Origin of the sequence: Salinivibrio sp. PR932, assembly GCF_001996125.1 — a bacterium.
GTDB lineage: Bacteria > Pseudomonadota > Gammaproteobacteria > Enterobacterales > Vibrionaceae > Salinivibrio > Salinivibrio proteolyticus.
In genome coordinates, this window is the sequence record NZ_MUFM01000008.1 from 115,344 (window position 1) to 157,626 (window position 42,283).

At 47.1% G+C, this 42,283-nt stretch carries 42 protein-coding genes and 1 pseudogene (1 of these 43 running past the window's edge); 19 read left to right on the plus strand and 24 right to left on the minus strand.

Annotation, left to right across the window (positions count from 1 at the left end; all coding sequences use genetic code 11):
- Nucleotides 1-188 carry the start of a hypothetical protein gene (locus BZG84_RS06050; protein WP_077678045.1) on the minus strand. 319 nt of this gene lie to the left of the window's left edge, so 188 of the gene's 507 nt are visible here — the first part of the coding sequence; the start codon lies at nucleotides 186-188; its stop codon lies beyond the left edge, outside the window.
- 404 nt (nucleotides 189-592) lie between these two features.
- On the opposite strand from BZG84_RS06050, the gene BZG84_RS06055 reads away from it, so the two are divergent.
- On the plus strand, nucleotides 593-1,957 hold the full coding sequence (locus BZG84_RS06055; protein ID WP_131825107.1) for a GGDEF domain-containing protein: 1,365 nt from the start codon (nucleotides 593-595) through the stop codon (nucleotides 1,955-1,957).
- A 38-nt stretch (nucleotides 1,958-1,995) separates the two neighbouring features.
- On the opposite strand, the gene BZG84_RS06060 is transcribed toward BZG84_RS06055, so the two are convergent.
- The 9 genes from BZG84_RS06060 to BZG84_RS06105 all read right to left on the minus strand — a co-directional run bounded on the left by BZG84_RS06060 (nucleotide 1,996) and on the right by BZG84_RS06105 (nucleotide 6,911).
- Nucleotides 1,996-2,517 (minus strand): GNAT family N-acetyltransferase, encoded by a 522-nt coding sequence (locus BZG84_RS06060; protein WP_077481916.1) that lies wholly within the window; start codon nucleotides 2,515-2,517, stop codon nucleotides 1,996-1,998.
- 169 nt (nucleotides 2,518-2,686) lie between these two features.
- Complete coding sequence (locus BZG84_RS06065; protein WP_069589419.1) at nucleotides 2,687-3,064, minus strand: hypothetical protein; 378 nt, start codon at nucleotides 3,062-3,064, stop codon at nucleotides 2,687-2,689.
- Nucleotides 3,065-3,285: 221 nt separating this feature from the next.
- A complete protein-coding gene (locus tag BZG84_RS06075) occupies nucleotides 3,286-3,702 on the minus strand; it encodes a GNAT family N-acetyltransferase (protein ID WP_241825761.1) in 417 nt (138 codons plus the stop codon).
- 101 nt (nucleotides 3,703-3,803) lie between these two features.
- Nucleotides 3,804-4,187, minus strand: a complete 384-nt coding sequence (locus BZG84_RS06080) for a hypothetical protein (protein WP_077457227.1) — start codon at nucleotides 4,185-4,187, stop codon at nucleotides 3,804-3,806.
- A 33-nt stretch (nucleotides 4,188-4,220) separates the two neighbouring features.
- On the minus strand, nucleotides 4,221-4,877 hold the full coding sequence (locus BZG84_RS06085; protein ID WP_077678047.1) for a Type 1 glutamine amidotransferase-like domain-containing protein: 657 nt from the start codon (nucleotides 4,875-4,877) through the stop codon (nucleotides 4,221-4,223).
- 36 nt (nucleotides 4,878-4,913) lie between these two features.
- Nucleotides 4,914-5,417, minus strand: a complete 504-nt coding sequence (locus tag BZG84_RS06090; RefSeq protein ID WP_077481920.1) for an AAA family ATPase — start codon at nucleotides 5,415-5,417, stop codon at nucleotides 4,914-4,916.
- 93 nt (nucleotides 5,418-5,510) lie between these two features.
- A complete protein-coding gene (locus BZG84_RS06095) occupies nucleotides 5,511-5,972 on the minus strand; it encodes a hypothetical protein (protein WP_077481924.1) in 462 nt (153 codons plus the stop codon).
- An 88-nt stretch (nucleotides 5,973-6,060) separates the two neighbouring features.
- Complete coding sequence (locus BZG84_RS06100) at nucleotides 6,061-6,576, minus strand: GNAT family N-acetyltransferase (protein ID WP_077481373.1); 516 nt, start codon at nucleotides 6,574-6,576, stop codon at nucleotides 6,061-6,063.
- Nucleotides 6,577-6,674: 98 nt separating this feature from the next.
- Nucleotides 6,675-6,911: a hypothetical protein gene (locus BZG84_RS06105; RefSeq protein ID WP_077481371.1), complete on the minus strand. Its 237-nt coding sequence runs from the start codon at nucleotides 6,909-6,911 to the stop codon at nucleotides 6,675-6,677.
- A 515-nt stretch (nucleotides 6,912-7,426) separates the two neighbouring features.
- On the opposite strand from BZG84_RS06105, the gene BZG84_RS06110 reads away from it, so the two are divergent.
- The 3 genes and pseudogenes from BZG84_RS06110 to BZG84_RS16445 form a co-directional block, all read left to right on the plus strand.
- On the plus strand, nucleotides 7,427-7,708 hold the full coding sequence (locus BZG84_RS06110; protein WP_069586513.1) for a type II toxin-antitoxin system RelB/DinJ family antitoxin: 282 nt from the start codon (nucleotides 7,427-7,429) through the stop codon (nucleotides 7,706-7,708).
- Nucleotides 7,708-7,986: a type II toxin-antitoxin system RelE/ParE family toxin gene (locus BZG84_RS06115; protein WP_074214686.1), complete on the plus strand. Its 279-nt coding sequence runs from the start codon at nucleotides 7,708-7,710 to the stop codon at nucleotides 7,984-7,986. Before BZG84_RS06110 ends, BZG84_RS06115 begins: the two co-directional genes overlap by 1 nt.
- Nucleotides 7,987-8,077: 91 nt before the next feature.
- Nucleotides 8,078-8,185: pseudogene (locus BZG84_RS16445) on the plus strand (IS110 family transposase); the annotation flags it as partial.
- A gap of 219 nt (nucleotides 8,186-8,404) precedes the next feature.
- Here the strand turns inward: BZG84_RS16445 and BZG84_RS06125 are convergent.
- From BZG84_RS06125 to BZG84_RS06150, 6 genes are all read right to left on the minus strand, one after another.
- Complete coding sequence (locus BZG84_RS06125) at nucleotides 8,405-8,884, minus strand: hypothetical protein (protein ID WP_241825762.1); 480 nt, start codon at nucleotides 8,882-8,884, stop codon at nucleotides 8,405-8,407.
- 77 nt (nucleotides 8,885-8,961) lie between these two features.
- On the minus strand, nucleotides 8,962-10,647 hold the full coding sequence (locus tag BZG84_RS06130; protein ID WP_077678049.1) for a DUF2326 domain-containing protein: 1,686 nt from the start codon (nucleotides 10,645-10,647) through the stop codon (nucleotides 8,962-8,964).
- Nucleotides 10,637-10,861, minus strand: a complete 225-nt coding sequence (locus BZG84_RS06135; protein WP_077481363.1) for an ABC-three component system middle component 6 — start codon at nucleotides 10,859-10,861, stop codon at nucleotides 10,637-10,639. Before BZG84_RS06135 ends, BZG84_RS06130 begins: the two co-directional genes overlap by 11 nt.
- On the minus strand, nucleotides 10,851-11,435 hold the full coding sequence (locus tag BZG84_RS06140; RefSeq protein ID WP_108743596.1) for an ABC-three component system protein: 585 nt from the start codon (nucleotides 11,433-11,435) through the stop codon (nucleotides 10,851-10,853). Before BZG84_RS06140 ends, BZG84_RS06135 begins: the two co-directional genes overlap by 11 nt.
- Before the next feature lie 10 nt (nucleotides 11,436-11,445).
- Nucleotides 11,446-11,685, minus strand: coding sequence for a hypothetical protein (locus BZG84_RS06145; RefSeq protein WP_077678050.1), 240 nt, complete (start codon nucleotides 11,683-11,685; stop codon nucleotides 11,446-11,448).
- A gap of 157 nt (nucleotides 11,686-11,842) precedes the next feature.
- On the minus strand, nucleotides 11,843-12,649 hold the full coding sequence (locus BZG84_RS06150) for a hypothetical protein (protein ID WP_077481359.1): 807 nt from the start codon (nucleotides 12,647-12,649) through the stop codon (nucleotides 11,843-11,845).
- A gap of 574 nt (nucleotides 12,650-13,223) precedes the next feature.
- Here BZG84_RS06150 and BZG84_RS06155 point away from each other — a divergent pair.
- Nucleotides 13,224-14,987 carry a hypothetical protein gene (locus BZG84_RS06155; RefSeq protein WP_077481357.1) on the plus strand — a complete coding sequence of 588 codons (1,764 nt, stop codon included), beginning with the start codon at nucleotides 13,224-13,226 and terminating at the stop codon, nucleotides 14,985-14,987.
- A gap of 99 nt (nucleotides 14,988-15,086) precedes the next feature.
- Here the strand turns inward: BZG84_RS06155 and aqpZ are convergent, their stop codons facing one another.
- Nucleotides 15,087-15,779: an aquaporin Z gene (gene aqpZ, locus BZG84_RS06160; RefSeq protein WP_077678051.1), complete on the minus strand. Its 693-nt coding sequence runs from the start codon at nucleotides 15,777-15,779 to the stop codon at nucleotides 15,087-15,089.
- A 219-nt stretch (nucleotides 15,780-15,998) separates the two neighbouring features.
- Between aqpZ and BZG84_RS06165 the strand changes: the two genes are divergently transcribed.
- From BZG84_RS06165 to BZG84_RS06195, 7 genes are all read left to right on the plus strand, one after another.
- Nucleotides 15,999-18,002: a recombinase gene (locus BZG84_RS06165; RefSeq protein ID WP_158011470.1), complete on the plus strand. Its 2,004-nt coding sequence runs from the start codon at nucleotides 15,999-16,001 to the stop codon at nucleotides 18,000-18,002.
- Between the two features lie 170 nt (nucleotides 18,003-18,172).
- Nucleotides 18,173-19,285: a M23 family metallopeptidase gene (locus BZG84_RS16540; protein ID WP_077481351.1), complete on the plus strand. Its 1,113-nt coding sequence runs from the start codon at nucleotides 18,173-18,175 to the stop codon at nucleotides 19,283-19,285.
- A 392-nt stretch (nucleotides 19,286-19,677) separates the two neighbouring features.
- Entirely contained in the window at nucleotides 19,678-21,513 is a 1,836-nt protein-coding gene (locus tag BZG84_RS06175; RefSeq protein ID WP_077480817.1) for a M4 family metallopeptidase, read from the plus strand.
- Nucleotides 21,514-21,798: 285 nt separating this feature from the next.
- Nucleotides 21,799-22,536, plus strand: coding sequence for a substrate-binding periplasmic protein (locus BZG84_RS06180; protein ID WP_077480819.1), 738 nt, complete (start codon nucleotides 21,799-21,801; stop codon nucleotides 22,534-22,536).
- 75 nt (nucleotides 22,537-22,611) lie between these two features.
- Nucleotides 22,612-24,165, plus strand: a complete 1,554-nt coding sequence (locus tag BZG84_RS06185; RefSeq protein ID WP_077480821.1) for a methyl-accepting chemotaxis protein — start codon at nucleotides 22,612-22,614, stop codon at nucleotides 24,163-24,165.
- Between the two features lie 27 nt (nucleotides 24,166-24,192).
- Nucleotides 24,193-24,924, plus strand: a complete 732-nt coding sequence (locus tag BZG84_RS06190) for a substrate-binding periplasmic protein (protein WP_077480823.1) — start codon at nucleotides 24,193-24,195, stop codon at nucleotides 24,922-24,924.
- Nucleotides 24,921-26,354 carry a diguanylate cyclase gene (locus tag BZG84_RS06195; RefSeq protein WP_131825083.1) on the plus strand — a complete coding sequence of 478 codons (1,434 nt, stop codon included), beginning with the start codon at nucleotides 24,921-24,923 and terminating at the stop codon, nucleotides 26,352-26,354. Before BZG84_RS06190 ends, BZG84_RS06195 begins: the two co-directional genes overlap by 4 nt.
- An 85-nt stretch (nucleotides 26,355-26,439) precedes the next feature.
- Here BZG84_RS06195 and BZG84_RS06200 read toward each other — a convergent pair whose 3' ends face one another.
- The 4 genes from BZG84_RS06200 to BZG84_RS06215 form a co-directional block, all read right to left on the minus strand.
- On the minus strand, nucleotides 26,440-27,207 hold the full coding sequence (locus BZG84_RS06200) for a substrate-binding periplasmic protein (protein WP_077480827.1): 768 nt from the start codon (nucleotides 27,205-27,207) through the stop codon (nucleotides 26,440-26,442).
- Between the two features lie 76 nt (nucleotides 27,208-27,283).
- Nucleotides 27,284-28,327, minus strand: a complete 1,044-nt coding sequence (locus tag BZG84_RS06205) for an efflux RND transporter periplasmic adaptor subunit (RefSeq protein WP_077678052.1) — start codon at nucleotides 28,325-28,327, stop codon at nucleotides 27,284-27,286.
- A complete protein-coding gene (locus BZG84_RS06210; RefSeq protein WP_077678053.1) occupies nucleotides 28,324-31,632 on the minus strand; it encodes an efflux RND transporter permease subunit in 3,309 nt (1,102 codons plus the stop codon). The genes BZG84_RS06205 and BZG84_RS06210 overlap by 4 nt, the downstream gene beginning before the upstream one ends.
- Before the next feature lie 121 nt (nucleotides 31,633-31,753).
- Nucleotides 31,754-32,047: an ArsR/SmtB family transcription factor gene (locus BZG84_RS06215; protein ID WP_077678056.1), complete on the minus strand. Its 294-nt coding sequence runs from the start codon at nucleotides 32,045-32,047 to the stop codon at nucleotides 31,754-31,756.
- Between the two features lie 243 nt (nucleotides 32,048-32,290).
- On the opposite strand from BZG84_RS06215, the gene BZG84_RS06220 reads away from it, so the two are divergent.
- Nucleotides 32,291-32,482 carry a YgaP family membrane protein gene (locus BZG84_RS06220; protein WP_046075776.1) on the plus strand — a complete coding sequence of 64 codons (192 nt, stop codon included), beginning with the start codon at nucleotides 32,291-32,293 and terminating at the stop codon, nucleotides 32,480-32,482.
- A 10-nt stretch (nucleotides 32,483-32,492) separates the two neighbouring features.
- Nucleotides 32,493-34,193: an FAD-dependent oxidoreductase gene (locus tag BZG84_RS06225; RefSeq protein ID WP_077678054.1), complete on the plus strand. Its 1,701-nt coding sequence runs from the start codon at nucleotides 32,493-32,495 to the stop codon at nucleotides 34,191-34,193.
- Nucleotides 34,194-34,266: 73 nt separating this feature from the next.
- Here the strand turns inward: BZG84_RS06225 and cysM are convergent, their stop codons facing one another.
- The gene (cysM, locus tag BZG84_RS06230) at nucleotides 34,267-35,157 is read right to left on the minus strand and encodes a cysteine synthase CysM (protein WP_077480845.1); all 891 of its coding nucleotides are present in this window, start codon (nucleotides 35,155-35,157) and stop codon (nucleotides 34,267-34,269) included.
- 244 nt (nucleotides 35,158-35,401) lie between these two features.
- Here cysM and cysP point away from each other — a divergent pair, with 244 nt between their 5' ends.
- The 4 genes from cysP to BZG84_RS06250 are packed head-to-tail and all read left to right on the plus strand — an operon-like array spanning nucleotide 35,402 to nucleotide 39,345.
- Nucleotides 35,402-36,406 (plus strand): thiosulfate ABC transporter substrate-binding protein CysP, encoded by a 1,005-nt coding sequence (gene cysP, locus BZG84_RS06235; RefSeq protein WP_077480835.1) that lies wholly within the window; start codon nucleotides 35,402-35,404, stop codon nucleotides 36,404-36,406.
- Nucleotides 36,407-36,459: 53 nt separating this feature from the next.
- Nucleotides 36,460-37,296 (plus strand): sulfate ABC transporter permease subunit CysT, encoded by an 837-nt coding sequence (gene cysT / locus BZG84_RS06240; RefSeq protein WP_077480847.1) that lies wholly within the window; start codon nucleotides 36,460-36,462, stop codon nucleotides 37,294-37,296.
- A 9-nt stretch (nucleotides 37,297-37,305) separates the two neighbouring features.
- Nucleotides 37,306-38,214, plus strand: a complete 909-nt coding sequence (cysW, locus tag BZG84_RS06245) for a sulfate ABC transporter permease subunit CysW (protein WP_077480837.1) — start codon at nucleotides 37,306-37,308, stop codon at nucleotides 38,212-38,214.
- Between the two features lie 3 nt (nucleotides 38,215-38,217).
- Nucleotides 38,218-39,345, plus strand: coding sequence for a sulfate/molybdate ABC transporter ATP-binding protein (locus tag BZG84_RS06250; RefSeq protein ID WP_077480839.1), 1,128 nt, complete (start codon nucleotides 38,218-38,220; stop codon nucleotides 39,343-39,345).
- 3 nt (nucleotides 39,346-39,348) lie between these two features.
- Here the strand turns inward: BZG84_RS06250 and BZG84_RS06255 are convergent, their stop codons facing one another.
- Nucleotides 39,349-40,011 carry a Qnr family pentapeptide repeat protein gene (locus tag BZG84_RS06255; RefSeq protein ID WP_077480841.1) on the minus strand — a complete coding sequence of 221 codons (663 nt, stop codon included), beginning with the start codon at nucleotides 40,009-40,011 and terminating at the stop codon, nucleotides 39,349-39,351.
- 184 nt (nucleotides 40,012-40,195) lie between these two features.
- The gene (locus BZG84_RS06260; RefSeq protein ID WP_077678057.1) at nucleotides 40,196-40,678 is read right to left on the minus strand and encodes a GrpB family protein; all 483 of its coding nucleotides are present in this window, start codon (nucleotides 40,676-40,678) and stop codon (nucleotides 40,196-40,198) included.
- Between the two features lie 260 nt (nucleotides 40,679-40,938).
- On the opposite strand from BZG84_RS06260, the gene BZG84_RS06265 reads away from it, so the two are divergent.
- Nucleotides 40,939-42,102 (plus strand): DEAD/DEAH box helicase, encoded by a 1,164-nt coding sequence (locus tag BZG84_RS06265; RefSeq protein WP_077481467.1) that lies wholly within the window; start codon nucleotides 40,939-40,941, stop codon nucleotides 42,100-42,102.
- Nucleotides 42,103-42,283: the final 181 nt, after the last annotated feature.

The window sequence follows — 42,283 nt, forward strand, 5'->3', positions numbered from 1 at the left end:
ACGGCGATTACCCGCGTGCCACGCACAACCAGTTGCCAACGTTGGGTTTGCTCTAACATGTGCTGCTTATTGGCGTAATGCAGACCGCCTTTCACGCGGGCATAACTGACCACCAACAACGCCCAGACTTGATCAGCATAGTCTTGCATTTGGCTGGCGGTGGTTACGGTGATGGTTTGTGTCTGCATGGCTCGCCCCTGTGCTGTAAAACCATTCTTAGGTTACACAGTGCGATTGAAGATAGGCCGGATGACCAATTGGTGATTAAGTAAGGGAAACAATAGACTGGGCGTGGTGGCTAAAGAACTATGATACGAGGATCTTTAGCCACCGAGTCTGACAACATGGCCGCGCCTGCAGGCAACTGCAGGCGCGCATCCGTTCAAGCCGTGTCGACAACCGAAAGAGCGACTCCTATAGTAAAATATGGAACTCAAGGAGCTGTGTTATTGGTGTGTTTATTCGGATAAAAAGCCTATTTTTTTGCGTGCTCTTTTGCGTATTACTTGGCGTAATCGCGACAATAGGCCTGATACGATCTTTACAACAAGCAGAAGATAAATCTCGTGGACGAGTCGAAGGGTTAAGTTTTTTGATTGCCGAATGGGTGGAAGGCTCGTTTCAGATAACCGATTATTTATTACGAGATATGTTGGGGCATGTCCAACCCGAAGACCTTGTCTACCCCCACCCGGATCCAGACGCGCATCAACGTCTAACAGCGTTAATTGCCTCTAAAATGAACACAGTTCCTAATGTCATTCTTGCCGGCTTTTTTGATCAAAACTGTATTATCACTCATGCCAACAGCAAGGAACTAGGCTGGGATGGCAGCCATCGAGACTACTGTAAAGCGCTACGAGACTCTCCCGATCGAAATACATTCGTCTCCAATGCATTTAAAAGTACGACGGGCCCACTGAATGTCACCCAATCGCGAAAGTTTTTGCCAAACCAACCCAGCTTTCAAGGTTTTGCGGCCTTGGGCGTTGATCTCACTTTTTTCTCCAACTGGGTTGGAGAAATCTCGATAGATCCGCTGGATGTAGTCGCCATCTTAGATCAAAATCTAAGACTTTTAGCAAGAGAGCCCAGTAAACCCGAGAGCTTGGGCAAGCTGATAGAAGACCCTATTGTTAGTGCCTTTATTGCGTCCGGGCTAACAGAAAAAAGCTTTCGAGCTACGTCACCCATTGATGGTGTGCCGCGTTTATTCAGTATTCGCAAAGTCGAGGGGCTACCGTTTTATACTTTAGTTGGAGAAGCAGACCAACATTGGCAAGCAGACTGGCGCTATCAAGTGAGAGTCGCGGTGGGGGCGCTGATCGTATTGTGGTTACTTGCCCTATTCACGCTTCGTACATACTGGGACCAGTTAAACTATCTTGGCGAACTCAAAATCGCGCGTGACAAGCTTGAAACGTTAAGCATTACCGATCCACTTACCGGATTAGCGAATCGGCGCTGCTTTGATGAAGTGCTTAATGCTGAATATCAACGACTGAAACGAACACGCGCACCCATGTCGGTAATCATGATCGACTTAGATTACTTTAAAGCCTTCAATGACACCTATGGTCACTTGGCGGGCGACAGATGTCTAAAGGCGGTTAGCGAAGTCATCCAACAAAGCCTAAAACGCCCACAAGATTTGGCCGCACGATACGGGGGCGAGGAATTCTGTTGTATCTTACCGGAAACCCCACATGCCGGCGCAACCGCGATTGCGATGACGATTAAAGCGTCGATTACAGCACTTGGTATTCCCCACGGCAGATCCAACGCCGCGCGTCATGTTACCGCTAGTTTGGGGGTTGCGACCATTGAGTGTACGCCAGACATCTCGCCTGACTATCTTGTCCACTTGGCGGATCAACGCCTATATTGGGCGAAGAACAATGGACGTGATCAAGTGGGATTTGAGCAACGCCCAGCACACAAAACGAAAGACGACTAACTCCTCTTACTCGCCATAAGCTACTTATACCTATGGCATTAATACATATACCCAAGCCAATCCATATGCCCTGCAGGCCATGATTTATCTTTCATCGGTTTAACGTACAATTCATCGACATACTCAACCGCAACGCCATAATTTGTATGTTCATGGATGCGTAGCCAAGAGGCATGTGACTCGACGAGCTGAAAGCCATTGGCCACATAAAAATCGTGCAGCTCAGAAATAAGAATAATGAAATCAACATCTTTATCTCGCGCATAGTCAACCAGTTGCGCCAGCATACTCGAGCCAATCCCTTTTCTTTGCCAAGCGCTGTCGATGCAAAAATCACTCACGCCTAACACTTTGTATACCTCACCACCGACATTCACTGCCCTGTAATCCAGCCCCATATAACCAATCAGTTGATTGTCGTGGTACTGCAAAGCCCGCATATGGAGAAGCTGCTTGTAGTAAGAACGGGAAACTTGATGGTCAGGAAATGCCTTGTTTCTAAGCGCTTGAATAGCCTCATGCTGCGCGTTCGACACTTCGATTTCTGGGAGAACTTCCATGTTTAAGTTATTGATAATAAGTCCATTTATTTAACGATTAAGCGTTGCGCAATATTAATCGAACGCAATAATGTTGGCTCAAGGGTGACGTAGAAGTGTGTTTTAAATCACACAATAAAAATGGCGGCCTCTACGTAAAGTAAAAGCCGCCATTCCTTTATAACCTTGATTAACGCTCTATGATAACCAGATCGATACGGCGTAAATCTTCATCTCCCGGCGTATGTCGGTATCCCATTGCCGACATTACAACCGTTTCCTTCGCTGGTTCAACTGCAAGGCTTTTCTCGCCTTCTTGTGGATCTTTAATGCTCTTGATGTAGAAAACACCGAGACTTTGACCTGAGTTACCACCGATAAGGTCAATATCGAGTTCGCCATGGTGTCCGGTTTTTGCAATGACTTTAAAGGTTCGCTCGTGCCCCTCAGGTATTACTTGGTTATTGATGGAAGCGCCATCTTCTTCTACCCAAGAGTCACGCGTCACTTGGGTGGTGATCGACTGTTGGGTAAAGTTCTTGATAGTTACATTGGCTGGACTTGACATGTTTATCTCCTATAAATCTTTAATCTTCATCGAAATGCCTAGCATTCTGGCAATTGACACGATCAAAGCACTTACAGGCGTATCCCCGACGCCCTATACGCCAACCGCTAAGTACTGGTCATCTCAAGTTAAGACCGAAGAACAACAACAAGCAAGATTTGCCCATAAAAAAATACATTGTCATGACATATCACTTAGGACTGCTGAATAGTCATAAGCTGTTAGGTCACGATCAATCGATACAAATACGCGTCACTCGCCCCATACTGAATCCGTTTGATTCTTTGAAAACCCTGTTTCTCGTAAAACCGCTGCGCGCCGACACTGAACGTGGGAGTTTCTAGTTCGATCACTTCTCCCGGCAGTACGTGTGCCTTAAGAAATTCGAGTACCATCTGACCCATCCCTCGCCCTTGATAATCTGGGGCGATAAACAGCCTTATCAACTGGAGGATGCCGGATTGGTATAAAAAGTAAAACCCGCCCACCCGCTGACTGTTTTGCTTAATCACATAATATTGGTAACAGCTTGCGGCGTATCGTTGATGATCATAACTATCGTAACCAGGCGGTCCCGACCCACAAAGCGCGCGGTCAGACGCAAATGCGCGTATTTGCAACCGTACAAGTTCATGCATGTCACACTCATTTGCCTTTTCAATCAAGCACACGTCATCACTCACTTCTTTCACCATACCAAGCAGCTGTGGTCACGCCTCTTTGCAATCACGAATGGGACTCATGGTTGCTCTATCTGCTTAAAGTTGAAATTCAATAGCTGAGATTTACTGATTGGCGTGCTCGATTCAGCAAAGAAAACGTGTCGCGCTCCCGCCCCTAGTGTCGCTTCGCGGAAAGCACGTACCTCAACATTAGTAATTCCACCTTCAATTTTCTCGATAAATTGAACAATCGCTATTGGCGATAGAGAAAAAATACTTTTAGGTAATAGTTCATCGAGTACCTCTTTTAAACAGCGTTCAATGGCAAAGAACTCACCCATTAAGGTTCTTGGATGCGATAGCGCTGCACATGTCCGCACAATCGAGCTATCCGTTTCAAGATGTGTTGCTTTAACTTCACCCTTTTTAATTTGCAGATGCACATGATTCTTTTTGAACACTTAAACTCCTTGGAAAAATGGCACACATCATTTTTAAATATTGGTCTTATCAACATTCTTAATGGTTACCTGCGCACCCGTTTGACTGTTGATTGTCTTATGGTACCGACCATTAACGAAATGTAGTGCTGAATAATCACTTATCCCATAGCAAGGCATGTTTATATGATGATTGGCGAACTGAGAAAACAGCTCAGCTTTTTCGTCACTCCCCGTATAATGCGCTGATGCAAGACCTTGGACAAAGCTAAGCCCCTCGATAACGGAATACTTCTCAGGATCGCTATCTGTGATCCCGTAGTCGAACCAACATATTGCCCCCGCACTCATACCACACAATATGATGCCACTTTCATAGCAATCTTGAAGTAGTTTATCTATTCCCCACGCTTTCCATACCGCTAACATAGAGCGTGTATTACCACCGCCGACATAAATTACATCTTGCTCTTGCAGATGTGTTCGCCAGTCTAGGTTGGCTTTAAATAATGGAAAATGACTTAAGCGGCGACTGAGTTTGGACTGATAAAAACGGTCGATGGCTTCCTCAGCATCCCCAGTGGCAGTGGGAATATAGCAAACTTTCGGATCGCTTTTCCCAGTTAACCTGAGCGCATATTGATCTAATTCGCTTTGCTGCTCTCCCATCATCCAACCACCACCGCCTAACGCGACAATATGTTTATCCATGACATGGCCTGATTATTGACTAAAGTTCCTTGTGTCTTAAAAAGTATCAAGGAAAGACGTGACATCTTCCCTTCGCGTAAAATGAAATTTTACACCATCAAATTTTTCGAATAATTGGCGATGATAGCTGTGTGAGCTCTTTGATTTTCTAAAATAATACTCGGAGGCCCATTGGATTAACGCTTGAAAGTTGTTTTTCGCTAACTCAGCATTCGCTTCTTCGCTAACATTTTGACCTCTTAAACGTAACGATTCTTCGCATTTGGTCCAGTCTATATCAATAAAAATCAATGTATCAGCAAACTCAAGTAACTCTTCAACGAGCGCACCAAAAACACCTTCGACAACCCAAGCATCCTCTGATGATAATTGTTTTAAATCGTCATCAATAAATTTTGCTGGCCGTTTCTTGCTATATCCACCTGGCTCCCAATAAAAAGTGTCTAGATTGACGTCTCTAGCACCAACCTTGGCTGACAGCCGAGCTGATAGCCAACTCTTCCCAGCCCCTGAGTTACCTATTATGACAACTCTTTTCATACACGGTTATCCATTTAATTGTCGCCACTTAAAAAGGAAAACGACAAATTCTTCCCGATGTAATCCATCTTAAAATATTTGTCGTCAATGCTATTATGCCCTTGGGTCCGGGATGGTTTTAAAGGTAGCGTCGAAAACCTTGTTGTCACCCTCAGAGAGCTTTAACTGATAACTAAGTGATTTTTCATAAAACTCTATAGCTTGGGCTCGTTCTCCTGTGATCAATAGTGAATGACTTAAGACCGCATTCGTGAATGCTTGAATCCAATTCGCTCCTTGTCCGTCAAAGTAGGAAAATGCCGCTTTCGCAAATTGGATACACAGTGGAGAATCATTGATACAAAGTGCTCTTGCTATTGCTAAATTGGCAAGTTCAATATTCTCTTGGGTTCCTACTTCTGACCAATGATACAGAGAGGAAAATGCAACAATTAAAAGCTTTTTCTTCTCTTCTTGGCTCAGGTCTGACTCCGATAACGACCAAAATTCATTGTTGCTTTCAATTGCGAAGTATCGGTTAAAGCGGGAGATTTCTTCACTATTTGGCTTTGCCATAAACATTCTTATTAATATAAATGATATAATTATAACCCACCCAATGCTTAGCAATAGGTGGTAACAATATACACTTCATAGTTATTAATCACACTTCAGAAGCATATACACAAACTTCCCTTTCCTGTCCTTGCATACGATTCGATTCCCTACCTATGTATGTGATACCTAATTTTTTAATCACAGACCTTGAGCGCGAATTTCCAACTAGATGTGTCACTTTTAAGCGCTTCAATCCATAGTGTTTTTTAGCAGAATCTATTAAACAACGCGATGCCTCTGTGGCATAACCTTTTCCCCAGTAAGGTATACCCAACCAATAACCAAGCAGGCCAGTACCCTCCTCCAATCTTGGAAAGCTCACCGCCCCAATGAGTTCCAACGTGGTTTTTAACGTGATGGCATAAACCACACCTTGGCCACTTAAAAACAACGACTCATGGGTTCGTATCCAATTTTCGGCATCAGAAATACTATATGGATGGGGAATATTTGCGGTCATTTCCGATATTTTCTTTTCCCCAACCAGTTCGGCGACACGTTCCGCATCATTGAGAGAAAACGGCCTCAATATTAACCTGTCACTTTCAAAAATTTTTTGCATTATACCTCCTTAAAAATGAAACGAGCATTATAAAAGGTCAAATCGCATGATTCCTAAAGGAAATTCAATTGTCCAAATAGATTTAAACCTAAATGTTACTATTGAAATTCGTCACCCTGATTTTTTAAGGTTTTATGCCCGCACCTTGTACAAACTTCATATCGATCGATTAAGTCCAACGATGCACCAATAGGGCTAGCAACACCACCAAAGAAACCGTCGAGAAAAGCCTTAAACTGTTCTTTTTTACTTTTCCCATATTTCGAAGGCTTTTGCTTTATGATTTCTTTATGCTCAGTTACTTGCCCACAATTCTCACAAAATATACTATTCATTCTAATTCCTTAGGGCTTTTAAAACCGCATTCATTATTCGATGCATCTAATCGCTCCATTCAACCACTTTCACTTTGAAGTCTGGTGGATATTGCGCTGTCTTTTTACCCGTTTTATAGGCTGGCATGCTGACCTCCTCAGGTCGTCGATGCGTGTCCAGTAAAACGGATCAAGTCCAAGCCCCTTATTGAGGCGTTTGTTATAGGGATTTTGCTAGGTTATTTAACTCGTTTCCACGCTCCTGCGTGGGAACGGGAAGTAATGTCTAATGGCCCTGTCACGGCAGGCAGCGGTGAGTCGCAGTAACAGACCTTCTCTATGTGTTTGCCGTAAGTAATGACTTAATGGCGGAAATGACAGAACGAAGTAGACATCTTTGTTGCTCGAGAGCATTGGCTTCTGGCGCAGCCAAAACATGCTATTGCCTATTGACCGGAGAAGAGCTCATAGGCGTTAGTTGCCCATCTCAAGTCCGAGTGCTAACATTTGTACACACAACAGCAAAGGAATACATCATGGACACTAGAATTCAATTTCGTGTTGATGAAGAAACAAAACGCCTAGCACAACAAATGGCTGAGAGCCAAGGGCGCACACTGAGTGATGCTTGCCGTGAACTTACTGAGCAACTCGCTGAACAACAAAGAAAAACATTATCTCACGATGCGTGGTTAACTGAACAAGTAAACCTAGCATTTGAGAAGTTTGACTCAGGAAAATCCGTTTTCGTTGAGCACCAAGCTGCTCAATCTCGAATGGAAGAGCGTAAAGCCAGAATCCGTAATCGAGGCAAGTAATGATTTTATGGGAAGAAGCGTCACTTAACGATCGTGAAAAGATCTTTGAGTTTCTCTATGACTTCAACCCTGAGGTGGCAGACAAAACTGACAGCCTCATTGAAGCAAAAGTAGAAAACTTGCTTGAACAACCTTTAATGGGCGTACAACGAGATGGCATCCGCGGACGATTACTCATTATTCCTGAGATTTCGATGATTGTCTCTTACTGGGTCGAGGGCGATATCATCCAAGTTATGCGTGTACTCCACCAAAAACAAAAATTCCCTACGGATTGATTGCTTCCTCTGGACAACTAACGAATGACATGGATTCCCCCTTTTGAAGATCTGCCACATTTAGGTGAAGCCTTTGGTAACGGAGGTAACCATGTCTGCTCAGTTCTTTTGTGGCGTTGATCTCGCCAAGCACCATTTTTCTCTTCACGCGGCGGACGACCACGGAAAAGTCATTCTCCATAACTCGTTCCCACGCTCCTGCGTGGGAACGTGAAGTAATGTCTAATGGCCCTGTCACGGCAGGCAGCGGTGAGTCGCAGTAACAGACCTTCTATATGTGTTTGCCGTAAGCAATGACTTAATGGCTGAAATGACAGAGCGAAGTAGACGACTTTGTTGTTCGAGAGCATTGGCTGCTGGCGCAGCCAAAAAATGCTATTGCCTATTGACCGGAGAAGGGCTCATATGAGTTAGGTTTTTACTCAAATAGTTCGTTAAACTTATCTGTATCCCACATAGAAACAATTGGTGAGTCTGATACTACCGCTTTACTAAAGCCATACTTTTCATTTTGACTAACGAAAGCTATGGGAGCATTTTTATAAAGTAAGGCTACTGAGTTACCATCTGCCGACCATAAGAAGCTAAAATCTTGCTCTGCTGTTTTTGGGATAACTGCTACTTCAGAAGCTAGACCTTCATGTAATTGCGGCGGTTCTCCTGCCCTCATTTTCTGTTTCCAAGCGTCCTCGGATACAGGAGCATACTGAATGTATGCGACAGCGTCTCGTTCTGGCTGTTGAGTCTCTGGCTTAGTTAAGTAAAGCACTCCAGATTGGTCAAACTCATCGAGAATTGCATAACGATCAGACACTTTATTATATGAGCTTAAAAACAAACCCTCAGACATTACTACTCCTGACATCAAAGTACACAAGATAAATATTACTTGCTTCATGTTACTCCGAAAACCTAAGGCCTCAAACACCGGCGCAGCTTCGCTGCGTCCGAGTAATTTGACTTGTTAGTTTTTGTTTAAACACAAAAGAACTTTTCATCCTCATCAAGAGATAAGATTACATTTTTGGATATCTTCTTGTAAGTTTCTTCTGATATTTTATCTGATAGCATTGACAGAATCTGTTGACCCGGTAGCTTCTTTGCTTCTTTGAAAATATCTTCAATCTGTTTTTTGTCAATATCCTCAATACTGTCATGAWATATAAAATTTGGTCGATTCAGCTTTAACTCATTAATAGCATGTATATATGCAAAATCAAAAGCAATGACTTCAGCTTTCTTTTTCCCACCCTCAGGATTAGTTGCTGAGTTATTGAGTTCTATAGAACAAATACCGCTATCCTTATTGAATTCTAAATCTATGCTGTATTCTTCATCGTGAAGACTTTTTGTAAGAGATCCTAAATGTGTATTGAATTTCTTCTCAAACTCATAAACATTGTCAATCTCTTTGGAAATAGCCTCAAGGATTTTTTGCAATTGAGCTTCAGCTTCAGTTTGATCTAATTTTGCCTTGGACTGCTGTTCCATTAGACCTTCTAACTTTCCAAGCTCAACTTTAAGCTCACCAAGACGTTTCAGATTTTTAGTCACATTGTCTAAGCTTTCCTTGGACCTCATATCAGAAAAAACTTGTAACTTATCTTTCCGTATTGAACTGAGCTCTGCTTGAAGACCTTCAGATTCCTCATTCAATTGGGGCAGGTCAATCGTAAGAAAGTGCCTCTTTTTTTCAACGAGGTTTCTATGGAACAAAATAACGTCTTCAAGTTCTCTTAAGGCTCCATCAATTGCTACACCAGAGAAACTATATATAGCTTTAAGCTCGTTGATTAAATAACCATTTTTGTCTTTGGATAATAGCTCGATAGTATGATTGATATTGTCTACTTTTCGCTGTATTGATAGAAGTTCTTCGGTATATCGGTCTTCTTTTACTTGTAGTTCTGAAAGCCTTTCTATTGGATTCGAATATTCTGACGAGTATTCGAATGTTAAAAGGTTGCTCTCTAGCTCTTTAGCATCTGCCTTATATTTCTTGATCTCACTTTTTGGCTTTTGCTCTTTCACTAGAGCATTGATTGAAGTGGCATTCCTTTTTCGTCTATTAACCAGATTCGTTGCATCTCTTTTCTCTGTAAGTAGAGACGTATTATTGAAACCGAAAAGGTATAAAAAAAGTTCGCTATAATCTTTTGGACCTTGTCGTTTATCAAGAAATTTGGTCGTACTTAACATTCTATGACTGTCATTTCTAATAAATTTAGGCGCTACAGCTCGAACAGAAGGCCTTCTAGTAGATATATTAAAGATTTTATCCTGGATAAATGACTCATATCCCTTTTCTTCAACAATTTCACCATTTACCCAGAATTCAGATTCTCCACCAATACATAGATTTCGAGAAATTTGATTTATTTTGTTCGAGAAGTCAAAAAAACTGAGAGAAGCAGTTACAACATTGTTCTTAAAAAGCGCTTCTATCTCTAGATTTGGCTTTTTGAACTCTTCATCGATGTAAATATTGTCTATGCTTCCTAGCATTAGAAAATCAACCACTCTTGATAATGTTGATTTTCCGACGCTGTTCCCTGTACGACCAGAATTGGGCTTGTTTGTGATGAGGTTAAGGCCTGTCTCGAATTTAACCAATCTTTTTACTTCGCTATTTATCTTTATTTCAAGGCTATCAAGCTTCATTTATAAAAACCTCTGTTCCATTAATCCCAATAGCCTTAATTGCAAACAACCAATCTAATGACAATATAATGTGATCAATCGATACTTTTAGTTCTGAAGAACAGTCAGTGAGTATCGTATCCAAGGACGGATTTTCCTCTGCCAATTTCTTTAGAATTTTTGCCCCGATACTTACAACATTTATCTCTGGGTCACAACCATTTCTAGGAATCATAAGTTGGATTTTCCATAATTATGCACTCAATAAAAGCATGAGCGACGACGACATTCACGCCCAATTCAACATGCTCTTTGTAAGCTGGAGTGTTTTTTGATTCAAWTACAGTATTTTTTAATCTTTGAATAATAAAATCTAAAATAAACTCTGAATTTTCTCTGATTTTAGCTATGTCTATATCGCAAGTTAGATAGTCGATCTCAACAGCGTCTAAAGCAAGATAATATAAATCGTTTAAATTTTGCAGGATTGTATCTTTTCCAAAAGTTATCAGTGAATCTATCTCGAGATAGGCTTCTTCTACTTTTGAGGAATGATCTAAGTATTGCTTTATGATATGGCTTTTAGCTTTAAGATTATTGTGTTGAATCTTCACAACTGTTTCAGAAGACGGGCGTCTTCTGCTTTTCTTAAACGTAAACGGCTTGTTAGCTAATGACTTTAGCAACTCATTTATAGCCGAGCTGATCTCATATTCGGGTGAATCCCCGATTATGATATTTCCAGCATTACGTTCAACTTGAACTGTTTTATTTACAGGGGGGTTACCCCCTTCATTTCCTATGGCCAAGATTCAGTCCTTACATGTCAATTTTCATGCCGCCAGAGTTGTTCTTTGTATATACATTCTTCTGGCCGTTTTGCATAACACTATCCTGACTATTATCTACTGTTGAATTCTTAGTTATTTCACCAATTTTTATTTTCAACTGTTTATTTTTCTTTGATGTAATCACAGCAAACACTGTACTTCCTACAGTACATAGCCAAGCCAGCGTGACCCCAATGTCTGATTTTACAAATTCAATGAAAGTATCCATTTCTATCCTTATTGATAAATGATGATGTTGATGAGAAAACTAACGTCCGCTTAAGGGGCAGCCAACGCAACTACCAACTTGCCGCATAATACCGTAATCACACAAACCAACGCATGATAAAAATGCCACGCGTTGGCTGTCCCTCTTGAAGCGTTTGTTAGCTTTGCTTCCGAAGTAACGCAAATTCATATTCTCCCCTCGGAATATATTGAGCGCTACAATGATGGCAACTGAAGATATCTAGATTTCTAATCACTTCTTCTGGTATAAAAATATCTTTGTTGCATAGCTGGCATTTAACGTCATAAGTATTGCAGCTCAGCTTAATTTCTTGTTTTACGATATCTGCCTTCACAGTAAGCAATGCACCACATCGAAAATTACTACATTTCCGAGTTTCTCCGTCTCGTACATTTTTTAGAGAAAATGCTATATCTTGTTGACATGCAGGGCATTGTTTAATGTCTATATTTTTATAACTTATCAATATGTTATTTCTTGTATATTGCTTGAGTTTTTCAGCAATATCACGTAAGTCTTTCTGTATGTTTCGATGCATTGCCTCAATAGCTTTCTGAGGTTCAACCAAATGCAAAAAATTGCCGAGTTTATTGTAAGTTTTGTGCAACCACTGCACTGGAGGGAGCTTCTGTTCTCCAAAAAATAACCAACCAGACTCAGGTGGTTTACTAGAATGCGACAAATTTACTTCGACTACGCAGTCGGAGGCGGAAAGCTTATCGAATTCAGCCAACATTTTTAGCGCTTTTGTAGGTTGCCACGTGTTTACGATAGTGTTTGGTAGACACTCAATGCCATGAAGCAATTTCTGATACACAATAGCCTCAATACAAAACCGTAATTCTAAGCAAGCATATACATGCTCAACTGAGTTATCAGATTCGAGCAGGTTCAATGCTCTCTGTAGATGCTTGTCTTTATTGTATGCATGAAATACTGACATATTACTCCTAAAAGCTAACATTGTATTAGTACGCATGCTCGATTTCTCAAAACCGTTATACGCAACTTATATTGTCTAAGCTTCTGTTATTATAGAAATTTTTCGTCATTCCGGCCTGTCTCTTTTCCGAGAAAGTGTGCATGCCGCCTATCTCTGGTAATCCGTTCACACTATCACCACACCCAATTCTCTAATCTATTGATTATATTTACTTTCTTTTTTCGCGTTCTGGGATAGTGTGAATGAGCGCCGACAAAGCGAGCACTCAATTGGCGTGCTTCCACCGATAAGCTGGTTATCCATCTAGTATTTCCCACGCTACCGCCGATCAGTTTTCGGTACCTAACACACCTTTCCGTCAGCATTGTCAGGCTAGCTTATCAAAGCCATGCTGATTTTTTCGTGCTTAATTGCCCAAAATGTTAGCGATGGCAGGTTTTGTGCGGGGGCGTGGCTGCAATGGCTTTGCCTACAAAAATAATAGGATCAGGGAGTTATCGCAGTAATTTTATGAAACCAATTTAATATATGGCGAGTATTGGTCTATTTTCCCACACAACACGGAGACGTTGTTATGCGACATCACGCCATATATAAGCAGGGATGGCGATCCCTTTTCGCACTTTTATCCACCACCGTCGCGCTATCGGCAGCAAGCGCTGAAGGCACTCAAGATACTATTCATGATCCTTGGCTTAAAAAGGTTGTCGCGCTAACAGGAAACCACAAGCCCGACAATCCAGACCCTACCAGCTATGGCATGGACCCTAAAACGGGTCAGTTTATTCATCCTCAGCGAACCTACCATGCCTACACACCCAAGCCATTTGATGGGTTACTCGATTATTGGGATGACAAAACGTATAGCAAAAACATGACGGTAGAGGCCTATTACCCCATCACGGTTGAGCCCTTCCACACGTGGCAAAATATTGTCGATTTTGATGGCAGGCGGTATCTGTATCAGTATGTGCGGCGCGATCTAAAGATCTTTGATATTACAAACCCAAAAGATCTGAAGTTGTTGTATACCCGCGGTAAGCAATGGGGGCCAAATGGGCCTCAAGGGGAAGAAGTGAACCCCTATCCCACTGGTGATATGTTTGGCGCGGCCAGCATACAGTGGAGCGAGGCTCGACAGAATTATGTGATGGTGCAGGCCTTTGAGATCCGTCGCTTCGGGCTATTGAAAGATAAATTCACCCAGCCGGAAAAAGTCGCACAAATCCGTCATGCCAAGCATTTAAAAGGATTTAAGGTGTATGACATGCATGGCCCACTTCCGGACCAATGGACATTAATCGCAGAGCGAAGCACCGATATTAACCACCCAGACGCTAAGGTGGGTGAACAACAAGGGTCGGGCGTGCGCGATATTCCCACTTGGTTTGGGGGAAAGACCATGATTGTTGCGGCCGCACCCGATGCCAGTTATGCATTAACCGAATATGGCAATGATTTATATTCCGCGGGTTATCAATCGTGGGATATGTCTGATCCGGCCAACCCAATATTTATGGATCAATTGGCAGTGCCGGGGCAAATTCTTAACCAACCTGCGCATCAAAAAGCGTATCTCAATAACCCTCGCGCAGGGAATCGTACCTCTTGGATGGGCGCTCGTATGTCGCTGTTTATTCCGACACCGGTCGAAGAAGGCGGGAAATATGGCTATGCCGCGATGGGCGGGCTTGGTTTCTATGTGGTCGATATTTCCAATCCAGAGCAGATGCAAGTGGTGAGTCACCTTGACTTTGAGCCCAGCGTAGCGGGGACAGAGGGCGACTTTATCGATGTATCCCAAGTCGAACAAACAGGCCTCGTCTACTTTAGCGGTTATCCACTTAATGAAGAGTGTTTTGAACCCTATAAAGACGTGCATATTATTGATGTGTCGGATCCCGCGCAGCCGAAAAAAGTCGGCGTGTTACCACGTCCAATCCCACCGAAAGAGGCTGCTTTTACGGATTTTTGTCAACGTCGCGGCAGCTTCGGCCCAAAACGTACCGGTGCTTACACCCAGCCCGGTATCGGCCGCCAAGGTATTCTTCCTTATAATTTTTATAACGCTGGCCTGCAGGTATTCGATGTTCGTGACCCACAACAACCTGCGATTGCGGCGTACTTCGTGCCGCCGTTCAAGGAAGATGAAGTTGCCAGTTATGCGATGGGGAATTTGTCACACAGTGTCTATGTGGAATATGACCGTAACTTATTTTGGCTGTTCACTAATCACGGGATCTACGTGCTCTCTTCGCCGGTGTTAGGCAAGCCATCCTTTGCACCGCCTGAGCAAGCCTGGCCACCTCGTCCTGCCAGTGCGCGTAATCCCCAATAAATGCTTTTCATATAAATGGCTTAGGTGTCGCCGGCTGGCTGGCGACATCTTTTCAGTCGTAAGGCCTTGTTTTGCTCGCCGTCGAGCGTCGGTCCAAACTCATGACTCCTTCTCGTTACCGATAAAGCGGTATACGAAAGCGCCCAATATCGCGCCAGCGATGGGGGCAACCCAGAATAACCACAATTGTGCAGTGGCCCAATCGCCCACGTAAAGCGCTACCCCTGTACTACGGGCCGGGTTCACCGAGGTGTTAGTCACGGGAATACTAATAAGGTGGATCAACGTCAAACACAGCCCAATGGCAATCGGTGCAAAACCTTGAGGGGCGCGTTGGTCGGTGGCACCGAGGATCACCACTAAAAACATCATGGTCATCACCACTTCCGAGATCAGCGCCGAGGTTAAGCTATACTGGCCCGGTGAATGCGCACCATAACCATTCGCGGCAAATCCATTCGAGACATCAAATCCGGCTTGTCCACTCGCAATCAGGTRCAACACGCCACCAGCCGCTAACCCCCCTAAAACTTGGGCAATAATGTAAGGGAGCAGTTGATTAGCGGGAAAACGCCCTCCCGCCCATAAGCCAATGGACACCGCTGGATTAAGGTGGCAGCCAGAAATATGGCCAATGGCAAACGCCATGGTTAATACAGTAAGACCAAAGGCGAGCGATACGCCGAGCAACCCAATCCCCACTTCTGGAAACGCAGCAGCCAATACCGCACTACCACACCCGCCCAAAACTAACCAAAATGTGCCAAAAAACTCTGCACCATACTTATTCATCCGTGTCTCCTTTTTTTGACTCGCATGACTAATAATGTGATGAGTATAGGCACACATTGTGTTTAAGGTATCAATAAGTAGACAGCATTATGTCGCGATGGCTAAAAATAAAGGACGTGATTGCATTGTGCCATACTGCCAATGAGCGCTTTTGCTTCCCCCTGCTTTCTCGCTCTTGTAGACTACGCGCGCGTTTATTATCGACTGATAAGAAAATCTATGCCTGCAATAACACCGGCTTTTAAAGTGATAGACGGGTTTTCTCTGTGTGAAACAGACACAGAGCGTCTTAATGTATTTTTTACTTATCTTCGTGAAGGTGAGCCCGAACTCGCAGAATTGCGCCTTGAGCAGCTTGTCCTTGCCCTCGCCAATTCCCCCTCTCAGGCATCGTTGTTTGCGAACAGTATTTGCAATGAAGCCAAAACCATTAAGCTGTCTCCAGCTTTTGTCCAATTGGGCATATTTTCTAAAAATGGATTGGTGACGGAAATCTTTCGTCGCCTTTATAATAAGATCAATCCGCCACCCAAACGCTGCAACGATATCAACGACTTATTAAGCTATTTCGTCGGTGGCGAAGACAAGGTTTGGGTGAATGCTATTTCGTCTAAATGCTGGTTTAAGCTCTATCGCTTGCTGGTGAAAAGTGCATCCCCTGAAGCCATTCGCACAACCGGCGAATACATTAAAAGTGAGCTTTGTTATTCGCTAGAAATGTTAGCGATTTGGGTTGCGGCGGAAGAACTCGATCCTGAGCTACTGCGGATTGATCGCCGTTTAAACGAAGTGGACTCGCCGTTTATTGCCCTGCAGCGCGAAACCAGTCAATTGGTGGCGACCATCAAGGAGGGTGAGATTGATTCGGTGGATACCGCGCACTTCTGGGTAATGATTGAACAGTGCCAGCTTCAAGTAAAACGGATCCGCACCCGTGGGATCAGCCAATTTGGCTTCTCAACACACGCATCACACATGCTTGAGCGTTTAGATCAAACCCTCAACCGCATGGTGCTCTTATTTCAAATCCTTGACTTTCGTCATCCGCATCAAAAGGCGCGCTGTGTACTGAATTTGTGGCAACAATTGCTGACCTCGGTCACGGAGCGTAACAGCGTGCGTGCCATCTATCGCAAAAGCACTCGCACTTTCTCGCAAAGCGTGACGCAAAACAAAAGCAATCATGGTGAGCACTATATTGCCAAAACGAAAAAGGACTATCTCAATATTCTGAAGGGCGCGTGCGGCGCGGGCGTGATTATAGCCTTGCTTGCGTGGGTAAAAATCTACATTGATACGCTGCAACTTTCACCGTTTAAAAGCGCCTTTCTGGTCAGTTTAAATTACGGTGTCGGTTTTATGCTGGTGCATGTGCTGCATTTTACGATTGCGACCAAGCAACCGGCCATGACAGCGGCGAATTTTGCTGCCCATGTTGAGAAGAATAAGCAAGGGCGAACCCGAAGTAAAAAGCTAGCCCGCTTGTTGATCGATGTAAATCGTTCCCAGTGGTTCGCCGTGTGGGGCAATATTGTCGCAGCCATTAGCTGTAGTGTGCTGGTCAGTTGGGCGTTTATGCATTTTTTCAGCGATGCGTTGTTGTCACCCGAGCAAATTGACTATCAAAAACAGTCTATTATGCCTTTCAGTGGCATGGCATGGCTTTACGCCGCGATTGCTGGTGTGTGGCTGTTTCTATCTGGGATCATTACGGGCATTCTCGATAATCGCGCCGACTACATTGAATTGAAAGATCGCCTTGTCGCCCATCCACTCATGCGCATCGTGCCTGAGTCACGGCGTGAGAAGGTCGCCTTTTATATTCACGATAATTACGGCGCTTTGGGTGGCAACCTGATCTTTGGCTTTTTGCTCGGCATGACCAGTTATGTGGGTTACTTAGTCGATATTCCCTTGGATATTCGCCATGTCGCCTTCTCTTCCGCCAATATTGGTTACGCGCATGTGAGCGATTTTCACGGTGTGTTGGCCTTTCTTTCTAGCCTGTTCTTTGTGCTGATGATTGGGTTTATCAACCTGTGGGTGAGCTTCGGATTGGCCTTATTTGTGGCACTTCGCTCACGCAGTTGTGAGCTTGATATCAAGTCCGTACGGACCGCTGTATTTACCCAGATTAAGCAACATCCCGCTTGTTTGTTCTGGCCACAAAACACCGCACCGATGGCTAAAAACTCACCACCCAACCACAAACGGACACCCTAGTTATTTTGCTGTGATGCAGGCTATTTATCGGCCTGCATCACAGCCTTCATGTGCTACGTGCAAACAATTACACGCAAGCTTTCTACACACTCGCAACAACGATCAAGTGACCAGATAAATATACATACCATGCCAATATTACCGTTCATTAAATGAAAGGAGAGCTAGTCATGTTTCGTTTATCTCGTCTCGTACTCGCCTGCTTGATGGTGAGCACTAGCGCTGCGCACGCACACACTTTGATCGCAAACCATACACCCATGCGTCCGGCTGCTGTCTTAGAGGACGTCGGGGTGCCGGACCAGCTTGTCACCGAAACCGATTTGCTCTTTCAACCGCGCCGTCACCCATTTAACATTGATGATTTTCTCGCCGAGCAATTGCCACACTGGCAACCGGTGAGCGAGGCGATTATGCATTGGAGCGGTGCGTCAGGGATTGATCCACGTATATTGATCACCACCCTCATCACTAATGCGCCGGAGTTAGAGCAGGATATCGCCCTCGATCGGATCAGCGAACTGAAGTTGCTACAGGCCATCGAGCAAACCGCATCCACGTTGTCCGCTTTGCTTTATCAGCCCAACACGCAGACCTCTGATGCCACGCTGGGACATGCCACACAGACTCTTGTCAGCACTCTCCACTCTCCGAGTGACTGGCAGACATGGCAGACACGTTACCAAGCATGGTTTGGTGACCAAAAACCCCTAGGGCAACATGCCATCTCATCACGCAGCTTAGTTGCGCCACCTGCAGGGTTTATGCAATGGCCGTGGCGACAAGGCTACGCCTGGATCCCAAATGGCCCACATGCCCATTCAGGATCCGGTTTTCCGCTTTCTTCTATTGATGTCTCTTATGATTGGCCGCAATGGGGAGGCACAACTTACAGTGTGACTGCCGCCCACGATGGTTATGTCACCGTACTATCGCGCTGCCAAGTGCGGGTCACTAACGATAATGGTTGGGCAACCAATTACTATCACATGGACGGCATTCAAGTGCGCAACAATCAGTGGGTGGGCAAAAATACCAAACTCGGCACCTACGCCAGCCAGCGTTCTGTGGCGTTGTGCCAAGGAGGCTCCTCGACCGGACCTCACTTACATTTCTCGTTACTCAAAAATGGTCGTTTCGTCTCCATGCAAGATGCGGTATTAGGCAGTTATCGTATACAAACGGGCCGCTATAGCTACGATAACGACTGTCGTTATACGTGGCTTACTCAAACGCAAACCGGGAATAAAGTGTGTCTATGGCGTCGTATCACCAATCCATAATCGCATTAATGCGTGCACTTCACATTTCCAATACTGACATAAAGGCCACTTAATTTGTGGCCTTTATCTTTATTTTACATAACAACAACATTCATAAAACTTGCGGATAACCTCTCAAAATAAAACAGTCATTTATTCTGTACGATTTTTTTGTCACTTAATTATTAATAGATAATAATATCTATATAAATCAGAATCATAAAACAAGACACACCTCTCAAAAATCCAATCAAATACAGGCTTTTTGTAACAAAATCTATACAAACAAAAAATAAAAAGCCTTGTAAATATTGTTATCTATAAGCCACGTTTGATCGACGAGCAGCACGCTCGTCTTCCTATTAAGCCGTTGGGGAGAAAGGAATCTTTCAACAAAAAATAGGGCAATAAAAATGAAATTATCCAAGTTGACTTGGTTAGTCACCACAGGGGTTTTTGCAAGCACACCCGCACTTAGCGCAGAGCTAATTAATGTGACCGATGACACCGTTCTGAGTCAGGTTCTCGACCAACCAATCGGTGTATACGCCCCAATGGGCTCCTCAGCCAACCCGCTAGGTTTTAAAGAAGTAAAACGCGTCACGCTGCCTAACGGTAAAGTCAAAGTTCGCTATCAGCAAACCTACCAAGGCGTTCCTGTACTAGATACCAATGTGGTTGCTACTGAAAAAGCCGGAAAACGCAGCAATGTTTACGGCACTATGGCACAAGGCCTTACTGAAGACATCATGACAGTCGCGCCTGCACTGAATAGCCAAGATGCCTTAGGGGCTGCGAAGGCACACTTCACACAGAGCCAGACCACCCTCACCTCGGCTCCCTTTGAAAATGAGAACACCAGACTGGTTGTTCAACTCGATGAAAATCAAAAAGCACAGCTCGTGTATATTGTGGATTTCTTCGTCGCCGCCGAAGAGCCTAAGCGTCCTTTCTATATGGTTGACGCGGAAACCGGTGAAATCATTAGCCAGTGGGATGGGATCAATCATGCAGCTGCCGGTGGTACTGGTCCGGGGGGAAATGAAAAAACGGGCCAATATTTGTACGGCACGGACTATGATGACTTCCCCGTCGATAAAGTGGGCGATGTGTGTACCATGGAAACCGACAACGTCAAAACGGTTAACCTGAACCACGGCACATCAGGCACCAACGCATTTACATACCCATGTCCAGATGGTACCAACTATAACGATACAAAATACACTAACGGCGCATACTCCCCGCTGAATGACGCGCATTACTTTGGTCATGTCGTTTTCAATATGTACAAAGATTGGATGAACACGGCGCCATTGACCTTCCAGTTGACGATGCGTGTCCATTACAGCAAGGATTATGAAAATGCCTTCTGGAACGGCAGCTCAATGACGTTCGGTGATGGTCAATCAACGTTTTATCCATTGGTTGATATCAACGTTAGCGCCCACGAAGTCAGTCACGGTTTCACAGAGCAAAACTCTGGATTGGTATACCGCAACATGTCGGGTGGTATTAACGAAGCATTCTCTGATATCGCCGGTGAAGCGGCTGAGTTCTACATGCATGGTGATGTGGACTGGATTGTCGGTGCGGATATCTTCAAAGGTTCGGGCGGTTTGCGTTACTTTGAACAGCCTTCGCGCGATGGCAAATCGATTGACCATGTCGATCAATACTACTCAGGCATGAACGTGCACTATTCAAGCGGTGTCTTTAACCGTGCCTTCTATCTCCTTGCGAATAAGCCAAACTGGGATGTCCGCAAAGGTTTTGAAGTCTTCACCGTTGCCAACCAACTTTACTGGACAGCCAATAGTACGTTTGATGAAGGTGGTTGTGGTGTCGTTAAGGCCGCAAAAGATCTCAACTACAACGAAGCCGATGTGGTTGCAGCCTTTAATACCGTGGGCGTTAATACCTCTGCCTGTTCTGACGACAACTCAGGTTCTGTGTTACTCCCTAACGAACCAAAAACCGGTTTGAGTGGTAGTCGTGGTTCTTCTGAGCTCTTCACTTTCACTGTTGATAGCAACCGTTCGGTAAAAGTCACCATGAGTGGTGGTACAGGCGATGCCGACTTATATGTAAAAGCTGGTAGCGCCCCCACCACAAGCGATTGGGACTGCCGTCCTTTTGACTATGGCAATGAAGAATCATGCACTGTCAACGCAAAAGATGACGAAATCTACCATGTGATGGTTCGCGGCTACTCTAACTACTCGGGTGTGAGCTTAGTTCGCAACTAATTACTCACCGTCCTCAGCGCCGCTTTCCCAAAGCGGCGCTTTTTTGTCCACCATTTACCCGAAAAACGCTAACTTCATAGACAGTTCATAACGTGCTTAGCTTTTTGCACACCAAGCGCTATCTTTCTTTTTCCATAAAAAGCTCAAATAACGCAAATAAAAACATAATTTTAAGATCAGTTTTATTTCGCACATAACCAAGCCAAAACGCTGAATGTCGATCATTTCTCTCAGCGTTTTGTTTGTCGTCTATGCTGAAGTAAGGGCTCAAAAATCGGAGGGACTATGCTCAAGCACTTGTTCACCATGGCATTATCGCTTTGCATTATGGTATCTGCTAGCGCACGCGCCGACGTCCTCACCATGCCATCGCTTGAGTGGCCCCCCTACTCGGGCAATAGCCTGCCTGAACAAGGCGCATCGGTTGCAGTTGTTAGGGCCGCAGTTGAAGCAATGGGACACGAACTCAATGTTGAGTTTTATCCTTGGTCTCGCACCGTGTACTTGGTCAAAAACGATACCCAATATGCGGGGTATTTTCCCGAATATTACTACGAGACTGACGAGTTACTCTTTTCCGACCCGATAGGAACTGGACCCCTTGGTTTTGTCGAAAACACCAATCAACCGATTGAATGGTCCTCGTTGGATGATCTGGCTTCACACACGATAGGCGTGGTGCGAGGCTATGTGAACACACCAGAGCTGGATGCGCGGATTGCCAATGGCACGCTTAAATCATCTGCTGTGACGAATGACACGCAGAATTTACAGAAAGTCGGTCGCGAACGTCTTCCACTTGCGGTCATCGACGCCAACGTGCTGGCTTATCTTAAAGAAAATGACCCTGCACTGAGTGCTGTGAAAGACAAGCTACAGATGAACAAGAAGCTTCTTGTCGACAAAAAACTCTACATTGCCTTTGCCGACAATGAAGAGGGACGAAAATGGCGTGACATCGTCAATGAAGGCCTGAAAAAAATTGATATCGAACAGATTATGCAAAGCCACCTAGGCAACTAGGAGGCGCTGCACCAAAGTTAAGTGGGAAAGCACTGCTGTACCACTGGGCGTGGAAATAGATGGAAGATGAACGCTATGTTTAAAAGTCTGAAAGCAATATTTGTAACGCAAGTAGTTATTGCTGTTTCGGTCGTGTTGGGGATCTCCAGCTACATTGATTACCAAGACACCAAGCAGGAACTCAATAGCGCACTTGTCGCCACAGTGGACAACGCAACCAATCGTATGAAGCTGAGCTTGCCCAAAGCAATTTGGGATTTTGACCTTGAAGCGGCCAAGCTCTCGATCTCCGCCGAGTTAAAAGCCCCCGACATTAAAGGCGTTCGGGTGTTAGATAACCAAGGCGAAGCCATCCTGTTTTTACGCCTCGGACCTCCCTCAGAAGATGGAGAAAAGCGTCCTCCCGTCGATATTGGCGCCGATCAGCAGGCTTACTATGAAGCCATGCCTAAAGAAGAGAGTGAACTGTCTTTCACCGAGTACGGGGAGACTAACAAAGTCGGTACGGTACAGGTATTTTATAACACTGACCGCTTAGAAGCGGCCCTCGCCGATACCCTGTATCGCAATATTATCGAGCTGCTTGTACTTGATGCGGTGATGATTGTGTTTTTGATCTTAGCCCTGACCGCGACCGTGGTGAAACCACTTAACGACCTCACCGAACGCGTCCGCGAACTGGCCAGTGGCGATGGCGATCTCTCCAAAGTGATCCCGGAGCCAAAATATAAAGAATTCGCGAAGATCACTGAGCACATCAACCACTTTACCGCGTCTTTGCGCGAGATCGTCAACGAAGTGACGCAAGCTTCTATCAATTTGGCTGAAGTCGCAGCACAAAGCGGACAGATGGCACGGACAAACGCCGAGCGCCTCGAGCAACAAAAACAAAGCCTTTCTACTGTTGCAGCAGCAGCGACTGAGATGAATCAGTCGATTGCAACCGTTGCTGATACCGCGAACGACGCTGCAAGCCACGCGCAGGGGGCAACTGATTTGGTCAATCAGGTGTATCACACCATCGAAAGCTCTGCGTCTGAAATTATCAACATGCGTTCTGAGATGGAGAACGTCAACGCCGAGATGCACAAGCTGCTAGAGGAAGGCGAGAAGATCTCCGATGTGGTGAACGTAATTAATGATATTTCCGAGCAAACCAACCTACTCGCCCTCAACGCAGCGATTGAGGCGGCCCGCGCTGGTGAGCAAGGTCGCGGTTTTGCTGTGGTTGCCGATGAAGTGCGTAGTCTCTCAGTCAAAACCAGTGAATCGACCGAGCAGATTCAATCCAACATCAAATCATTGAGCGAAGCGACTGAGTCAGTGGAGAAAGAGATCAAACGTATCGGTAGCATCTTAGAAAGCACTGCCGGTCGAGTGTCTGAGTCGCAAGAGTCGGTCAGCCAAGTGCGCGAAACCATCACCGATATTTCCGAGCGTAGTGGACAAATCTCGCAAGCAACTGACGAACAACGTCAAGCCATTGATGAAGTCAGTCAAGCGATCAACGAAGCGTCAGACGCCACGAATTATGTGACCGAAGGTGCGCAAGATAACGCGGCTCGAACAGACAAAGTGCTGGAGCTGAGTGAAAACATTAAAGGACAGATGGGTAAATTTAAAACATAACAATCTGGTACATCACAAGGAGCGACAATGAAAAAGATATTTACAGTTGGCTTACTGTTTCTTTTGATGGTACCAGGGGTGATGGCGCGCACATTAACAGCCGCCCAAGACCCTTGGCCGCCGTTTGTAACGTCTGATGCCTCCATGCCCGGTATCTCGGTTGAGTTATTAACCGAAGCGATGAAAACGCAAGGCTATGACGTTGAGTTCAAAAACATGCCTTGGGCACGCGCGCTAGATTCGGTAAGTAAAGGCACCATCGATTTGCTGCCGGCCACTTGGTACACCGAAGCTCGCACTGATTTTTTACACTACAGCGATTCTTATCTCACCAATGAGCTGACATTTATCAAGCGCGCCGTTGACAGCTTCCAATTTTCCGACCTTAGTGGGCTAGACGGAAAAACGGTTGGTATCATCCGCGACTATGGGTATGGCGATGCGTTTCTTGCCTCAGACAGTTTTGATAAGCCAGAAGCGAATAACCTAGTCACAAATTTGAAGAAATTACTCGCTAATCGTATCGATCTCACCTTAGAAGACAAGGTTGTCGCGCTGTCCGTGATGAAAGAAGAAGGTATGGACGCAAATGCGTTTGCGTTTACGAATAAGCCCCTGTCATCGAAACCGCTTCACGTCACCTCCGGTAAAGCGAATCCAGACGGTGCGCTATTTATTAATGCCTATAACAAAGGACTCGAAGCAATAAAAGCCAACGGGACATTCGATAAAATCGTTGAAAAATATGGCATTAAGTGATCGAAAGTAAAAATATCGGATACACTAAAAGAAGGGATGCACCAGCCCCTTCTTTTTTATTTGTAGGGTGTGCGATGCTTTTTAAGCGACAATTCAATCGATGGTTTTTAGTGTTCACATTAGGCTTTGCGCTACTTGCTGGGCTGGCCATTGTCAGCACGCATAATTATATCATTGAACAAGTGATTAAAGAGGAGCAAGAAGACATCAACCGTAAGGCCACACTCATTCGCTCCCGTATTGAAGCGGCGATATTTAGAGACACTTACCTCGCCGATAGCCTTGCGACCGTTGTTGCGATTGACCCCGAATTCGCCATGGCAAGTTGGGATGACGTTGCCGGTAAACTTCTCACCAAAGCCAGTTATGTGAGAAACGTTGGGCTCGCACCCAATGATGTGATTAGCCACGTCTATCCACTAAAGGGAAATGAAGCAGCGATAGGGCTCGATTTCCGCGCTCGGCCGGAACAGTATCGAACGGTACTTCGGGCAAGAAACCTCGCAGACGTTTATATTGCAGGCCCGGTAGATCTTGTGCAAGGTGGACAGGCGATTATCGCGCGCTTCCCCATTTTTTTATCTCCCATTGATAAAAGTTCTTACTGGGGTGGCGTCAGTGTCGTGATCAATTACACCAAACTGTTTGAAGAGTCGGGCCTCTTTAATCTCGCAGGGGCCTCCGTTGCCATAAAGAATACAGAAACGCTAGATTACTTTTATGGCTCGCAAGACACTTTTTTCAATGCCGACTTTGTAGTCCCCATTAGTCTCCCCAATGGCGAATGGACTTTGGCTGCGCAATATACGATTGCACAAACACCTCAAGTCAAACAATTAAGTGTATTCGTTTATGCCATCTGTATTTCCTTTGTCTTAGCAACTTACGGTATGATCGGCCTGTTTTATCGCAGCTTTTTAAAAGCGAAGGAGCAAGCGTTCCAAGACCAACTAACCACTCTGCCTAATCGTCGTTTTGCCATTGATTTGTTAGAAAAGCTCACGACTGAACGAAAGGAGTCATTCGTACTGCTGAATATCGATTTAAATGACTTTAAGTTGACTAATGACGTATACGGCCACGAAGCCGGAGATGCTTTACTCGCCCACGTGGCCTTACGCCTGCGTCAGAGTGTTCGAGCCTCAGATATTGTCGCGAGAATGGGGGGCGATGAATTTATTGCCGTACTAAGAGATGCTCGACCCGGCGATGTAAATAGTATTATCAACAGCATCAAGACCTCGGTAGAATCCCGTGCATGTGCATGGCAAACTTATAAACTCTATCCGTCATTAAGTATCGGTCACGCGCTATACGATCATGAGTCACCACAAAGCCTAGACGAAGTCATGGCTACCGCTGACCATGATATGTATCGCGTCAAGACATTGGGAAAACGTGAACGTCCCACGAAAGAAAAGATAAATTGAGCAAGCTCTGAAATAAGAATAAAAAAGAGGTGGCCACACCTCTTTTTTATCTTGGTAAATGTATCTTTAAATATCTATTGGTAGACTAATTTAAGTACTTATCCAATATCTCTTGCAGTTGGCCTGATTCACGCATTTCTTTCACACCTTCATCAAGCATTGCTTTGATAGCATTCGCTTCTGGGTGCTCTCTAGAAATCATCATGTGGAATTTATCACCACTGTTTCCAGGAATTGGCTCTACTTGCATTCCGCCAGCGAGATAATCAGTGCCTTGCGCAACTTTAAATCCAGCCAATATCTCATAACGCGCCAAGAATACATCACAACGGCCTGCTTCGGTTTTTTGCACTAATTGATCAAAGCTTTTTGCTGATTTTCTGACTTTACTGTCGTCAACACCAAAGCCTGTGTAGTTATAGCCAAGAAGGCCACACATTCTCAACCCATTTAAATCTTCTACTGAGCTTATATTCAGGCCATTAGGATTTTGGCGAGTTGAGTAGATGTAACTGGGTTGAAGAGTATAGTAGTAGTCGGTAAGTAGATAATCCCGATCACGCTCTTCATTGTACGATGCGCTCAACGCTATATCATAATTGCCTGCTTTCGTTTCTAATACGCAACGTTTCCAAGGAGGCATTTCAACCGATACGTTAACGCCTTCTTTACCGAAGATATTGTTCAGAACGTCAACATCATACCCCTCGATATTATCACCTTTTTTATAGTGGAAAGGTGGCCAGCCAGCTCCATCACCGCAGGCGCTGATAGAGGAAGTATCAAGCGCTAATGCTGGACTAGCGACGAGCGTGCCAACAAGGGCAGTTGCAGAAAGTATCGCAATTTTCATAGTGAACTCCTATTAGGAAACCTCACTCTAAGTATTGATGATATTCTCCATAACGCGACCTTAATCACTGCATTTTTTACGGATTCAATATAACTACCTCGCCAAGCTTTAACCCCTTACGTACGCGCCCTTGCTTTGTGAGCGATACCAGCCGAGTCTTGGCCTTACCCGCGTCGAGCACCTTCACATAGTTAAGTTGTCCAATTTGATAATACGCATTGCTCGGTAAGTAAAGTACAGGTTCGGCTTTTTGTGACACTGTCACTTTTGCAAACATACCCGGTAGCAAAGTATCACTCATCTCCGTGTTTGGCAGTGTCACTACAACACGATAACTGCGTGACGTGGCATCGGCGGCCGGTGTCACGGTGCGCACCACGCCCGTCAGAGTTTTATCATAGGTCGGGAGCGTAACCGTCAAAGATTGACCGATGTCGACGAAGAGTAACGCAGATTCCGCCACATTGACCGTCGCTTCAATGCTTTCAGGATTATACAGAGATAGCAGCGCCGCCCCCGGTGTTGCCGTATCACCTTGGTTGATGATCTTTTCCGTGATCACACCAGAGAAAGGCGCTCGCACCAGACTAAAACCAAATTGGGTTTCTGCCTCGTCCACCGCAGCAAGGGCGCGGCGATAATCAGACTGCGCCGTTTTTAAGCGATTTTCCGCTTCATCAAACTGAGATTGAGGCACCAGCTTTTTCGCCAACAAGGTCTCCATTCGTCGGTAGTCACTGCGCGCGGTATTCAGTTGCGATTGCGCCGAGGCCAAGGCTTGTTGCACTTGGCGAACTTTGGCACTGAGGTCGGCATTATCTAAACGCAGTAATACATCGCCTTGCTCAACGCGGTCACCGACATCAACCAACACTTCCGCGACGGTGGCCGTCATCCGCGCTGCCAGCGTGGCGTTTTGTCGTGCCACTAGCTTACCCGAGAAGATACGCGTTTGCGGCTGTTCGACCGCTTCCAGTGTTAGCGTTTTCATATCGCTTGCGACAGGTTTGAGGGGCGATTCTGACGCCACTTTCTCGGTAAAGGCGCCAGCCATCGCCAAAAATAACACCAATAACCCAGTGCCTAGCACCAGTGCGAGTAAGCCTTTTTTTGCCTTCATGCATCCTCTCCTTCTACTGATAAGCCATGGGTCGGGTGATGTTGATACGCAAGGTTGTACACCACAGGCACAACCAGCAAGGTAAACACGGTAGACGCGGCAATGCCGAAAATAATTGCCCACGCTAAGCCATTGAAAATAGGGTCGAGGGTGATAATCACATTCCCCAATAAGGTGGTGCCGGCGGTGAGCAAAATAGGCCGCATTCGCACTGCGCCCGCTTGTACTAGGGCTTCACTCAGCGCCATGCCTTGTGCAAGTGACTGTTGAATAAATTCAATTAACACCAGTGAGTTACGCACCACAATCCCTGCCAATGCAATCATGCCAATCATCGCGGTGGCGGTGAATAGCGCCGGGTTTGGGTAGCCGTTGATCTCACCGCTTAAGCCATTGAGCAACCAAAAACCCGGCATGATGCCAATCACGGTCAGCGGGATAGCGAGCATAATAATGCCCGATACCGCCGGTAGCCCAGTTTGTATCAGCATCACAATAAAGACGCCCAGCAGTGCCGCACCATAGGCAATCCCCAGATCGCGGAAGACATCAATGGTGATCTTCCACTCTCCTTCACCACTCCATACCACCTCGATACCCTCATCAACTTGCCAGCCATCACCCGCGCCATTATCCAGATAACTACGCGCTGATAGCGGGCGAGCACTATCCGATTCAGGTTGATTAAAGTCGGCCATCACATCGGCGACTACTTCGCCCGGCACGCGTCCAGTGGGTTCGGCGTACACATACACGACGGGGCGCAAATTTTTATGATAGATAGGCTGATCAACCGGTTGCCGCGTAAAATGACCGAGCTCACTCAAGGCGACCAGCGGCTGCGGCGCATCCACCAAGGCACCTTGAACAGATTGTTTAGCTACCCCAGCCCGACCGCGTACATGCAGTGCAAGCAGCGCATCAAGTTGATCGCGCGCATCCGGCGCAAGCTGCAGCCTCACGGGCAAGGGATCCATTTCATCGGCATCCGCTAAATGGGCCAGCGTGACCCCTTGGTTCGCGGCCCTGAGCGCTTGGTTGATATCGGCCACAGCAATACCCGACAAGGCGGCTTTTTCTTGGTCCACCACAAACTGCCAGCTCGATAAAGGCCCTTGAATACTGGTGCTCACTTCTGACACCAAGGCTTCACGCTTTAATCGCTCGGCCACCTGCGTCGCTTGCGCTTGCAGGGTTGAATACGGAGTGCTAGGCGAGCCATATACTTCCGCGACAATGGTTGCCAGCACCGGCGGCCCCGGCGGCATTTCCACTAATTGCACCTCGGCATCATATTTTGCTGCGATGGCTTCTAATTCATCACGCATGCGCGTGACCAAGCCATGCGATTGCAACGTGCGCCGGTGCTTATCCACCAGCACCACACGCAGTTCACCCTGGTAAGGCGCTTGGCGAGTAAAGTAATGGCGCACCATGCCGTTAAAATCCATCGGTGAGGCGAGCCCGGCAAAGCCGGATACCGACACCACCTCGGCTTGCGTTTGTAGATAACGGTTCATTTCTCGCAGTACGTTGGAGGTATCAACATGATTGGCGGTTTCCGGCAAATCCAGTACCACCTGAAACTCGTTTTTATTGTCATACGGCAAGAGTTTGAGTGGCACGAAGCGCAAAGCAGGCAGCAGAGCAGCGATGACAAACAACACGCCCACTAGCCATAAAAACGCTTTGGCGCGACGATTACTCTCAAGCAATGGCAGCAACACGCGTCGGTAGCCACGGTACAGCGGCGTGGTCTCTATGCGATAGTCATCACCTTTATTGGAAGCGCGGACAATTTTTTTGGCAAGCCAAGGGGTAACTAAAAACGCTACCAAGGTACTGATCACCACACTGACCGGCACATTGAATGCAAGGGGCGCCATATACGGCCCCATCATGCCGGTTATAAAAAACATCGGGGTAAACACAATCACAATCGCCACCGTCGACATGATCAATGCGCGTTTGATTTCCAACATCGCCAGCACAATCGTGCGTCCACGGGGCTTATTATCATGGGTCAGGTGCCGTTCAATGTTGTCGATACTGGCAATCGGATCATCAACAATCAGTCCCAGCGCCAAAATTAACGCAAACAGGGTGACGCGGTTAATCGAATAGCCAAAGGCTAAATCCAGCCCTAATGCCGCGCCATAACTGATTGGGATCGCAACCGCTACCACTAAGGCACTGCGCCAGTTTAAGAACAAGCCAACAAAGACCACCACGGTGAGCACCGCAATACCGAGGCTGGACACCAAGCTTTTTACTTTGGCATCGGCGGTTTGACCGTAATTGCGAATAACATCAACGCTCACGCCCTCAGGAAATTGCGTGGCGACCAAATGATTAAGCGTGGCGGTGACATCCTCAGCCACGCTGACCGCGTTGGCGCCTTTTTGCTTGGCCACCGAGAGAAACACCGCTGGATGCGGCTGGCTATCATCGGTCGATTGGATCCAGGTATCTGTGGTGGGCTCTTGCGCACCGTCAGATAATTCGGCCACATCCTGCAGGTACACGGGTTTGCCATTCACCACCGCCACCACTAAATGACGGATGTCCTCAAGGCTTTGATACCACTGGCCGGTTTTTAATACATAGCGCTCACCCTGATGCTGAATATCGCCAATATCACGCTTTTGATGGCTTAGCGAAAAGGCATTAGTCAGATCAGACACGCTGATTTGATAGCTAGCCATAGCCGCAGGATCGAGCGTGACCAATACCTGCCGCGGCACACCACCTACCACCTTCACCGCATTGGTTTCGGGAAGGGCTTTGAGATCCAAGGTCGCCTGCTCGGCAATACGGCGCAGCGCATAATGGTCGAGCTGGTCAGGGTTTTCGCTACGCAGTGCCGCAATCACAATCGGCACATCATCAATTTCCACCGGCTTGATTGCCCATGCGCTCACAGCAGCTGGGATCGCATCTTGATTGGCGTACAGCTTGTTATAAAGCTTCACCAAGGCTGCCTCGCGATCTTCACCCACGTAAAAGCGCACCGTAACCAACGCGGAGCCTGCTTGGGTGGTGGAATAAACATACTCCACCCCATCAATTTGACTGACTTTTTTCTCGAGCGGCTGCGTCACCTGCTTTGCCACTTGCGTGGCACTCAAACCGGGCGCTTGTACCACCACATCTGCCATTGGCACCACGATTTGCGGATCTTCTTCTTTGGGAGTGAGCCACAGTGCCGCCGCGCCCACCAACAGCGCGAGCACAATGAGAATGGGCGGGAAGAAGCTGTTCATCACTCGGGTGATCAGCTGACCTTGTGGCTGGGCATCTCGCATATTCGATCCTTTGGCTGATGTCAGTAACGACAAGAAAACGATAGGTAAAATGGCTGAATGTTAATTAACTTAGCGCATCGACGGGCAATGAATGTATGCTGATCTCTCAGATTCAGACACATCAGGCACAATAAAGCCGCTGTAAGGTGGCGATAATCGCCGCGACATGGGGGTCATTGAGCTGATAAAACACCTGCTGGGATGACTTGCGCACCTTAACCAGCTGATGCCGCTTTAACACGCTAAGATGCTGAGAAAACGCCGACTGACTGAGCGACGACCCTTGCAGCAATTGCCCCACGGAGCGCTCTCCGGCCAAAAGCTGGCACAGCACAATTAATCGCTCAGGATGGGCCATCACTTTCAACATGGTCGCCACCAAAGACGCTTGCTTACGCATGGCAACAATGTCCATATCCGGTACGCTTTCTGCTTCAAACGGTACGCTTGACTCTGCCATCGCCTACTCCTTTCTCGCCAATACTCATAGCTTAGCGCGGCATTTTATTTAGTCAATTCTAATTTAGATAAATTATTATTAGACTTTTCTAAATATAACTTCTAGAGTGATCCGAGTGCCGACAAATACTGAAGGCGTTCGAGCCAAAGCGGTTCGGTCTGTCGGGTAATCGTATAGAGGATGCAAAGGAGTCTTGCTATGACAATTGATAATGGCGTACGCGTAATCGCTGGCATGATGGTGCTACTTTCTGTCGTGCTTACCCTCACAGTTCACAGCCAATTTGTTTGGCTAACCGTCTTCGTTGGCGTAAACCTGATCCAAAGTGCGTTTACAGGGATTTGTCCGGCTGCCTTTTTCCTGAAAAAACTTGGACTAAGCAACGCTTGATGGAGTCATAATGACCAAAATCGTAATTATTGGCGGCGTCGCTGGTGGCGCCTCTGCCGCCGCTCGCGCCCGTCGTTTGAGTGAAGAAGCCGACATCATTATGTTCGAACGTGGCCCGTACGTCTCGTTCGCTAATTGTGGTTTGCCTTATCATATCGGCGGAGATATTACCGATCGCAGTAAACTCTTGCTGCAAACCCCAGACAGTTTTCGCGCCCGTTTTAATGTGGATGTGCGCATCAACAGCACAGTCACTGCGATTAATCGCGAGGACAAAACCGTTACCGTCACCCGTGCCGATGGCAGCGATTATCAAGAAAGTTACGACAAATTACTGTTAAGCCCAGGTGCGGCTCCTATCATGCCACCCATCCCTGGCTTAGATAACCCGTTGACCCACTCGCTCCGCAATATTCCAGATATGGATGCGATTTTGCATACCATTGAGATGAATAACCCCAGCCATGCGACTGTCGTTGGCGGGGGCTTTATTGGCCTTGAGATGATGGAAGCGCTGCATCAACGCGGGATTAAAACCACCCTATTGGAGATGGCCGATCAGGTAATGACGCCGGTTGACCGAGAAATGGCGGGCTTTGTTCATCAAACCATTCGCGATCAAGGAGTGGATTTACGCCTAGGCACAGCACTGGAGTCCGCCGAGTTTATTCCCACCACGCATGTCGCCAGTGATGATGCCGGCGAGCCCAGTGAGCCGCAACACTTGGAAGGTTCACTGAACCTCACGCTAAATAATGGCGACACGCTGCATACTGAATTGTTGATCATGGCGGTTGGCGTTAAGCCTGAAGTCACGCTGGCGCAACAGGCGGGGCTTGCCATTGGTGAAAAAGGCGGCATTGTGGTCAACAGCACCATGCAGACCCAAGATCCCGATATTTACGCGGTCGGCGATGCAGTGGAAGAAATCGACTTTGTGACCCATAAGCCAACGTTAGTGCCACTGGCGGGTCCGGCGAACCGTCAAGGGCGGATGGCCGCTGACAACATGCTAGGCAGCACTGAACATTATCTTGGCACCCAAGGCACCGCCATCTGTAAAGTGTTCGATCTCGCCGTCGCCTCGGTGGGCCAAAACGAGAAACAACTCAAGCACGCTGATATCGACTATCAAAAGGTCTATGTTCACGCCGCCAGTCATGCCGGTTATTATCCCGGTGCGGAAATCGTCTCATTTAAGCTGCTGTTTGCCCCGGATACCGGCGCGATTTTAGGCGCACAAGCGGTGGGTAAAGACGGCATTGATAAGCGCATTGATGTCATGGCCGTGGCACAACGTGCTGGCATGACCGTTGAGCAGCTACAACATCTCGAGCTCACTTATGCGCCGCCGTATGGCAGTGCCAAAGATGTGATTAACCAAGCAGCCTTTGTGGCCACCAATATTCTTAAAGGTGACACGACGCCGATCCACTTTGATGAGGTAGACAACCTCACCGACGATCAAGTGCTACTTGATGTGCGTAATGCCCCCGAGCGCGAAAACGGTCAGTATATCGATGGTGATATCCATATTCCGGTCGACGAGCTGCGTGGACGCATTAATGAGCTGCCAAAAGACAAAGAAATTGTGGTGTACTGCCAAGTCGGTCTGCGCGGCAACGTCGCCTACCGCCAGCTAGTCAACAATGGCTTTAAAGCCCGCAACTTGATTGGTGGCTATCGCACCTACAAATTCGCCACAGCGTAGTGCGAACACTGTGTTCAAATTCAACTGGGTGACCCCACATGGGTCACCTTTTTTATGCTGGCGGGAAGGTGTTCTACGAAAACAACCCAGACGACAAATAACGATCGCCGCGATCGCAAACAATGGCTACCACCACAGAGCCGGGTTCGGCTTTGGCGACTTGCAGGGCAGCAAACACGGCACCACCCGAGCTAACCCCCGCACAAATACCTTCTTCTCTGGCGAGGGCGCGCGCGGTCTCTTTCGCATCTTGCTCGGAAATATCCATCACTGCATCAATGTGCTCGTCGGTATAAATGCCGGGGAGATATTCAGCTGGCCAGCGGCGAATACCAGGAATCGCGCTCCCCTCTGTCGGTTGTAAACCAATGGTTTTAATCGCGGAATTTTGCGTTTTTAGATACTTTGAGGTTCCCACAATGGTACCTGTGGTGCCCATGCTGGCGATAAAGTGGGTGATTTGTTGCTGGCTTTGTTGCCAAATTTCTGGCCCCGTACCCGTTAAATGCGCCCGCCAGTTATCCGGGTTATTGAACTGATCTAACACTTTGCCCTTGCCCTGTGCTTGCATGGATAAAGCTAAATCGCGAGCGCCCTCCATCCCCGCCGCTTGAGAGACGAGGATCAACTCACTGCCATAGGCTCGCATGGCATCTTTGCGCTCCTGTGTGGCGTTTTCAGGCATGATTAAAATCAGTCGATAACCTTTAATCGCCGCCGCCATCGCCAACGCGATCCCTGTGTTGCCACTGGTCGCTTCAATCAAGGTATCGCCGGGTTCGATATCACCCCGCGCTTCTGCCTGCACGATCATATTGAGTGCGGGTCTATCTTTCACCGAACCGGCCGGATTATTGCCCTCGAGTTTGACTAAAACAGTGCTGCCTGTCTCTGCGGCTAACCGCTGCAAGCGCACCAAAGGGGTCTGACCCACATAGTCTTCAAGGGTGGGGAAATCAGCCACGTTGTTTACCTCTTCATGTTTCATGAATTGCCTGCCTGATGGATGCTCTCAACACCGCGTAAGACACTGTCTATCGCCACATCCTACAAGGAGGCTTGACACGATACGCAGACATTTTTTCACTAACATATACAAAATGGTTATATTTAAACTGTTTTTTATTCCCTTCAATTGCTTTTATTCTGTGACCTATCCCAACTTTCTTTGCTGATAACAGCAACAAACGGCCATCAAGGATTTAACAATGAAGGTATTCAAAACTCTGGCTCTTTCGGCCTTGCTTGCCGCCAGCACGGCGCCGGTATCTGCCGCCGAGCAAACCCTCTTGAATTCATCTTACGATATCGCACGTGAGCTTTTTGCTGATTACAATCCGCTGTTTGAAGCGCACTGGCAAGAAAAAACCGGAGAGTCGGTGACCATTAAGCAGTCTCATGGTGGCTCCTCAGCGCAGGCGCGCGCCATCATGCAAGGGCTGCAAGCAGATGTGGTCACCTTCAACCAAGTCACGGATGTGCAGGTGTTGTACGATCGCGGCAAGTTGATCGATAAAAACTGGAAAGAGAATTTCCCCAACAGTAGCTCGCCGTACTACTCCACCACCGCGTTTTTGGTGCGCAAGGGCAACCCAAAGAACATTGAAAATTGGGATGATTTGGCCAAGGACGACGTCGCTTCTGTTTTCCCGAATCCAAAAACCTCCGGTAATGCACGTTATACCTACCTTGCCGCACTCGGTTATGCGCAAAAGGCGTTCGGAAAAGACAACACCGAGCAACAAGACCAATTTTTGAAACAGCTTCTCGCCAATGTGGCGGTGTTTGATACCGGTGGCCGCGGCGCAACCACCTCGTTTGTTGAACGTGGCATTGGCGATGTGCTGGTCACCTTTGAATCAGAGGTCAATAATATCCGCCAGCAATATGGCAGTGATAAATACGATATTGTGGTGCCTAAAACCTCGATTTTGGCCGAGTTCCCCGTCGCCGTGGTTGAGCGTAACGCCAAACGCAACGGCACCACTGAGTTGGCAACCGAGTATTTGTCTTACCTTTACAGCGAAAAAGCACAGCGCTTATTGGCCGATTTTAACTACCGCGTCCATCATCCTGACGTGGTCAAAGACAATGCCGATCGTTTCCCTGAAGTCGAACTGCTGACCGTAGAAGCTATCGCAGGGAGTTGGGATCAGGCCATGAAAACGCACTTTGCCAGTGGCGGAAAACTCGACCAACTACAACGCCGTTAATGCTTTCTAGGTATTGAGACGCTATGCCATCGCTATCGTATCAACGCCAATCGATGCCTTGGGCAGCACGTCAGCAGCGCGTGCTGCCCGGGTTTGGCATCAGTTTGGGCGTGTCTTTGCTGTTCATCAGCTTAATCCTGCTGTTACCGGCCAGCGGCCTTATCATGCAAACCAGCCAAATGAGTTGGCAAGAATACTGGTTTGCCATCACTGACCCACGCATTGTCGCCAGTTATAAAGTCACAGCCGGTGCGGCACTGATTGCTTCATTATTAAACGGTGTGATTGGCTTGCTCTTTGCGTGGGTGCTGGTGCGATACGACTTTGCGGGCAAACGCTTGGTCGATGCGCTGGTTGATTTGCCGTTTGCTCTGCCCACCGCTGTTGCCGGCGTCACGCTCGCCACCCTGTACGCCGATAACGGCTGGATAGGCAGTATGCTTGCCAACATCGGTATCCAAGTTGCCTACACGCCGCTTGGGATCGTGATTGCCATGATGTTTACCAGCTTGCCGTTTGTGGTACGTACCGTCCAACCCGTGTTGGAGGAAATTTCCCAAGAGGAAGAAGAGGCCGGTACTGTGCTCGGGGCGAGCGACGCTGCGGTATTTTGGCGGATTATTCTACCGACCATCAAGCCGGCGTTGTTAGTGGGTGTGGCCTTATCATTTACCCGCAGTCTGGGTGAATTCGGTGCGGTGATTTTTATTGCTGGCAATATGCCCTACGTCAGCGAGATAACGTCGCTGATGATCTTTGTTCGCTTGCAAGAGTTTGATTTCCCAGCGGCGAGTGCCATTGCCTCGGTGATCTTGATGGCATCCCTGTCGTTATTGTTTGCCATCAACCTTTGGCAAGGCCGTTATCTAAAACGTATTCACGGGCGGTAAGGACACTTTATGAGCACAAACTCGGTGAGAATCGGTGATACCCCATGGATCAGGCGCACTTTAATCGCGCTTATGCTGCTGCTCGTGGCGCTGGTGTTGGTTGTGCCGCTGGTGAGTATTTTTTCCATCGCCTTCGCCGATGGCATCACAAGTTATTTTCAGCATTTACTCGCGCCCGATACCCGCCACGCGATTGGCCTTACATTGTTGGTGGCCGTTCTCACGGTACCCATCAACCTCGTATTTGGCGTGATGCTGGCATGGGCGGTCACCCGCTTCCAATTTCCGGGGCGAAAACTGATCACCACCTTGATTGATATCCCGTTTGCCGTGTCGCCCGTGGTCGCAGGCTTACTCTATTTGCTGCTTTATGGCAGTAACGGCTGGCTAGGCGCGTGGCTATTTGAGCATGATCTTCAAGTAATGTTTGCCCTACCCGGCATTGTGTTGGTCACTATTTTTGTTACCTGCCCTTTTGTCGCCCGCGAGCTGATCCCGCTCATGCAACAGCAAGGGCAAGCCGAGGAAGAAGCGGCGGTGGTGTTAGGCGCATCATGGTGGCAGCTTTTTCGCCGCGTCACCTTGCCCAATATTAAGTGGGCCCTCATCTACGGGGTCATTTTGACTAATGCCCGTGCCATCGGCGAGTTTGGTGCGGTCGCTGTGGTGTCAGGCAGCATTCGCGGTCAAACCAATACCCTGCCTTTGCAGGTACAGCTGCTCTATGAGGACTACCAAACCCAAGCGGCGTTCGCCTGTGCGTCATTACTTGCCTTTATGGCACTCGCTACCTTGGTATTGAAAGCCTTGGTGGAATGGCGTCAGTATCGTGTGCACGCCAGTACCGCGCCGATGGATGAAAGCAGTGCGTCAACGCCTGCCCGCTTAACCTTACAAACGAACCAAAGTGAGCCGTAAGCCATGCGTATTCAACTGAACAACATCACTAAACACTTTGGCCAGTTTCAAGCGTTATCGCCGTTATCACTTACCATAGAGCAAGGCGAGATGATGGGACTGCTTGGGCCCTCAGGCTCCGGTAAAACCACGTTATTGCGCATTATTGCCGGATTAGAAAGCAGTAACAGCGGCCAGATCCTATTTGGCGAGCGCGATGTCACCCGCGTCCATGTGCGGGATCGCCGTGTCGGGTTTGTTTTTCAAAACTACGCCTTGTTCAAACACATGACGGTGGCAGAGAACATCGCCTTTGGCTTGCAAGTGATGCCGCGTCGCGAGCGTCCTTCACCGGCCACGGAGACACAAAGGGTTAACCAACTGCTTGAGGTCGTGCAGTTAGGCCACCTGGGCCAGCGGTATCCCGAACAATTATCAGGCGGGCAAAAGCAACGTATCGCGCTGGCGCGAGCGTTAGCGACACAACCGGAAATCTTATTGCTTGATGAGCCATTTGGGGCATTAGATGCACAAGTGCGCAAAGAGCTGCGCCAATGGTTACGCCGACTACACGATGAAATGGCTTTTACCAGTGTGTTTGTCACTCACGACCAAGACGAAGCACTCGAGCTATCGGATCGCGTGGTGGTCATGAGTAATGGGCAAATTGAACAAGTCGACAGTCCGGTCGACCTTTATGCCGCGCCGAAAAGTCGCTTTGTGTTTGATTTTTTAGGAAACGTGAATGTTTTTTCCGGCCACTATCAGCAAGGCACGTGGCAAAACGGCAATGCCTTTATTCAACCCACACTAAACACGCACACCCAACAGTCAGGCAGTTTGTATGTGCGCAGCCATGAGTTAACCCTGGCTGATAAACCCAATAGCCAACTCTCGCTGCCCATGCGTGTGGTCTCTATCAACCCGGTTGGTGCCGAGGTGCGGGTTTCACTCGCTCCACAAGGCTGGGAGAGTGAACAACTGTGGGAGGCCACCTTGACCCATCATGCGTGGCAAGCCGCAGCGTATCAAAAGGGCGATACCGTGTATGCGATGCCGCACCGTGGATACTTTTTCAACGGCACAGACACCGAGCCGCACCGCCTTAATTGGCCATTTTTGACGGCCGATAGCTTGGTGTATGATATTTAATCATTAGCGCGCATCCGGAAAAATAATCAGGCCTAAGCTTTCAAGTAGCTGAGATTGTTGCCAATCGGCGATTTTCACGCCCGACAGATCCACTTTACGTGGGTCTAAGCCATCAATCTCAGCGTGACATAAATTCGCACCTTGTACACTAAACTGCCCCCATACATCGGGCGAAAAAACACCACCACTCAGATCAGCTTCTTTTAATGACGCACTGAGGAGGTTGGTTTCAATCCAACGGTTTTCAAACAGTTCGCACTTTTCTAAGCACGCTTGCGCAAGGTTGGCATAAGACAAGTTACAACCGGTGATAAACGCTGAGCATAAGTACACCCGATGGCTGACTTGATTGGCAAAGTTTGCGCGGGAAAAGTTCGCGCCCTTCAGATCGCATTCTCTCATCTCAATGCCGTAACAATTGGCAAAACTAAAATTGGCCATCGCCAATAGGCATTGCTGAAAACTGGCATCACGAAGGTTAGCAGCGGTAAAGTGGCACCCTTCGATATCGCCCTGTTCGATAAATTTGCAACGCTTGAACGTCACATCGCGGAGGTTAGCGCGGGTAAAGTCACAACGGATAAAGGTACAGTCTTTAAATTCGAGTTCACTGAGATCTTGGTGAGAAAAGTTCTCTTGGTGAAATGTCTGGTTATGTGTCTTCATATCATTCCCTCAATCAATGCGCCGCTAGGCTAACAACATAACCCTTTGAAATCACGAAAATAAAACCTTTCACAATCAGGACCTTACAACCCCCTTATTTTGCCGATTTAAAGGGGTAAACTAGCCTCAGAGAAAGCGTAAGAGGAACAGATAGAACACGGCGACGATAAAAAAATTTTTCGCCTTACAGACCGGCTGACGAAGATAACACCTGCTCTACAAACCTCGCTTTTCTTTCCCGATAGTCGTCTTGCTCAAACCCTTCACAGGCGCGTTTAAGCGCATTGTAGGAATGAACCAGTTGTGGATTAGCGCGCAGCGTGTCTCGAAAGGTCAGAAAATCTTCGAACTCAGAGCCATTGGCCACCACTTGCAACGCAACATCGTCATCCTGTTTGGATTCCAACATACACAGCTCGGGAGTCCGTAACGTGCCTCTCTTTTCTTGAAAGCCCAACTCAACTAGCCGCTTTACAGCCTCTTCATGCTGTAAGGCAGGTACACCAACAAAAATATCGAGATCGCCTTTCGAGATTGCTGAAGGGATCGACGACGCGCCAATGTGCTCGACTCGCGCTTCAGGAAGTTGGTGTTGGATAGCCACTCGCCACTGATTGAATAATCGCTCGCAAGCAGGTTGGTATTGGTCGGCAGCATAAAACTTCATCATGTCAGTGCTCGATATCCTTTTCGAAAACGCATCATACCGCGTAGGGCCAGCGTACTCTTTGTCGTGAACGTCTAGCCCTCTCGGGCTACGAAATTTTTAATATATTGATAAAGCGAGCTTTTGTCACCAAATCCACCAAGAAACTACCCGCCGACAGATTTTGCGTCGTGCTACTGTAAGGTTCGTGCTAGACTCCACGCCATTCAGTGTGTCTGTGCAGCAACGCGGACACACGCTTCTTGTTTGTTGAGTCTGTTATGCCATTTAAAAAACTGGGTTTAAGCGACCCACTTTGCCAAGCCATAGCCCAACGCGGCTTTACCACGCCAACATCTATTCAAGCCAAAGCGATTCCAATCATCCAACAAGGGCATGATCTGATTGCCGCGGCACAAACGGGCACCGGAAAAACCTCGAGTTTTATCTGGCCTATCATCGATAAATTATCTGCCGGTGAAGCAGGACGTAAAAAGCGCGCGCGCGCTCTCGTCATCGCTCCCACTCGTGAACTCGCCCTGCAAGTGGCTGAGAGCGCACGTCAAGACAGCCAGTTTACTGAGCTAAAGACCTTGGCGATGGTTGGCGGCATGGACGAGCAGGCACAAAAGCAAGCCTTGATCGACGGCGTCGATATTTTGGTCGCCACCCCGGGACGTCTACGGGATTTACTCAGCCAACGTGCCGTCTATTTAGATGAAGTGGAAGTGCTGGTTCTCGACGAAGCGGATCGCATGCTCGATATGGGCTTTATTGATGTGATTCAACATATCCTAGACCGATTGCCGGCAAGCACGCAGTGCTTACTATTTTCGGCCACGCTGTCTAATAAAGTGCGCGATCTAGCCAAAGCGACCATTGGCGATGAAGGCAAAGAAATCAGCATTGCCGCACGAGATGCCTCGAAAGACAACATTACTCAATGGTGTATTCCAGTCGATAAAGATAAGAAATCCGCACTACTTAGCCATTTAATTAAAGAGAATGGCTGGACGCAAGCGTTGATTTTTATCGAAACCAAACACGGCGCCGCCAAACTCGCCACCCAGTTGGAAAAACGGGGCATTGCCGCCGAAGCGTTTCACAGTGGACGCAGTCAAGCCGTGCGGACCCAATTGCTGGAAGACTTTAAAAACGGTGACATCCAATTTTTAATTGCCACCGGCGTCGCCGCGCGTGGCATTGATATTGAGTCGCTTGAGCGCGTGGTCAATTACGATCTGCCCTTCCCGGCCGACGAGTACGTCCACCGAATTGGCCGTACCGGTCGCGCCAGTGCTCAAGGCGAAGCGATTTCATTGGTCTCGAAAGATAACACCAAAAACTTACGCATGATTGAAGCACGTCTCGGGCATCCACTTGAACGTCACATTATCGAAGGCTTTGAGCCTAAAAAGCCAGTGCCGCAGACTGCACCAAGATAGAATCATAGAGTAGTTAACACCGCTATCCAAAACGCTCATATTACTGGGCGTTTTTTCTTTCACCTTAAATATGCAACCAATTTTATAATAAATAGCTTTTGCAATCGTTATCATTCGAGAGTATTAATAATAAAAACTAATCTAAATTAAATGACAATTTAATATTTAGACAAAACTATCC

Bases quoted from the DNA above. Each gene is read 5' to 3' on its own strand.
- BZG84_RS06190 (WP_077480823.1), top strand. From the start codon at position 24,193: ATGAAAAAGATATTTACAGTTGGCTTACTGTTTCTTTTGATGGTACCA.
- BZG84_RS06200 (WP_077480827.1), bottom strand. From the start codon at position 27,207: ATGAAAATTGCGATACTTTCTGCAACTGCCCTTGTTGGCACGCTCGTC.
- BZG84_RS06135 (WP_077481363.1), bottom strand. From the start codon at position 10,861: ATGATTCCTAGAAATGGTTGTGACCCAGAGATAAATGTTGTAAGTATC.
- cysT (WP_077480847.1), top strand. From the start codon at position 36,460: ATGCCTTGGGCAGCACGTCAGCAGCGCGTGCTGCCCGGGTTTGGCATC.
- BZG84_RS06065 (WP_069589419.1), bottom strand. From the start codon at position 3,064: ATGTCAAGTCCAGCCAATGTAACTATCAAGAACTTTACCCAACAGTCG.
- BZG84_RS06210 (WP_077678053.1), bottom strand. From the start codon at position 31,632: ATGCGAGATGCCCAGCCACAAGGTCAGCTGATCACCCGAGTGATGAAC.
- BZG84_RS06265 (WP_077481467.1), top strand. From the start codon at position 40,939: ATGCCATTTAAAAAACTGGGTTTAAGCGACCCACTTTGCCAAGCCATA.
- BZG84_RS06150 (WP_077481359.1), bottom strand. From the start codon at position 12,649: ATGTCAGTATTTCATGCATACAATAAAGACAAGCATCTACAGAGAGCA.
- BZG84_RS06250 (WP_077480839.1), top strand. From the start codon at position 38,218: ATGCGTATTCAACTGAACAACATCACTAAACACTTTGGCCAGTTTCAA.
- BZG84_RS06145 (WP_077678050.1), bottom strand. From the start codon at position 11,685: ATGGATACTTTCATTGAATTTGTAAAATCAGACATTGGGGTCACGCTG.
- BZG84_RS06165 (WP_158011470.1), top strand. From the start codon at position 15,999: ATGCCTGCAATAACACCGGCTTTTAAAGTGATAGACGGGTTTTCTCTG.
- cysP (WP_077480835.1), top strand. From the start codon at position 35,402: ATGAAGGTATTCAAAACTCTGGCTCTTTCGGCCTTGCTTGCCGCCAGC.
- BZG84_RS06225 (WP_077678054.1), top strand. From the start codon at position 32,493: ATGACCAAAATCGTAATTATTGGCGGCGTCGCTGGTGGCGCCTCTGCC.
- BZG84_RS06220 (WP_046075776.1), top strand. From the start codon at position 32,291: ATGACAATTGATAATGGCGTACGCGTAATCGCTGGCATGATGGTGCTA.
- BZG84_RS06090 (WP_077481920.1), bottom strand. From the start codon at position 5,417: ATGAAAAGAGTTGTCATAATAGGTAACTCAGGGGCTGGGAAGAGTTGG.
- BZG84_RS06105 (WP_077481371.1), bottom strand. From the start codon at position 6,911: ATGAATAGTATATTTTGTGAGAATTGTGGGCAAGTAACTGAGCATAAA.
- BZG84_RS06110 (WP_069586513.1), top strand. From the start codon at position 7,427: ATGGACACTAGAATTCAATTTCGTGTTGATGAAGAAACAAAACGCCTA.
- cysW (WP_077480837.1), top strand. From the start codon at position 37,306: ATGAGCACAAACTCGGTGAGAATCGGTGATACCCCATGGATCAGGCGC.
- BZG84_RS06100 (WP_077481373.1), bottom strand. From the start codon at position 6,576: ATGCAAAAAATTTTTGAAAGTGACAGGTTAATATTGAGGCCGTTTTCT.
- BZG84_RS06215 (WP_077678056.1), bottom strand. From the start codon at position 32,047: ATGGACATTGTTGCCATGCGTAAGCAAGCGTCTTTGGTGGCGACCATG.
- BZG84_RS06095 (WP_077481924.1), bottom strand. From the start codon at position 5,972: ATGGCAAAGCCAAATAGTGAAGAAATCTCCCGCTTTAACCGATACTTC.
- BZG84_RS06060 (WP_077481916.1), bottom strand. From the start codon at position 2,517: ATGGAAGTTCTCCCAGAAATCGAAGTGTCGAACGCGCAGCATGAGGCT.
- BZG84_RS16540 (WP_077481351.1), top strand. From the start codon at position 18,173: ATGTTTCGTTTATCTCGTCTCGTACTCGCCTGCTTGATGGTGAGCACT.
- BZG84_RS06175 (WP_077480817.1), top strand. From the start codon at position 19,678: ATGAAATTATCCAAGTTGACTTGGTTAGTCACCACAGGGGTTTTTGCA.
- BZG84_RS06205 (WP_077678052.1), bottom strand. From the start codon at position 28,327: ATGAAGGCAAAAAAAGGCTTACTCGCACTGGTGCTAGGCACTGGGTTA.
- BZG84_RS06255 (WP_077480841.1), bottom strand. From the start codon at position 40,011: ATGAAGACACATAACCAGACATTTCACCAAGAGAACTTTTCTCACCAA.
- BZG84_RS06115 (WP_074214686.1), top strand. From the start codon at position 7,708: ATGATTTTATGGGAAGAAGCGTCACTTAACGATCGTGAAAAGATCTTT.
- BZG84_RS06085 (WP_077678047.1), bottom strand. From the start codon at position 4,877: ATGGATAAACATATTGTCGCGTTAGGCGGTGGTGGTTGGATGATGGGA.
- BZG84_RS06155 (WP_077481357.1), top strand. From the start codon at position 13,224: ATGCGACATCACGCCATATATAAGCAGGGATGGCGATCCCTTTTCGCA.
- BZG84_RS06075 (WP_241825761.1), bottom strand. From the start codon at position 3,702: ATGCATGAACTTGTACGGTTGCAAATACGCGCATTTGCGTCTGACCGC.
- BZG84_RS06185 (WP_077480821.1), top strand. From the start codon at position 22,612: ATGTTTAAAAGTCTGAAAGCAATATTTGTAACGCAAGTAGTTATTGCT.
- BZG84_RS06125 (WP_241825762.1), bottom strand. From the start codon at position 8,884: ATGAAGCAAGTAATATTTATCTTGTGTACTTTGATGTCAGGAGTAGTA.
- BZG84_RS06260 (WP_077678057.1), bottom strand. From the start codon at position 40,678: ATGAAGTTTTATGCTGCCGACCAATACCAACCTGCTTGCGAGCGATTA.
- BZG84_RS06180 (WP_077480819.1), top strand. From the start codon at position 21,799: ATGCTCAAGCACTTGTTCACCATGGCATTATCGCTTTGCATTATGGTA.